Origin of the sequence: Delftia sp. ASV31 (genome assembly GCF_016428765.1) — a bacterium.
GTDB classification, from domain to species: Bacteria; Pseudomonadota; Gammaproteobacteria; order Burkholderiales; family Burkholderiaceae_C; genus Comamonas; species Comamonas acidovorans.
In genome coordinates this window covers 1-50,782 of record NZ_JAELTK010000043.1, presented here as the reverse complement: position 1 = coordinate 50,782, position 50,782 = coordinate 1, and the positions used below count along the sequence as shown (strand labels likewise).

The 50,782-nt window shown below is 70.0% G+C and carries 47 protein-coding genes and 1 pseudogene; 18 read left to right on the top strand and 30 right to left on the bottom strand.

What is annotated here, in order from left to right; translation table 11 throughout:
• Window positions 1-613 (bottom strand): annotated as a pseudogene (locus JHD82_RS16495) (VRR-NUC domain-containing protein); the annotation flags it as partial.
• A 109-nt stretch (window positions 614-722) separates the two neighbouring features.
• Complete coding sequence (locus tag JHD82_RS16490) at window positions 723-1,535, bottom strand: SDR family NAD(P)-dependent oxidoreductase (RefSeq protein ID WP_199137542.1); 813 nt, start codon at window positions 1,533-1,535, stop codon at window positions 723-725.
• Window positions 1,536-1,685: 150 nt separating this feature from the next.
• On the opposite strand from JHD82_RS16490, the gene JHD82_RS16485 reads away from it, so the two are divergent.
• Together JHD82_RS16485 and JHD82_RS16480 are read left to right on the top strand one after the other, a co-directional pair.
• Entirely contained in the window at window positions 1,686-1,889 is a 204-nt protein-coding gene (locus tag JHD82_RS16485; RefSeq protein ID WP_012207613.1) for a type II toxin-antitoxin system VapB family antitoxin, read from the top strand.
• Window positions 1,886-2,266 carry a type II toxin-antitoxin system VapC family toxin gene (locus JHD82_RS16480; RefSeq protein WP_199137540.1) on the top strand — a complete coding sequence of 127 codons (381 nt, stop codon included), beginning with the start codon at window positions 1,886-1,888 and terminating at the stop codon, window positions 2,264-2,266. Before JHD82_RS16485 ends, JHD82_RS16480 begins: the two co-directional genes overlap by 4 nt.
• A gap of 49 nt (window positions 2,267-2,315) precedes the next feature.
• On the opposite strand, the gene JHD82_RS16475 is transcribed toward JHD82_RS16480, so the two are convergent.
• The 3 genes from JHD82_RS16475 to JHD82_RS16465 are packed head-to-tail and all read right to left on the bottom strand — an operon-like array spanning window position 2,316 to window position 6,235.
• Entirely contained in the window at window positions 2,316-4,193 is a 1,878-nt protein-coding gene (locus tag JHD82_RS16475) for a CocE/NonD family hydrolase (protein WP_199137532.1), read from the bottom strand.
• Between the two features lie 11 nt (window positions 4,194-4,204).
• The gene (locus JHD82_RS16470; protein WP_097204947.1) at window positions 4,205-5,182 is read right to left on the bottom strand and encodes a tripartite tricarboxylate transporter substrate binding protein; all 978 of its coding nucleotides are present in this window, start codon (window positions 5,180-5,182) and stop codon (window positions 4,205-4,207) included.
• Between the two features lie 36 nt (window positions 5,183-5,218).
• The gene (locus JHD82_RS16465; RefSeq protein ID WP_012207617.1) at window positions 5,219-6,235 is read right to left on the bottom strand and encodes a porin; all 1,017 of its coding nucleotides are present in this window, start codon (window positions 6,233-6,235) and stop codon (window positions 5,219-5,221) included.
• A gap of 165 nt (window positions 6,236-6,400) precedes the next feature.
• Here JHD82_RS16465 and JHD82_RS16460 point away from each other — a divergent pair, with 165 nt between their 5' ends.
• The gene (locus tag JHD82_RS16460; RefSeq protein WP_199137525.1) at window positions 6,401-7,327 is read left to right on the top strand and encodes a LysR family transcriptional regulator; all 927 of its coding nucleotides are present in this window, start codon (window positions 6,401-6,403) and stop codon (window positions 7,325-7,327) included.
• A gap of 21 nt (window positions 7,328-7,348) precedes the next feature.
• Here the strand turns inward: JHD82_RS16460 and JHD82_RS16455 are convergent, their stop codons facing one another.
• The 7 genes from JHD82_RS16455 to JHD82_RS16425 form a co-directional block, all read right to left on the bottom strand.
• Window positions 7,349-8,101, bottom strand: a complete 753-nt coding sequence (locus JHD82_RS16455; protein ID WP_170962118.1) for an ABC transporter permease — start codon at window positions 8,099-8,101, stop codon at window positions 7,349-7,351.
• Window positions 8,098-9,339, bottom strand: coding sequence for an ABC transporter substrate-binding protein (locus JHD82_RS16450; RefSeq protein WP_016448371.1), 1,242 nt, complete (start codon window positions 9,337-9,339; stop codon window positions 8,098-8,100). The genes JHD82_RS16455 and JHD82_RS16450 overlap by 4 nt, the downstream gene beginning before the upstream one ends.
• 81 nt (window positions 9,340-9,420) lie before the next feature.
• Window positions 9,421-10,236 (bottom strand): ABC transporter ATP-binding protein, encoded by an 816-nt coding sequence (locus JHD82_RS16445; RefSeq protein WP_199137523.1) that lies wholly within the window; start codon window positions 10,234-10,236, stop codon window positions 9,421-9,423.
• Complete coding sequence (locus JHD82_RS16440) at window positions 10,233-11,321, bottom strand: acyl-CoA dehydrogenase family protein (RefSeq protein ID WP_199137521.1); 1,089 nt, start codon at window positions 11,319-11,321, stop codon at window positions 10,233-10,235. Before JHD82_RS16440 ends, JHD82_RS16445 begins: the two co-directional genes overlap by 4 nt.
• Entirely contained in the window at window positions 11,311-11,895 is a 585-nt protein-coding gene (locus JHD82_RS16435) for a carboxymuconolactone decarboxylase family protein (protein WP_199137519.1), read from the bottom strand. Before JHD82_RS16435 ends, JHD82_RS16440 begins: the two co-directional genes overlap by 11 nt.
• A 130-nt stretch (window positions 11,896-12,025) precedes the next feature.
• Complete coding sequence (locus JHD82_RS16430) at window positions 12,026-12,967, bottom strand: AraC family transcriptional regulator (RefSeq protein ID WP_199137517.1); 942 nt, start codon at window positions 12,965-12,967, stop codon at window positions 12,026-12,028.
• A gap of 154 nt (window positions 12,968-13,121) precedes the next feature.
• Window positions 13,122-13,895, bottom strand: coding sequence for a helix-turn-helix domain-containing protein (locus JHD82_RS16425; RefSeq protein WP_199137515.1), 774 nt, complete (start codon window positions 13,893-13,895; stop codon window positions 13,122-13,124).
• Between the two features lie 179 nt (window positions 13,896-14,074).
• On the opposite strand from JHD82_RS16425, the gene JHD82_RS16420 reads away from it, so the two are divergent.
• Window positions 14,075-15,343: an MFS transporter gene (locus JHD82_RS16420; RefSeq protein WP_199137513.1), complete on the top strand. Its 1,269-nt coding sequence runs from the start codon at window positions 14,075-14,077 to the stop codon at window positions 15,341-15,343.
• 9 nt (window positions 15,344-15,352) lie between these two features.
• On the opposite strand, the gene JHD82_RS16415 is transcribed toward JHD82_RS16420, so the two are convergent.
• Window positions 15,353-16,384: a tripartite tricarboxylate transporter substrate binding protein gene (locus JHD82_RS16415; RefSeq protein ID WP_199137511.1), complete on the bottom strand. Its 1,032-nt coding sequence runs from the start codon at window positions 16,382-16,384 to the stop codon at window positions 15,353-15,355.
• 194 nt (window positions 16,385-16,578) lie between these two features.
• On the opposite strand from JHD82_RS16415, the gene JHD82_RS16410 reads away from it, so the two are divergent.
• Together JHD82_RS16410 and JHD82_RS16405 are read left to right on the top strand one after the other, a co-directional pair.
• A complete protein-coding gene (locus tag JHD82_RS16410; protein WP_199137509.1) occupies window positions 16,579-18,351 on the top strand; it encodes an IlvD/Edd family dehydratase in 1,773 nt (590 codons plus the stop codon).
• A 90-nt stretch (window positions 18,352-18,441) separates the two neighbouring features.
• Complete coding sequence (locus tag JHD82_RS16405; RefSeq protein WP_043821684.1) at window positions 18,442-19,134, top strand: GntR family transcriptional regulator; 693 nt, start codon at window positions 18,442-18,444, stop codon at window positions 19,132-19,134.
• A 34-nt stretch (window positions 19,135-19,168) separates the two neighbouring features.
• Here the strand turns inward: JHD82_RS16405 and JHD82_RS16400 are convergent, their stop codons facing one another.
• A complete protein-coding gene (locus JHD82_RS16400; RefSeq protein ID WP_013800526.1) occupies window positions 19,169-20,002 on the bottom strand; it encodes a helix-turn-helix domain-containing protein in 834 nt (277 codons plus the stop codon).
• A 70-nt stretch (window positions 20,003-20,072) separates the two neighbouring features.
• Here JHD82_RS16400 and JHD82_RS16395 point away from each other — a divergent pair, with 70 nt between their 5' ends.
• Window positions 20,073-20,735: an MSMEG_1061 family FMN-dependent PPOX-type flavoprotein gene (locus JHD82_RS16395; protein ID WP_199137507.1), complete on the top strand. Its 663-nt coding sequence runs from the start codon at window positions 20,073-20,075 to the stop codon at window positions 20,733-20,735.
• 28 nt (window positions 20,736-20,763) lie between these two features.
• Window positions 20,764-21,030, top strand: a complete 267-nt coding sequence (locus tag JHD82_RS16390) for a hypothetical protein (RefSeq protein ID WP_233174764.1) — start codon at window positions 20,764-20,766, stop codon at window positions 21,028-21,030.
• Here JHD82_RS16390 and JHD82_RS16385 read toward each other — a convergent pair.
• The 3 genes from JHD82_RS16385 to JHD82_RS16375 form a co-directional block, all read right to left on the bottom strand.
• Window positions 20,972-21,484 (bottom strand): MgtC/SapB family protein, encoded by a 513-nt coding sequence (locus JHD82_RS16385; protein WP_012207634.1) that lies wholly within the window; start codon window positions 21,482-21,484, stop codon window positions 20,972-20,974. The genes JHD82_RS16390 and JHD82_RS16385 overlap by 59 nt on opposite strands.
• A 115-nt stretch (window positions 21,485-21,599) precedes the next feature.
• On the bottom strand, window positions 21,600-23,057 hold the full coding sequence (locus JHD82_RS16380; protein ID WP_199137505.1) for a chloride channel protein: 1,458 nt from the start codon (window positions 23,055-23,057) through the stop codon (window positions 21,600-21,602).
• 232 nt (window positions 23,058-23,289) lie between these two features.
• On the bottom strand, window positions 23,290-24,228 hold the full coding sequence (locus tag JHD82_RS16375) for a LysR substrate-binding domain-containing protein (RefSeq protein ID WP_199137503.1): 939 nt from the start codon (window positions 24,226-24,228) through the stop codon (window positions 23,290-23,292).
• A 136-nt stretch (window positions 24,229-24,364) separates the two neighbouring features.
• Here JHD82_RS16375 and JHD82_RS16370 point away from each other — a divergent pair, with 136 nt between their 5' ends.
• Window positions 24,365-25,390, top strand: coding sequence for a tripartite tricarboxylate transporter substrate binding protein (locus JHD82_RS16370; protein ID WP_199137501.1), 1,026 nt, complete (start codon window positions 24,365-24,367; stop codon window positions 25,388-25,390).
• Window positions 25,391-25,397: 7 nt separating this feature from the next.
• Window positions 25,398-26,285 carry an N-formylglutamate amidohydrolase gene (locus JHD82_RS16365; protein ID WP_199137499.1) on the top strand — a complete coding sequence of 296 codons (888 nt, stop codon included), beginning with the start codon at window positions 25,398-25,400 and terminating at the stop codon, window positions 26,283-26,285.
• 242 nt (window positions 26,286-26,527) lie between these two features.
• Here the strand turns inward: JHD82_RS16365 and cobF are convergent, their stop codons facing one another.
• From cobF to cbiE, 4 genes are read right to left on the bottom strand one after another with little or no spacing between them, the layout of a single operon-like run.
• Entirely contained in the window at window positions 26,528-27,325 is a 798-nt protein-coding gene (gene cobF, locus JHD82_RS16360) for a precorrin-6A synthase (deacetylating) (protein WP_199137491.1), read from the bottom strand.
• Window positions 27,322-28,200: a precorrin-4 C(11)-methyltransferase gene (gene cobM / locus JHD82_RS16355; RefSeq protein WP_199137489.1), complete on the bottom strand. Its 879-nt coding sequence runs from the start codon at window positions 28,198-28,200 to the stop codon at window positions 27,322-27,324. Before cobM ends, cobF begins: the two co-directional genes overlap by 4 nt.
• A complete protein-coding gene (locus tag JHD82_RS16350) occupies window positions 28,197-28,697 on the bottom strand; it encodes a cobalamin biosynthesis protein (RefSeq protein ID WP_199137487.1) in 501 nt (166 codons plus the stop codon). Before JHD82_RS16350 ends, cobM begins: the two co-directional genes overlap by 4 nt.
• Entirely contained in the window at window positions 28,694-29,896 is a 1,203-nt protein-coding gene (cbiE, locus tag JHD82_RS16345; protein WP_199137485.1) for a precorrin-6y C5,15-methyltransferase (decarboxylating) subunit CbiE, read from the bottom strand. The genes JHD82_RS16350 and cbiE overlap by 4 nt, the downstream gene beginning before the upstream one ends.
• On the opposite strand from cbiE, the gene JHD82_RS16340 reads away from it, so the two are divergent.
• Window positions 29,895-30,680, top strand: coding sequence for a cobalt-precorrin-6A reductase (locus JHD82_RS16340; protein WP_199137483.1), 786 nt, complete (start codon window positions 29,895-29,897; stop codon window positions 30,678-30,680). The genes cbiE and JHD82_RS16340 overlap by 2 nt on opposite strands.
• Here JHD82_RS16340 and cobJ read toward each other — a convergent pair.
• Genes cobJ through cobG form a run of 4 tightly spaced genes read right to left on the bottom strand, consistent with a single transcriptional unit; the run spans window position 30,623 to window position 34,080 of the window.
• Window positions 30,623-31,447, bottom strand: a complete 825-nt coding sequence (gene cobJ / locus JHD82_RS16335; protein WP_199137481.1) for a precorrin-3B C(17)-methyltransferase — start codon at window positions 31,445-31,447, stop codon at window positions 30,623-30,625. The two genes, JHD82_RS16340 and cobJ, sit on opposite strands and share 58 nt — an antisense overlap.
• A complete protein-coding gene (cobI, locus tag JHD82_RS16330; RefSeq protein ID WP_013800508.1) occupies window positions 31,441-32,211 on the bottom strand; it encodes a precorrin-2 C(20)-methyltransferase in 771 nt (256 codons plus the stop codon). Before cobI ends, cobJ begins: the two co-directional genes overlap by 7 nt.
• Window positions 32,201-32,830 carry a precorrin-8X methylmutase gene (locus JHD82_RS16325; RefSeq protein ID WP_013800507.1) on the bottom strand — a complete coding sequence of 210 codons (630 nt, stop codon included), beginning with the start codon at window positions 32,828-32,830 and terminating at the stop codon, window positions 32,201-32,203. Before JHD82_RS16325 ends, cobI begins: the two co-directional genes overlap by 11 nt.
• Window positions 32,830-34,080, bottom strand: a complete 1,251-nt coding sequence (cobG, locus tag JHD82_RS16320) for a precorrin-3B synthase (RefSeq protein ID WP_199137479.1) — start codon at window positions 34,078-34,080, stop codon at window positions 32,830-32,832. Before cobG ends, JHD82_RS16325 begins: the two co-directional genes overlap by 1 nt.
• A gap of 247 nt (window positions 34,081-34,327) precedes the next feature.
• Between cobG and JHD82_RS16315 the strand changes: the two genes are divergently transcribed.
• The 4 genes from JHD82_RS16315 (at window position 34,328) to JHD82_RS16300 (ending at window position 38,943) form a co-directional block, all read left to right on the top strand.
• Complete coding sequence (locus JHD82_RS16315) at window positions 34,328-36,091, top strand: methyl-accepting chemotaxis protein (protein WP_199137477.1); 1,764 nt, start codon at window positions 34,328-34,330, stop codon at window positions 36,089-36,091.
• Window positions 36,092-36,109: 18 nt separating this feature from the next.
• On the top strand, window positions 36,110-37,237 hold the full coding sequence (locus JHD82_RS16310; protein ID WP_012207650.1) for a FecR family protein: 1,128 nt from the start codon (window positions 36,110-36,112) through the stop codon (window positions 37,235-37,237).
• Window positions 37,238-37,604: 367 nt separating this feature from the next.
• Window positions 37,605-38,207, top strand: coding sequence for a thiol:disulfide interchange protein DsbG (dsbG, locus tag JHD82_RS16305; RefSeq protein ID WP_199137475.1), 603 nt, complete (start codon window positions 37,605-37,607; stop codon window positions 38,205-38,207).
• A gap of 58 nt (window positions 38,208-38,265) precedes the next feature.
• On the top strand, window positions 38,266-38,943 hold the full coding sequence (locus tag JHD82_RS16300; protein WP_232240429.1) for a glutathione S-transferase family protein: 678 nt from the start codon (window positions 38,266-38,268) through the stop codon (window positions 38,941-38,943).
• A gap of 24 nt (window positions 38,944-38,967) precedes the next feature.
• On the opposite strand, the gene JHD82_RS16295 is transcribed toward JHD82_RS16300, so the two are convergent.
• Genes JHD82_RS16295 through JHD82_RS16285 form a run of 3 tightly spaced genes read right to left on the bottom strand, consistent with a single transcriptional unit; the run spans window position 38,968 to window position 44,860 of the window.
• Window positions 38,968-40,443 carry an efflux transporter outer membrane subunit gene (locus tag JHD82_RS16295; RefSeq protein WP_199137473.1) on the bottom strand — a complete coding sequence of 492 codons (1,476 nt, stop codon included), beginning with the start codon at window positions 40,441-40,443 and terminating at the stop codon, window positions 38,968-38,970.
• A gap of 5 nt (window positions 40,444-40,448) precedes the next feature.
• The gene (locus JHD82_RS16290) at window positions 40,449-43,604 is read right to left on the bottom strand and encodes a multidrug efflux RND transporter permease subunit (protein ID WP_199137471.1); all 3,156 of its coding nucleotides are present in this window, start codon (window positions 43,602-43,604) and stop codon (window positions 40,449-40,451) included.
• A gap of 26 nt (window positions 43,605-43,630) precedes the next feature.
• Window positions 43,631-44,860, bottom strand: coding sequence for an efflux RND transporter periplasmic adaptor subunit (locus JHD82_RS16285; RefSeq protein ID WP_012207655.1), 1,230 nt, complete (start codon window positions 44,858-44,860; stop codon window positions 43,631-43,633).
• Window positions 44,861-44,998: 138 nt separating this feature from the next.
• Here JHD82_RS16285 and JHD82_RS16280 point away from each other — a divergent pair, with 138 nt between their 5' ends.
• The 3 genes from JHD82_RS16280 to JHD82_RS16270 all read left to right on the top strand — a co-directional run bounded on the left by JHD82_RS16280 (window position 44,999) and on the right by JHD82_RS16270 (window position 46,767).
• Window positions 44,999-45,565, top strand: a complete 567-nt coding sequence (locus tag JHD82_RS16280; protein ID WP_034397250.1) for a TetR/AcrR family transcriptional regulator — start codon at window positions 44,999-45,001, stop codon at window positions 45,563-45,565.
• 125 nt (window positions 45,566-45,690) lie between these two features.
• Window positions 45,691-45,840, top strand: a complete 150-nt coding sequence (locus JHD82_RS16275; protein WP_185070692.1) for a hypothetical protein — start codon at window positions 45,691-45,693, stop codon at window positions 45,838-45,840.
• Window positions 45,841-45,852: 12 nt separating this feature from the next.
• Entirely contained in the window at window positions 45,853-46,767 is a 915-nt protein-coding gene (locus JHD82_RS16270) for a LysR family transcriptional regulator (RefSeq protein WP_141835693.1), read from the top strand.
• On the opposite strand, the gene acnD is transcribed toward JHD82_RS16270, so the two are convergent.
• Window positions 46,755-49,382: a Fe/S-dependent 2-methylisocitrate dehydratase AcnD gene (acnD, locus tag JHD82_RS16265; RefSeq protein ID WP_199137469.1), complete on the bottom strand. Its 2,628-nt coding sequence runs from the start codon at window positions 49,380-49,382 to the stop codon at window positions 46,755-46,757. The genes JHD82_RS16270 and acnD overlap by 13 nt on opposite strands.
• A gap of 61 nt (window positions 49,383-49,443) precedes the next feature.
• Window positions 49,444-50,631 (bottom strand): 2-methylcitrate synthase, encoded by a 1,188-nt coding sequence (prpC, locus tag JHD82_RS16260; protein ID WP_199137467.1) that lies wholly within the window; start codon window positions 50,629-50,631, stop codon window positions 49,444-49,446.
• Window positions 50,632-50,782: the final 151 nt, after the last annotated feature.

The following is a 50,782-nucleotide window of genomic DNA, read 5'->3' as shown; positions in this document are numbered from 1 at the left end:
GCGACTGGAAGGCCCGCGACGCCGCATCGAAGGCCACGGCCTCGTAGCGGAACACGCCCAGGTCGGCCAGCACGAATTCCGACCAGTCCTGGTAGAGGTTGCCGAAGAACATCAGCCGAAAGCGCTCGCACAGCGCGCCCACCATCACACGCCAGGCGGATTCGCCGGCTGCGACACCCTGGGGCTGCCACTGCGCATAGGGCCTGGGCGCCTCATGCAGGGGCTGCAGGGCCTGCAAAAGCTCGGCCTTGCGCAGGCCTGAGTGAACGGGTGCGCCTGCGAACAGCTGCAGCAGCTCGGGCTTGGTGTGCAGCGCAAACAGCTCCTCCAGCGCCATGGGGTGGCCCGCGTCCAGCCAGCCAAGATCCAGCAGGGGTGCGGCCGCGTCAGCAATGGCGGGAATCTCTTCGTACACCAGCTTGCCAGCCCGAAACCACGGCCCGCGCCGCATCAGCAAACGCACCATCAGCGCCTGCGAGGGCTGGGGCAGCTGCGTGAAACGGGTGAGGAATGCCTGCTCGGGCGCGTCCAGCAGATCGCCGTAACGCTGGCCAATCCAGTCCAGCGCGCGCTGGAAGTTGTGCAGGTAGTAGAAGCGGTGGGGAGGGAGCATGGGCCTGGCAGATCGGGCAGCCAGGCCGCTCGAAAACTGTATCTTTATACAGTCATCATATCAAACCCGGTAGTGCTCACTTCGCGCAACGGACTTGCCCCGGGCAGGCTCATCCGGCCAGGAAGCCGCCATCGGTCGCCAGGCAGTGCCCGACCACAAAGGCCGCCTCGTCCGACATCAGCCAGACGACGGCCGTGGCCACCTCCTGCGGATGGCCCATGCGGCGCAGCGGCAGGCCCGCCGCCACGGCATGCATGTCGGCAATGCCCGAGCCCAGCATCATGTCCGTGACCACGCGGCCAGGGGCAACGGCATTGATGCGGATGCCGCGCGGCGCGTACTCCATGGCGGCGGCGCGGGTCAGCGACAGGGCCGCCGCCTTGGAGGCGCCGTACAGCGACAGGCCCGGGTTGGGATTGCGTATGCCGCTGACGCTGGTGTTGTTCACGATGGTGCCGCCGCCCGCCGCCAGCATGGCCGCCAGTTCATGGCGCATGGCGTGGAAGACCGCACGCACATTCGTGTCGAAGACCTGGGAGAAGACCGCGTCATCCTGCTCGGCCAGCGCGGCGCGCCGCTCCTGGAAGCCCGCATTGTTGAAGGCCGCGTCCAGCCGCCCGAAGCGCGCAACGGCCTGCTCCACCACCGCCGCCATGTCCTCCTGCCGCGTTGCATCGCAGGCCAGGAAAAGGCCGTCCGAACCTCGCTGCCGGATTTCCTGCTCCAGCTGCAGGCCCAGCTCACGGCGGCGCCCCGTGACCACCACGGCGGCGGCGCCCTCCTCGGCCATGCGCAAGGCGGTGGCCCGGCCTATGCCGCTGGTGGCGCCCACTACCAGGCAGACACGCCCCCGGAGCCGCCCCGATGGTGCAAGGGCTGGCAGGGGACCGGCCAGTTCCAACTGACGCTGCTGCATGTCCATGGCGATGTTCCTTCGCAATTTGGTTGCATGGTACAACCAATAGACTAAAAACACCATGCAGGCAAAGCCGGTGCCATCCCGCGCGGCTCACTTGCAGGGATGCTCCATTGGATGCAAACTTGCTTCAACATTGATGCAATGAGGTCCACCATGAGAACCACGGTCACCATCGACGACGCCTTGTACGAGGAAGCGCTGGAGCTGGCGGAGCCAGAAATGGACAAGGCCGACCTGTTTCGCGAAGCCGTCAAGACTTTCGTGAGAGTGCAGGCGGCCAAGCGTCTGGCCGCGCTGGGAGGCAGCGCACCGGACATGCGGGAGATTCCCCGTCGCCCACAGGGCATCGAGCCATGAATCCCGTTCTGGTCGATACCTCGGTCTGGATCGATCACTTCAGGCAGGGCAATCCTCACCTGGTGCAGTTGCTGCAGCAAGACATGGCGCTCATGCACCCCCTGGTGCTGGGCGAACTGGCCTGCGGCACGCCACCGGCACGCGCACGCACGCTCGCAGACCTTCAACGGCTCAAGCCTGCCCGGCAGGCCAGCATGCGCGAAGTGATGGCCTTGATAGAGCGCGAGCAGCTCTTTGGTCTGGGCTGCGGCCTGGTGGACATGACGCTCCTGGCCTCGGCACTCATGTCTTCAGGCGCCAGCCTGTGGTCGCTGGACAAGCGCCTGCACGCGCTGGCCCAGCGGTTTGGCATTGCCTACCGTCCCACAGGCCAGTAGGGCCAGTAGGGCCGATAGCTTCGATAGCGCCGCTAGTGCCTAGTGCCGATCAGACGGCCCTGTCCACCAGCTTTCCCACCACCGGCAACACCACGCGCGACACATGCGCCCCGCCCAGGTGCAGGCTGTTGACCGCCACCTGCATGGGTCCTGCACTGCCCTCGGGCGCGCCGGTGTTGGGGTTCACGTCGAAGCGCGGGAAGTTGCTGCTGGAGATGTCCAGGCGGATGCGGTGGCCCTTGCGGAACAGGTTGGAGGTGGGCATGGGCTCGATGGTGATGGCCACCACCTCGCCGGGCGTCATCAGCTCGGGCTGCTCCCATGAGTTGCGGTAGCGGCAGCGCAGGATGCCGTCGGTGATGTTCATCGCATAGCCCTGCGGATGGTCGGCGCTGGGCGGGTACTGGTCGATGAGCTTGGCGGTGAAGTCCGTGTCGGGCGCGGACGAGGACACCTGCAGCTCGATGGTGATGGTGCCCGTGACCTCCAGGTCTTGCTGCAGCGGCTCGGTCTGGAACACCAGCACGTCGCCACGCTCGGACAGCGGGCCGTAGGGCGGGCGGGCGGCGAAGGTGCTCTCGTGCGTGACCTGGTCGTAGGCGCCTGCGAACATCAGCGGCTCGCCCGAGGTGATGGAGCCGCCCAGGGTGGGCACGGGGCAGGCCGGGTCGAAGCGGTAGCTGCGCACGCCCGGCTGCGGCGCGGGCTCGCGGGCCAGCCTGCCGTCGGCGTGCAGGTGCCAGGCCGTGGGCTGCGTGCCGGGCACGGGCCAGTGGTCGGCGCTGCGCCAGGCCCCGCCGTGGTCCAGCCGGCCCTGGGCCGTGCGCGCGCCCGATCCGCCGCCCATGCGGAAGTAGCGCACGGCGGCTTGCTGGCGCGCGGGCATGGGCCGGCCCTTGAGCCAGTGGTCGAACCAGGCCAGGCGCATGGCCACGTAGTCGTCGGCCAGTGCGCCGTCGAGCACGGCATCGGGCCCGAAATCCACATCGCCCGCATGCGGGACGCTGCGCTCGCCATGGGTCCAGGGGCCCAGCACCATGCGGACCCGGCCATCGCCGCGCGACAGGCCCAGGTAGTTGTCCGTGGTGGTCTGCGCATACGGGTCCCACCAGCCGCACATCAGCATCACGGCCAGGCCGTCGAAGGCGCCGTAGTGGCCGGCGGCGTACAGCTCGGGCTGGCGCCAGTAGTCGTCAAAGCTGCCGCGCTCCCACTGGCTGAACAGGTAGTCCTCGTACTCGGGCGCCCACTGCAGCGGCGAGTCGCCGCGCGACCAGGGCAGGCGCAGGCACCACCGGCCGATGTCGGCCTGCTCCAGCGCCTGGCGCGCTGCGGGCTCCAGGTGGTTGCTGCCGCTGCGCGCATTGCGCAGGGCCCAGACGGCCTGCTTCAGCTCGAAGGCACCGCCATGGCGTATGCCGCCCCGGTAGGCATTCGCAAAGCCGCCGCATTCCAGGAACATGGCCTTGAGGCCCGGCGGCCTTTGCGTGGCCAGCGCAGTCTGCGTGTGTGCGGCGTAGGACAGGCCGTAGGTGCCCACGCTGCCGTTGCACCAGGGCTGCTCCATGATCCATTGCAGGGTGTCGGCGCCATCGTGGGCCTCGCCCAGGTATTTGGTGAACTGGCCTTCGGAGCCGAAGCGGCCCCGGCAGTCCTGCACGACCACGGCATAGCCTTCGCGCGCAAAGCGGGCCGCCACCTCGCCCCGGCGCATGGGAAGGGGGTTGGCCGCGCTGCGCTCGCGGCGCGTTTCCTCGTTCTTGCCGTAGGGCGTGCGCTCCAGCAGCACGGGCAGCGGGCCGGGTTCGTGGGGGCCGAGGTTCTCGGGCAGATACAGGTCGGTGGCCAGGCGCACGCCATCGCGCATGGGCACGACGAGGCTGTGGCGGACCACGCCGCCTAGGTGGGTGATTGATGTGTTGCTCATGCTGCTGGCGCTCAGTCGAGCTTGAGGTTGCGTTCCTTGACCAGCTTGGCCCAGCGCGCCGTGTCTTCCTGCATGAAGCGCGCCAGCTCCTGGGGCGTGGTGGGCGCGGGCTCGGCGCCCTGCGCCTCCAGAGACTTGGCCACTTCACGGTCCTGCAGCGAGCGCACCAGCGCGGCATTGACCTTGGCCACCACCGCAGGCGGCGTGCCGGTGGGCGCGAACAGCGCATACCAGATGTCGTATTCGAAGTCCTTGACGCCCGCCTCGGCCATGGTGGGCACCTGCGGCAGGGCGCGCGAGCGCGTGGCGCTGGCCACGGCCAGCGGCGTGAGCTTGCCGGCCTTGATCTGCAGCACCACGCTGGGCACGGCATTGATGCCCAGCTGCACATGGCCGCCCACCAGTTCGTTGACGGCGGGCGCGCCGCCCTTGTAGGGAATCTGCAGCATGCGCGTGCCCGTGGCAGCCTGGAACATTTCCATGGACAGATGGCCTGGCGTGCCGTTGCCGCTGGAGCTGTAGTTCAGCGCGCCGGGGTTCTTGCGCGCCAGCGCCACCAGCTCCTGCACGGTGCTCACATTGAGGCTGGGGTGCGTGGTGAGGATGGGCACGTTGATCAGCACCCGCCCCACGGGCACGAAGTCGCGCGAGGGGTTGTAGGACAGCTTGCTGGACAGCAGCGGCGCCGTCACCATGCCCGAGCCCGCACCCAGCAGCAGGGTGTAGCCATCGGCCGGCGCGGAAGACACCAGCTGGAAGCCATGCACGCCGGGGCGGTTGTCGATGACCACGGGCTGGCGCCACAGCTCGGACATCTTGCGGGCCACCACGCGCATGGCGGCATCGGCCGCGGCACCGGCGGGGAACGGCACGACGATGCGCACGGGCTTTTCCGGGAATTCGGCCGCATGGCCGGGCAAGGGCGCCAGGCCCAGCGCAAGGCCCAATGCCAGGAAAGCCAAGGACAGGAAGCGTTGGAAGTGGGTCATGGGAATCTCCATTCTTGATGCGGGTGTGCAGGACGGTCAGAAGTCGTGGCGCACGCCCGCGCCGATGGCGCGCACGGCCACGTTGGGGCGGCTGGAGTCCACGCCGTCGTGGTCCACGAAGGCCTGCAGTTCGGTGCGCTTGGACAGCGCATAGGTATAGGCCAGCTGCTGGCGCCTGCGCTTGCCGGTCAGCGAGGTCTGCACGTCGCGCTGCATCAGGTTGAGCACCACGGCGTGTGCGCCATGGCGCAGCCGCGTACCAAGCATCCAGTAGTCCACGTCGGCGCGCGAGACGCCGGGCTTGTGGTTGAAGCGGTCACGGCCCAGCAGCACATAGGGCTCGATGGCACCAAAGCTGTAGCGCAGGCCCATCTGCCATTTGCTGTCGAACTCGTTGGCCAGCAGGCCACCGGCGCGCGTGTCCTTGGCGTAGCCCAGACCGGCCGTCCACGGGCCTGCGGCGTAGCTCAGGCCCAGGTCCAGCGATCTGGCGTCGTCCTCCAGCCCTGGGGCCTTGGCATCGCCGCGCAGGTAGTAGCGCGCACGGAACACCGTGCCGCCCCACGACGGGCTTTGGTAGCCCAGCGAATTGGAGGTGCGGTTGCGCGCATTGAGCATGGAGGTGCCTATGGCCGTGGCCCCGGCGTCATTGGCCGCGAACGAGGTGATGCCCGTGACCTGCGAGTACAGCGGCGAGCCCGTGGGATTGGCCGAATCCAGCCGGCCCAGGGCCACCGTGCCCAGGCTGCCGCGCAGTGCCACGTAGCTGTTGCGAAAGGCCGGCGTGGTCAGCGAGCCCGTGTCCGCATCCAGCCCCATCTCCATGCCGAACAGCGCCTGCAGGCCGCCGCCCAGCTCCTCCTTGCCGCGAAAGCCCAGGCGCGAGGCGTTGTCGCGCTCTTCCATGGTGGAGCCGGCATTGCCGGTCTTGAGGTGGTTCACGGTCAGCCGGATCTGGCCGTAGACCTGCATGTCCTGCGCATGCGCAATCGGGTGGCCCAGGGCCGCGATGGACAGGCTGCAGACGGCGGCAATGCTTGGCAGGGCCTTCATGGAATCTTGCTCCTTGTGTTGTGCGTGTTCTGACGCCGCCGATTCTCAGGAGCCCCCGCATCCACCACAACGGTATGACGGACGCGTATTACCCTATGCGATTCGTGATGCGCCGTGCGCGCCCCCGGCCACGCTGCCATCATGCAAGCACCGCCTGTACAACCCATGAATTTCAAGCAACTCGAAGCCTTCCAGGCCATCATGCTCAGCGGCTCCACCACGGGTGCGGCCGAGCGCCTGGGGCTGTCCCAGCCCGGCATCAGCCGCCTGCTGGCCCAGCTGGAGCAGGACCTGGGCCTGCGGCTTTTCATCCGCGAAAAAGGCCGCCTGGCGCCCACGCAGGAGGCCGAGGCCCTGCTGCACGACGCCCAGGTGCTCATGGATTCGGCCCAGTGCTTTCGCCGCCATGCCGAGCAGTTGCGGCTGGGCGGATTCAAGCGCCGGCTGCTCAAGGTGGCCGTGCCCGGCACCCTGGCCACCTCGCTGATGCCGGCCATTGCGCACCAGTTCATGCAGGCGCATCCCGACGTGGTGCTGGAAGTGCTGTCGGGCTCCTATACCGAGACCGAGCGGGCCCTGCTGAGCCGCGACGCCGACATCGGCCTGGTGCGCCTGCCCATGACCATGCCCGGCCTGCGCACGCGGGCCTGCCTGGAGTCCGAGGCCGTCTGCATCATGCCCAAAGGCCATGCGCTGCAGGCGCTGGACGAGGTGACGCCGTCAGATCTGGTGGACGCCCCGCTGATCCTGCTGGGCCGCCAGCGCGAGATCCGCCAGGAGATAGACATGGCCTTTCGCCATGCGCGCGTGCAGCCGCGCGTGGCCGTGGAGGTGCATTCCGTGGGCGAGGCCTGCGCCCATGTGGCGCAGGGCCTGGGCGTGTCCATGGTCAACGGCCTGCTGGCCAGCTACTGCCAGCCCGGCGCCCTGTCCAGCCGCCCGTTCAGGCCGCGCATCCGCTACCAGCTGGCCATTGCCTCGCTGGAGGCGGCGGCGCCGTCGCCCCTGCAGGACACGCTGATCGCCCTGCTGGTCCAGGCCATCGTGGCCACCGGGCATGCCGCCCCGGTGGACGACATGCCGAAGGCCTGATGCCCCGGTGATGCCGGCCGCTCAGTGCATCCAGCGCTGGTGCAGCCACCGCGCCGCATGGTCCAGCGCATAGCCCAGGGCGCCGATCAGCACCACGGCGGCCATCAGCTCCGAATACGCCAGGCGGTCGCGCGTGTCGAGGATGAAGTAGCCCAGGCCGGCCGATACGCCCAGCATTTCTGCGGGCACCAGCACGATCCAGATGATGCCGATGGCCAGGCGCACGCCCGTGAGGATCTGGGCCGTGATGCCGGGCAGCACCACGCGCAGAACAGTCTCGGTGCGCGTGGCCGACAGGCTGCGCGCCAGCAGCAGCCAGTTGCGGTCCAGCTGGGCCACGCCGGCCGCCGTGCTCAGCAGGATGGGCCAGACGGCGGCGAAGGCCAGCAGGAAGTACACGGGCGCGTCGCCCACGCCCAGCACCATCACGGCAATGGGCATCCACGACAGCGGCGAGATCATGCGCAGGAACTGGAACACGGGCGAGAACGCCTGCGAGAATCCGCGCGACAGGCCCACCAGCACGCCCAGCGGCACGCCGACCACGAAGGCCAGCAGCAGGCCCACGGCCACGCGCTGCAGGCTCAGCAGGGTGTGCATCCAGATGTCGGCGCCCGTCAGCAGCTGGCCCAGCGCCTGCAGCGAAGGCCAGGGCGCGAAGGCCGCAGCCACGGGCGTGCTGCGCGCCAGCAGCGCGCCGCCCACCCACCACAGGGCCAGGACCAGGGCCGCGCCCAGCAGCGGCAATCCAATACGTCGCAACACCTGGCTCACACCACGATGGTTTCGCGGCGCGAGAAATCGGCCGGAATGCCGAAGACCTGCGGGCCGCCCACGGCCTGGATGGCCTTGCGCACGAAGCGGTCGTCCACCAGGTCGGTGGCCGCGAACCTGGGCTCCAGCTTGTCGAGGAAGCGCGTGTCTCCCTCGACCTTGGTGGCCTTGATGGCGCGCACCAGCTGCTCGGTGTACGAGGGATAGGGATAGGGCTGGAAGTCGATGCGCCGCTGGTGCCAGCCCTTGTTGACGACCACGCCGCTGGCCTCGTAGCTGGCGTAGTCGGTGGCGGCCAGCACCTTGGACAGCGTCTGCTGCGGATGCGGCGTGTAGCGGCGCTCGCCCGTGCTCGACAGCAGGCGCGCGGCAGCCAGGCGGTTGTCGCGCGTCCACAACTGGGCCTTGACCACGGCATTGGTCACGCGCTGCGCCCATTCGGGCTTGTCGGCGATATCGCGCTCGGCCAGGAAGGTGACGCAGCAGGCGTGGTCCTTCCAGACATCGCCCGAGAAGCGCAGCATCTTGCCCACGCCCGCGATCTCGGCGGCGGCATTGAAGGGCTCGGCCACGATGAAGCCCGCAATCGACTTGCCTGCCAGGGCCGAGACCATTTCGGCCGGTGCCAGCACGACGAGGTTGACCTCGTTGGCCGCAATGGCGCCGCCGCGCGCGCGGGTCACGGCCGTGAGGCCGGCCTTGCGCAGCACGTCCTGCAGCAGGATGTTGTGGATGGAGTACCAGAACGGGATCGCCACGGTCTTGCCGCCCAGGTCCTGTACCTTCTGGATCTCGGGCAGCACGGTCAGGCCCGAGCCGTTGACGTGGTTCCAGGCCACGATCTTGGCGGGGAACTTGGCGCCGTAGCGCACCCACAGCGTGGAGGGCGTGAGCAGGTGGATGACGTTGACCTGGCCCGAGACGAAGGCCTCGACGATCTGGGCCCAGGAGCGGAACAGGCGCGGCGCCTCGGCCTTGAGGCCTTCGGCCTCGAACAGGCCGTTGCCGTGGGCCACCAGCAGCGGCGTGGCGTCGGTGATGGGCAGGTAGCCGATCTTCACGGGCTGGTCATCGCCCTTGAAGGCCTGGGCGCGCGCATCGCCTGCGGCCAGCAGCGGCGCGGCCACCGAGGCCGTGGCCAGTGCGCCCAGGCGCAGCATGTCGCGCCGCGTGAGGCCGCAGCCGCAGTCCGACGAGGCGCAGATGTGGGTGTAGGAAGGGTGGTCCTGGAAGCTCATGCGAAAGACCTTTCAGAAGAGCATGGTTGAAGTCGAAGAAATGGCGGATCTGCAGGCGGATCGGCAGGCAGGCGAGCCGGATCAGGCCTGGGCCGCATGGCGCACGCCGTGCAGGGCCGAGAGGATGTCCAGCCGCAGCGCGGTCACGGCGGCGGCCTGGTCCTCGCGCGGGCGCGCTATGTCCACGCGCCATTCGCGCACGATGTGGCCGGGCCGCCCGCCCATCAGCAGGATGCGGTCGCCCACGAGGATGGCCTCGTCGATGTCATGCGTGACCAGCAGCGCGGCCGTGTGCCAGCGGTGGACCACGTCCACCATCAGCTCCTGCATCTCGGCGCGCGTGATGGCGTCCAGGGCCGAGAACGGCTCGTCGGCCAGCAGCAGCTGCGGCTCGCGGGCCAGGGCGCGCGCCAGGGCCACGCGCTGGGCCATGCCGCCCGACAGCTGCGAGGGGTAGAGCGCGCCGCTGCCGCCCAGGCCCACGGCCTGCAGCGCCTGCTCCACGCGCTGGCGGCGGGCCCCGGCCTCCAGCTTCGGCTGGCGCTCGAAGTCCAGGCCGAAGCCCACGTTGCGCCGCGCGTCCAGCCAGGGCAGCAGGCTGGGCTGCTGGAACACGAAGCCCGCGCGCGGGTGCGGCGCGGTCAGCGGCTGGCCAAGGAACTGGAGTTCGCCCCGGCTCCAGGCGCCGCCGTCCGGTGATTCGAGGCCGCCGAGCACGCGCAGCAGCGAGGACTTGCCGCAGCCGCTGCCGCCGAGCAGGCAGACGATTTCGCGCGGGGCAATGCTCAGGGAGATGTCCTCGAACACGGCCTTGCCGGGCGCATAGCCAAAGCCCGCGCCGCGTGCCTGCAGCACGGGCGCGGGAGCGTCAGGGGAGAAAGCTTCCGTCTGGGTCATGAACTGGTGGTTGCCAGGGCCGCGCCAGCCAGCGCGCCCTGTAGCTGCGTGACGCTGGGCGTCACGATGGGGATGAAGGCCGCCTCGCGCCAACGGCGCGCAAATCCCAGCGGCTGGTCGCGATGATAAGCGCGCCCGCCGCTGGCGTGCAGCTCCAGCTGCAGGGACTGCTGCACGATGTCGTTCAATTCCAGGCGCAGGCGGAACAGGGCTTGAGGTCGGTCAAGAAAACGCCCGTCGGACAGGCCCGCATGCAGCGTGGCCGTGGCCAGTTCCAGCGCGTGGCGCTGCTGCTGCAGCGGGCCTCCCAGCACATCGCGCCCGGCGCCGGCACGGGCCGAGGCCGCCGCCAGCGAGGCGCGCGCCAGCCCGATGCAAAGCCCCAGCTGCAGGCCCATGAAGGCGGGCCGCACGCGCGGCAGGAAATGGTTGGCGTCGGCATGGATCACATCGGCCGGACCGATCTGCAGCCCCTCGATGGACAGCGCCGCCGTATGGCTGCCGCGCAGCGCGATCAGGTCCAGGTCGGCGCTGCGCTGCAGGCCCGCCGCATCGCCGGGCAGCGCGGCCACGAAGGGCCTTGCACCGTCGCTGCGCGAGACGGCAACGGCCACCACGAAGCGACCCGGCGGCACCAGGTTGGTGGCCCAGGGCACGCACCCGCGCAGTGCAAGGCCGTCGGCGCCGACAGTGCCGACGGGCGTGGCCTCGACCTGCAGGGCCTCGATGCCGCCCAGGTACTTCATGGCGTTGGACAGGCCCGTGGCGCCCGCCTGCGTGCCCTGCAGCAGGCCCGGCAGCCAGCGCTGGCGCAGTGCCGCGTTGGGCGACTGCAGCAGGTACTCGACAAAGGCGCGCTGCGCCCAGAACACGAAGCCCGCCGTCAGCGAATGCCCGGCCACGCCGGCAATGGCCTCCAGCGCATCGCCCAGGCTGCCGCCCTGCCCGCCCTCGGCCACGGGCACGCCCAGGCCGAACAGGCCGTGCTGCGCCAGCCGGGGCAGCACCTCGTGCGCATGCGCGGGGCCTTCGTCCAGGGAGTCGGCATGGGCGTCCAGCCACTGCCGCAGCGAATCAACCAGCATGTGCGTTCTCCTGCGGTTGTCGGAACTGTTCGGGCAGATAGGGCTGCAGTTGCGGGTTGACGGGGCTTTGCGCCAGGCTGTTGGCAAAGTTGCACAGCGTGGCCAGGCTGATGCCCAGCACCACCTCCAGCGCCTGCTGCTCGCTCAGGCCGGCCGCATGGAAGGCGGCCAGGGCCTCGTCGGCGACGGCGCCGCGCGTGGCGATCACGGCTTCGGCAAAGCGGCGCACGGCGTCCAGGCGCGGCTGGCCCGTGTCGCGGCCGTCCTGCAGCGCCACCACCTCGGCCTGGGCCAGGCCGGCCTGCTTGAAGGCCAGCTTGGTGTGGCCAGCCACGCAGAAGTCGCAGCCATGGATGCGCGCCGCCGTGATCTGCACCACCTCGCGCTCGGCCAGCGTGAGCTGGGCGCGCGCGTTGATCTGGCCCACGGTCACATAGGTCTCCAGCGCCTGGGGCGAGTTGGCCAGGATGGCGATCAGGTTGGGCAGGAATCCGTTGCCGGCCAGGGCGCGCTCCACGAAGGGGCGGCTGGCTTCAGGGGCGGTTTGCGGGGTGTGCAGGGTCAGGCGTGCCATGGTGCTTTGCAGGAATGAAGGAATGCCTTCATGATCGGCCGCGCCCCCCTTGCCATCAATGCCGCCGCGTCGCGGATTTATGCCCGAACGTGTCAACCCGCAGGCGGATGCGGCGGGCTCGGATGGCGGCTCAGCAGCAGCGTGCCTGCGCGCGCTGCCAGGCGCCGGGCTGCTCGCCCATCACGCGCTTGAAGGCGCGCGAGAAAGCCGCATAGGACTCGTAGCCCACGGCCTCGGCCACCTGGCCTATCGCCTCGCCCTGGGCCAGCCGGCGTGCCGCCAGCTGCATGCGCAGCAGCAGCAGGAATTGCTGGGGCGGCTGGCCGCAGGCCTCGGCAAACTGCCGAAAGAACGTGGCGCGCGACAGGCACACGCGCGCGGCCATGTCGGCCACGCTCCAGTTGCGGGCCGGCTCGCGCAGCAGCTCGGCAACCAGCGGCGCAAAGCCCGGCCGGCGCAGCAGGCTCCAGATGCCGCGCGCCCGCGCATCGCCATGCGCGAGCTGGCGCAGGCCGTAGAAGAACAGCAGGCCCACCAGCCGGTCCATCACGGCCGAGGGCTCGGTGCCCGTGCGCAGCGCCTCGGCGCGCATCAGGTCGAACAGCATGGAGGCGCCGCTCATCGCATGGTCGTCGCCGCGCAGCACCAGGTGGTCGGGGAAGGCATCGACCAGCAGGCCGCGCATGGGGCCCTCGAAGGTGAAGAAGCCGCAGGCCAGCGCCGTCTCTCCGATGCCGGCCTCGCCCGTGACGGGGCGCATGGCCTGCGGGGCGCAGGCCATGTCCGGGTCGGCATAGGGCGAGATGAAATGCGGCACATCGCGCGAGAGGAACACGCCGTCGCGCGGCTGCAGCTCCACCGAGGGCTGGCCCGGCAGGTGCAGCCAGCAGCGCCCGTCCAGGATCAGGTGAAAGCTGGCCCGCGCGCGCCCCGCCGTGGAGGCCCGCCAGCGCCCGCAGTACTGCCCCACATGGAACACGCTGGCGCGCCATTGCAGGCCGTTGAGCAGGCCGTCGATGACGCGATCGACCTGCGCTTCGGCCGCGCTGTCGGGGACTGGGTCGGGTAGCACGGTGGTACAGGCAAGGCAGTGGAGGGAATGCGGCCGGCCAGTATCGCCACGATGCAGGCGCGGGGGAACGAATCTTTGGGCATATGCTTGTGCCGCAATCGATATCTGGATCTGCATCCAAGTCGGCCCGGCCCGACCTTGGTCCGGTCGTGCCTCAGCGCTGGAAGCCCGAAGGCGGCACCCCGAAATGCCTTTTGAACATGGCCGTGAACGCGCTCTGGCTGGCGTAGCCGCAATCGAGGGCGATGTCGATGATGCGCTCGCCCGCCGCAATGCGGCCCAGCGCGAACATCAGCCGCGCCTGCTCGCGCCACTGGGCGAAGGGCATGCCGGTTTCCTTCACGAACAGGCGCTGCAGCGTCTTGGCGCTCACGCCCAGGCGCTGCGCCCAGTGTTCGGCGGTGGCGGTGTCGGCAGGCTCGCGCATCAGGGCCTCGCAGACCTGGCGCAGCCGCGCATCGGTGGACAGGGGCAGGTGCAGGGGCAGCACCTCGGCGGTGCGCAGCTCATCGACCAGCAGGTGCATCAGGCGCTCGTCGCGGCTGCCTTCGGCATAGTCCAGCGGCACGCCGACGGCGGCCACCACCAGCTCGCGCAGCAGGGGCGACACGTTGACCACGCAGGTGCGCGCGGGCAGGTCCGCAAAGGCCGAGGCGTCGATGTAGGCCGTGCGCATCTTCACGTCGCCCGACATGCGCACATCGTGCTCGGCGTCGGCCTCTATCCACAGCCCCCGGTTGGGCGGCACCAGCCAGGAGCCGGAATGCAGCTGCACGGACATCACGCCTTCGATCGCATACAGCAGCTGGCCGCGCGGGTGGGAGTGCCAGCCCGTGCTGGTGCCATGCGCCCAGTTGGCCTCCATGGCGGCCATGGGGCGCCCGGTCTGGTGGTACTTGAGGTATCTGCGCGGCAGTTCTGCGGCCATGGGTCTTCCCATCCTGGAGCTGTGTGTGGTTCTATGCGGCTCTCTGTCCCGATCTCGACAATTGAAGTCAGTATAGAGAGAGACAGACGGGCACCAAACACCTATCTTCGGTCCCACGGCCCATTGACCTTCGTCAACGCCGGACCCTGACCGTTCCGCCCTGCGGGGCCCTTTCCTCCATGACAAGCAACACCACCACTCTTGGCGCCCCGGGCGAGCTGGCCGAGCCTGCAACGCACGCCCATCCGGCGCCCGCCCATCCAGCACCCGGCCATGCCGCGCAGGGCTTTTTGCTGCGCATCGTCGGCGCCGCCGCCTTTGCCCACCTGCTCAACGACCTGATCCAGGCCGTGCTGCCGGCCGTCTATCCCATGCTCAAGACGGAGTTCTCGCTGAGCTTCGCGCAGATCGGCTGGATCTCCCTGGTCTACCAGGTCACGGCCTCGCTGCTGCAGCCCTGGATCGGCCTGTACACCGACAAGCATCCCAAGCCCTACCTGCTGCCGCTGGGCATGGTGGTGACGCTGGTGGGCGTGGGCCTGCTGGCCCTGTCCACCAGCTACCCCATGCTGCTGGCCGCCGCGTCGCTGATCGGCGTGGGCTCGTCCACCTTCCACCCCGAGGCCTCGCGCGTGGCGCGGCTGGCCTCGGGCGGGCACTTCGGCACGGCGCAATCGACCTTCCAGGTGGGCGGCAACACGGGCTCGGCCATCGGCCCGCTGATGGTGGCGGCCATCGTCATTCCGTTTGGCCAGCATGCGATTGCCTGGTTCATGCTGGTGGCGCTGCTGGCCATCTGGGTGCTGCTGCGCATCACGCACTGGCGCCTGCACCATGCGCCGGCCAAGGTGGTGGCGGCCGGCCAGCATGCGCTGACGGCGCTGAACCGCTCGCAGGTCATCCGCGCGGTGACCGTGATATGCGTGCTGATGTTCGCCAAGTTCGTCTACATCGCGGCCTTTGCCAACTACTTCACCTTCTATCTGATCGAGCGCTTTGCCCTGCCCGTGCAGCAGTCGCAGCTGTACCTGTTCGCCTTCCTGGCGGCCGTGGCGGCGGGCACCTTCGCGGGCGGCCCGGTGGGCGACCGCATAGGGCGCAAGGCCGTGATCTGGGTGTCCTTCCTGGGCGTGGCGCCGTTTGCGCTGCTGCTGCCGCATGCCGACCTGTTCTGGACGGCCGTGCTGTCCATCGTCATCGGCCTGGTCATGTCCTCGGCCTTTGCGGCGCTGGTGGTCTACGCCCAGGAGGCCGTGCCCGGCCGCGTGGGCCTGGTCTCGGGGCTGATGTTCGGACTCATGTTCGGCATCGGCGGCCTGGGGGCCGCCGGCATGGGCAACCTGGCCGACACCCACGGCATCGTCTGGGTGTACGGCCTGGTGGCCTACCTGCCGCTGCTGGGGCTGGCAACGGCCTTTCTGCCGGAAACGCGGGCCCGGCGACGCTGAGGCGCAGCCTCAATCCGGCTGTATGCCCGCCTGCCGGATCACGGCGGACCAGCGCGCCACCTCCTCGGCGATCTGGGCTCGCGCCTCGGCAGGCGTGGTGAACGTAGGCATGGCGCCCTGGGCGACCAGGGCGTCCTTCACTTCCTGCTGCCCCATCACCTCCTTGAGCGCGCCGCTGAGCCGGGCGACGATGGGCGCGGGCGTGCCCGCAGGCGCCAGCAGGCCGAACATCGACGTCACCTCGAAGCCCGACAGCCCGGCCTCGGCCGTGGTGGGAATGTCGGCAATGGAGGGCACGCGCTGCGCCGTGGTCACGGCCAGCGCGCGCAGACGCCCGCCCTTGATGAAGCCCTGCGTGGCGGGCAGGGTGTCGAACACCACATCCACCTGGCTGCCCATCAAATCGTTGAGCGCCGGCGTGCTGCCCTTGTAGGGCACGTGCGTCAGCGGCACGCCGGCCTGCCGCTTGAACAGCTCGGCCGCCAGATGCTGGGGCGAGCCATTGCCCGAGGAGCCGTAGTTCAGCCCGCCCGGCCGGCTTTTGGCCAGGGCGATGAACTCGCCCAGGCTGGCCGCCTTCACCGACGGGCCCACGGTCACCACCAGCGGCACGCGCCCCACCACGCCAATGGGCGCAAAGCTCTTGTCCATGGTGAAGCCTGCCGTGGACGCCATGAGCACGCTGTTGATGGAATGGCTGGTCAGCGCGCCCAGCAGCAGGGTGTAGCCATCCGGCTTTTCCTTGGCCACGGCGGCGGCGCCCAGGTTGCCGGCCGCGCCCGCCCGGTTCTCCACCACCACCGGCTGGCCCAGCGCCAGCGAGAGCCTTTGCCCCACCACGCGCCCGATCACGTCGGTGGCGCCGCCGGGCGTGTAGGGAACGACCAGCTTGATGGGCCGGGCCGGATACCCGGCGTTGGAAGCGGCGTCGGCTGCGGCGCTGGCTGCGGTAGGCAACGCCAGGCCTGCGCCCAGGGTCAGCAGTGCGGCGCCCAGCAGGGCGCGCCGGTTGGGCGGATGAGATCGGTGTGCGGCGGTCATGGATGTCTCCTTGTCTTGTGTCGGAAAAACATGTCCGGCACGCAGACCGGACACGGTCGCATGGTTGGTCAATTAGATTATTAATAATATAGGTGATAACGCCGATGATAATTTGAGGGAAGCGCCGCTATCCTGCCGTCAACGCAAGGCAGCGCCTGCCTTCGCTCCCCACTCCAGACCCACGGACCGCCGCCATGACCGACCCCAAGACGCCCTCCCCGGCCCACGACATCACTCCCGCCGACGCCGAAAGCGGCATATCGAAGGGCCTGACCAACTACGGCGACCGCGGCTTTTCGCTGTTCCTGCGCAAGGCCTTCATCAAGGGCGCGGGCTATACGGACTCGGCGCTGCAGCGCCCCGTCATCGGCATTGCCAACACGGGCAGCAGCTACAACCCCTGCCACGGCAACGCGCCCCAGCTGATCGAGGCCGTCAAGCGCGGCGTCATGCTGGCGGGCGGCCTGCCCATGGACTTCCCCACCATTTCGGTGCACGAAAGCTTCTCGGCGCCGACCAGCATGTACCTGCGCAACCTCATGTCCATGGACACCGAGGAGATGATCCGCGCCCAGCCCATGGATGCCGTCGTGCTCATCGGCGGCTGCGACAAGACGGTGCCGGCCCAGTTGATGGGCGCGGCCTCGGCCGGCATCCCGGCCATCCAGCTGATCACCGGGTCGATGCTCACCGGCTCGCACCGCAGCGAGCGCGTGGGCGCCTGCACGGACTGCCGCCGCTACTGGGGCAAGTTCCGCGCCGAGGAGATCGACGCCGAAGAGATCGCCGACGTGAACAACCAGCTGGTGGCCAGCGTGGGCACCTGCTCGGTCATGGGCACGGCCAGCACCATGGCCTGCATTGCCGAGGCGCTGGGCATGACCGTGCCCGGCGGCGCCTCGCCCCCCGCCGTCACGGCCGACCGCATCCGCATCGCCGAGCAGACCGGCACCGAGGCCGTGCGCATGGCGCGCGAGCGCCTGACCATCGACAAAATCCTCACGCCCGCCGCCTTCGAAAACGCCATGCGCGTGCTGCTGGCCATCGGCGGCTCCACCAACGGCATCGTGCACCTGGCCGCCATTGCGGGGCGCATGGGCTATGACATCGACCTCAAGGCCCTGGACCGCATGGGCCGCGACACGCCCGTGCTGCTGGACCTCAAGCCCTCGGGCGATCACTACATGGAAGACTTCCACCACGCGGGCGGCATGGCCACGCTGCTGCGCGAGCTCAAGCCCCTGCTGAACCTGGACGCCCTCACCGTCACCGGCCGCACGCTGGGCGAAGAGATCGAACGCGCCGGCCCCGGCTTTGCGCAGGACGTGGTGCGCCCGCGCTCCAACCCCATCTACCCGCAGGGCGGCATCGCCGTGCTGCAGGGCAACCTGGCGCCGGGCGGCGCCATCATCAAGCAGTCGGCCGCCCATCCCCGGCTCATGGAGCACGAAGGCCGCGCCGTGGTCTTCGAGAACGCGGCCGACCTGGCCCACCGCATCGACAGCGACGATCTGGACGTGACGGCCGACGACATCCTCGTGCTCAAGAACATTGGCCCCAAGGGTGCGCCCGGCATGCCCGAGGCGGGCTACATCCCCATCCCGCGCAAGCTGGCCCGCGCGGGAGTCAAGGACATCGTGCGCATCTCCGACGGGCGCATGAGCGGCACGGCTTTCGGCACCATCGTGCTGCACGTCACGCCGGAGTCGGCCGTGGGCGGGCCGCTGGCCCATGTGCACAACGGCGACCGCATCACGCTGTCGGTGGCGCGGCGCGAGCTCACGCTGCAGGTCAGCGACGAGGAACTGGCCCGCCGCGCCCGGCTACACCCGGTGACCGAGCCCACGGCCGAACGCGGCTACCGCAAGCTCTTTCTCACCACCGTGAACCAGGCCGACCAGGGCGTGGACTTCGACTTCCTGCGCTGCGCCACCGAACGCGGCACCATTCCCGGCCCGCGCGAATAGTCCATGGCAGGCAGCGCGGCACGCCCGCCATGCCCAGTGAGGGCCATCAGTTCGGACAAAATGGCGTTTTTGTCCCAACCGCCTGTCTTGATGGTCGCTGCCGCCTCACTGCCGATTTCCCTGGATGCCGAACCCGCCCCCGCAGCCGACGCCCTGGGCGCCATGGTGGCCGCGCTGGAAGAGGACGTGGTCTTCGGCCGGCTGCACCCGCGCGAGCGCCTGGTCGAAGACGACCTCATGGCCCGCTTCGACGTCAAGCGCCACATCGCCCGCGAGGCCCTGGCCGCGCTGGACCGCATGGGCCTCATCGAGCGCCGCAAGAACGTGGGCGCCCTGGTGCGCTCGTTCTCCACCCAGGAAGTGCAGGAGCTGTACGAGCTGCGCGGCATGCTGGAAGTCGAGGCTGCCCGCAAGATCCCCCTGCCCGTGCCGGCCGAGAGGCTCGAACGCCTGACCTCCATCCAGCAGCAGCACGACGCCGCCGTGGCCGAAGGAAACGCGCGCCTGGTGTTCCGCATCAACCTGGCCTTTCACCAGGAACTGTTTGCGCTGGCGGGCAACGACACGCTGCACAAGGCCATCACCGAATACGCGCGCCAGACCCACCCCATCCGCTTCGCCTCCCTGGTCTCGGCCGACTACCGCGAGCGCGCACGCCAGGAACACTGGCAAATGATCGAAGCCCTGCGCGCCCAGGACCGCGACGCCCTGGTGCGCCTGTGCGCCGAGCACCTGCTGCCCTCGCGCGATGCGTATCTGAATGCGCAGTTGCAGCGGTTGTAGGCGAAGCCGTTAGCCACAAGGGCACCGCAGCCCCTCAGTCCCGCGCAGCCCCCAGCCTCCCCCGGTACGCCGCAGGCGTCTCCCCGAACGTGCGCCGGAACAGCCCGATGAAGGCGCTGGCCGTGGCGTAGCCCAGGTCCAGCGCGATGTTCGTTACCGGCGCGCCGGCGGCCAGCATCTCCAGCGAACGCATCAGCCGCGCGCGCTGGCGCCAGGCGGTGAAGCTGAAGCCGGTTTCCGAGACAAAGCGCCGGCTCAGCGTGCGCGAGCTGACCGCTGCCCAGCGCGCCCAGGCCTCCAGGTCGCGGGCGTCGGCCGGGTCGGCGATCAGCGCGCGGGCGATGCGCTGCAGGCGCGGGTCTGCGGGCAGGGGCAGGCCCAGGGGCTCCACGGGCAGGGTGCGGATCTCGTCCAGGATCACCGCCATCACATGGGCGCGGGCCTGGTCCGCCGAAGGGCCTGGTTGCACGGGCTGCGTTGTGGGCACGCCTTGCTGCCATCCCCAGCCGGCGGCGCGCAGCACGGCCTCGCGCAGCAGGCCCGAGGTGCGGATGGCGCAGGGCCGCTGCGGCAGGTCGGCGCAGGCCGGCTCCGCCACATAGACGCTCCAGCCGTGGAAGGGACCATGGGAGCGGCCCGAATGCAGCTGGTGCGGCGGCAGCCACACGGCATGGATGGCGGGCACCACCCAGACCGCGTCTTCCACGCCCACCGACAGCAGCCCGCGCAGCGAGCCGAACAGCTGGCCGCGCGCGTGGCGGTGCGGCTCGGAGGCCAGTTCCTCGTCCTGGTTGCCCACGGCCGCGATCAGCACGGGGCCATCGGCACGGTTCACATGGCTGACCAGTTCAAGAATGGCATCGGGCATGGCGTCTTTGAGCTATTTGTTGGCTGATCCAGTCTACAGCCGCCAACGCCTTTGTTCTTACGCTTGTGCCATGCACACAGACAACACCGCCCTTGCAGAGCCGCCAGGCCAGGCCATCGACCTGGACTCGCTCTACGCCGCCCCGGCAGAAAGAATCCAGAAGGCCGTGCGCGACCGCCTGTCCGACTTCCACGAGGCCTATCTGCGCCAGGCCAGCTTCTTTTGCCTGGCCACGGCCGGCGAACGCGGCCTGGACGCCTCGCCGCGCGGCGGGCCGCCCGGCTTTGTGCAGGTGCTGGACGAGCGCACCGTGGCCTTTGCCGACTGGCCCGGCAACAACCGCATCGAATCCCTGCGCAACCTGCAGGCCGATGACCGCCTGGCCCTGCTCTTCCTGTTCCCGGGGCTGGACATCTTCCTGCGCATCAACGGGCGCGGCCGCATCTCCACCGACCCCCATCTGCTGCAGGAGCTGAGCGAAGGCCGGGGCACGCCCAAGACCGCCACCGTGGTCCTGGTCGACGAGGTGCTGCTGCACTGCGGCAAGGCCATCCACCGCTCCGGCCTGTGGAACCCGTCAAGCCAGCTGGACCGCTCCGCCCTGCCCACCGTGGGCCAGATGATGGCCGCCCTCACGCAGTTGGCCGACGCCACGGCGCCCGCCATGGATGCCGCCCAACAGGAACAGGCCAACGCCCACTACGCCCATGCGGTCAGGCACGACCTGTACTGATGCCCTGCTTTTTCCCAGGAACCATGACATGCTGATCGATATCTCCCGCTTTCCCCTGGTCTACCTGCGCGAACCCGAAGCGCAGGCACCTGCAGACGCAGGCAGCGGCAATGACGCATCGGCCGAAGCCCGGATCGAATCCCTGCTCGACCAGGGCCGGCACTTTGTGCTGCTCACCGACCACCTGCCCGGCGACCACCCCGAGGAAAGCCACGAAGAACGCAAGCAGCGCGCCCTCAAGTCTCGCGCGGCTTCGTATCCGGCTCCGCGTCAGCCTGCGGGGGCGGCGCACTGACCACATGCGGCAGCATCACGAGGATGACGATGGCCAGCAGCGTGGCCAGCAGCGCGATGGCCTCGCGCCCCAGGCCGCAGGCCACGCCGATGGCGGCCGTCATCCAGATGCCGGCGGCCGTGGTCAGGCCCTGCACCTGTTCCTCGGAGTGGCGCTTGATGATGGCGCCCGCGCCCAGGAAGCCCACGCCGGCCACCACGCCCTGGATCACGCGGCTCATGTCGGCAATGCCCATGCCGCCGCGCTCGGGCACCAGCACGAACAGCGCCGCGCCCATGGCCACCAGCATGTGGGTGCGCAGGCCGGCGGCCTTGCCCTTGTGTTCTCGCTCGTAGCCGACGATGCCGCCCAGCAGGGCCGCCAGCAGCAGGCGCACCATGACGCGCGTGACCTCGGCCGCATCGGGCAGGCTGGAGAATTCCTCGGCCAGGGTACTGGTCACTTCCTCCCACATGGCGCGTTCCTTTCCTCGGGTTGTGCGTCAGGACTCAGGAAGCGAGCATGGCGTGGCGTGCAGCGCGCCCAGGCCATCGCCCTTCGCCATTGCCTGTCAGCCAAGCGCGCCCGGCTCAGGCGCCTGCGGGCTTGTCCTGGTCCCTGGGCGGTGCAGCCGGCTCTGCGGTGCTGGCGGGTGCGCTGGCGGGCTCCGGCGCGGCGGCCGGTGCTGGTACGGGCTCAGGTGCTGGCTCAGTTGCAGGTGCTGGCTCGGGAGCAGGAGCAGGCACCAGACTCAGCATGTGCTGGGCCAGCGTCTCGTACAGCGGCCGGGCCAGCATGCGCGAGACCAGGCTGGCCAGCATGGCAGCGGCCATGAGGCTGAGCACCATGGAGTGGCCGTCCACCATCTCCATCACGATGATGAAGGCCGTCAGCGGCGCCTGCGTCACGGCGGCCAGGAAGGCGGCCATGCCCATGGCGATGAGAGCGGGCGCAATGTCTGCGCCCATCAGGCCGGCCACGTTGTGGCCCACGCCCGCGCCAATCGACAGCGAGGGCGCGAAGATCCCTCCCGGCACGCCCACCCAGGCCGACAGCCAGGTGGCGATGAACTTAAGGGTGACGTAGAACGAAGGCACGTCGGCCTGGCCCGCCAGCATGTGCTTGACGGCCTCCGATCCCGCGCCGAAGGTGGCGCCGCCCGTGACCATGCCGATGACGGCGATCACCAGCGCGATCGCCGCCGCGAAGCGGATGGGAAAGCGCGCACGCAGCTGGTTGAGCCGCTCGGGCGTGCGGGTCAGCGAAGCGGCCAGCAGCTTGGCGAAGAGGCCTCCCAGCACGCCGCAGGCCAGGGTCACGCACAGGCCGGGCAGCAGCGCGTCCCAGGTCAGGTGGGGCACCTGGATGCGCCCGAAATAGCTGAGGTTGCCGAAGGCCGACACGCCCATCAGGCCGGCCAGCACGATGGCCGCGATGATCAGGCCGCTGGAGCGCGACTCCAGCTTGCGCGACAGCTCCTCGATGGCGAAGACCACGCCCGCCAGTGGCGCGTTGAAGGCCGCCGCAATGCCGGCCGCGCCGCCGGCCACCAGCAGCGCATGGTGGCTGATGCCCGAATGCGGCCCGAACCAGCGCCGCGCATGGTGCATGACACCGGCGGCCACCTGCACCGAAGGCCCCTCGCGCCCGATCGACAGCCCCGCCGCAAAGCCCGCGCTGGCCAGGACCATCTTGGCGAAGGACAGCCACAGCGACACGAAGCGCCCACGCTGCGCGGGGTCCAGCGCCGGGTCCAGCGTGGCGATCACCTGCGGAATGCCCGATCCCGCCGCGCCCGGCGCCCAGCGCCGCGTGAGCCACACGGCGCCCGCCGTGACGGCAGGCATCCACAGCAGCACGGCCCAGCCGCCCTGCCAGTGGTAGATGCTCTCGAAGAGTTCAAAGCCCGCGTCGGCCATCAGCGTGAAGGCCACCACGCACAGCCCGGCGGCCGCCGCATAGGCCAGCACGATGGTGCGGTCCAGCCAGCGCCTGCCGTCCCGGAATTCCTGGTTCAGGTTGTGGAGGAAGTCGGGTTCTTGCTGCATCGCGTGAAGGGATCGCGTGAAGAAATCGCGTCAAAGGACCGCGAAAGAGGCTGGGCGAAAGCCGTTCATTGTGCCCAAGCTGACCGGCCGCGTATGTCACGGGCGGCAATGCCTACTTCGCCGCTGCGTTGATGGTCCGTGGTTGCGGGTGGGGAGGGATGTTCTTGCGCTGCGCAATGGATCGGCTCCGACGGAGTCAACGCCGCGCATGAACACCTGCCGCACCGCAGTCTCAGGCTGCGGCCGGGTGGATGCCCATGGTGGCGATATCGGCCGCCGCCGTGTCCAGCAGCCAGCGGCGGAACTCGGCAAAGCCGGGCCGGGGCCGCCGGTCGCCGGGCACGCACAGGAAATAGCCGCGCTGCAGCGTGACCGGCAGGTCAAAAGGCACCACGACGGTGCCGGCCCGCAGTTCCTCGCGCACCAGGCAGCGCTGCACCAGGGCCAGGCCCATGTCCGCAATCACGGCCTGGATCAGGATGGACACCTGATCGAACGCCGTGGCGAGGTTGGGCGCCTTGCGGCCGGCGCCGGCCGCGCGCAGCCACTGCGTCCAGTTGCCCGGGGCGGTGGTGTGGTAGAGCAGCGGCTCGGTGGCCAGGTCGCCGGGCTTGCGCCAGGCGCCCTGGGCCAGCCGCTGGGCCATGCGCGCCGGGTGGCAGATGGGCACCATCTCGCGGCCGATGACGTAGTCGCAGCTGCAGTGCGGCCAGTCCTCGGGGTCCAGGCCGGTGAGCACGGCGGCGTCGGGCGTGGGGCCGGTGAAATCCTCGCTCTTGCGGTAGGGCACGAAGTTCACGCGGATGCCGGGGTGCAGCTGCTGGAAGGCGCGCAGGCGCGGAATCAGCCAGGCGCTGGCCAAGGTGGGCACCACCGCCAGGTTCAGCGGCCGGTCGGCCGCGCCCAGGCGCAGGCGGGCGCTGGTTTCCTCGATGGCGGCCAGCGGCTCGCGCACCGCATCCAGCAGTTCCCGGCCCACGGGCGTGAGGTGCAGGGAATGCGCATTGCGTTTGATCAGCGCCAGGCCGTAGTGCTGCTCCAGCCGTGCCACGGCACGGCTGACCGCGCTCTGGGTGACGCACAGCTCGGCCGCCGCGCGCGAAAAACTGCCCAGCCGCGCCGCCGTGGCAAAGGCATGAAGCTCGGACATCGAAGGCGAGTGCAGACGCATGGAATACAGACCCTGAACGGGCATTGACGGACAGCACAACGGCGCGCCCGAAGCCGGTGCGAGCATGCGCAACAGTCATGCTAGCGGCCAAATTGTCGTTTGGAAGCACGGGCCATGCCACCGACACTTTGTCGTCATGAACACGCCCACATCCCTTCGCTCACCGCTTGGCGCACCGCTTCGTGCACGCCTCAGCACCGTCCTCGCACTTGGCGCCATCGCCGGCATCGCCCTGCTGGGCGCCACGGCGGCCCGTGCCGAGTTTCCCGACCGGCCCATCCGCCTCATCGTGCCCTTTGCGGCCAGCGGCTCGACCGACCTGGCCGCGCGCCTGATCGGCGAATACGCGGCCCGCGAGCTGGGCCAGGCCATCGTGGTGGAAAACCGCGCCGGTGCAGGCGGCTCGCTGGGCATGGAGCAGGTGGCCAAGTCGCGCCCCGACGGCTACACCCTGGGCATGGCCACCATGAGCACGCACGGCTCCAACGCCGCCGCCTACGGCAACCGCCTCAAGTACGACCCGGTCAAGGACTTCGCCCCCGTCAGCAATGTGGCGACCGTGCCCAGCGTGCTGGCCGTCAACGCCAAGTTCCCCGCCAGGACCATGGCCGAGCTGCTGGCCATGGCCAGGAAGGAGCCGGGCAAGATCACCTTCGCCTCGCCCGGCATGGGCTCGCTGGGCCATGCCAACGTGGAGTATTTCTCCAGCCTGGCGAAGATCGAGCTGCTGCACGTGCCCTACAAGGGATCGGGCATGGCGCTCAACGACGCCGTGGCCGGCCAGGTGGATGCGATCACGGACAACCTGCCCTCGGCCCTCACCCACATCCAGGCCGGGCGGCTGCGCGCCCTGGCCGTGCTCTCGGACAAGCGCTCCCCCGCCCTGCCCGACGTGCCCACCTACGGCGAGCTCGGCTTTCCGCAGATGGGCAATGGCGGCTGGTTCGGCATCGTCGCGCCGGCAGGCACGCCGGCGCCGGTGGTGCGCCGGCTCAACCAGGCCATCCATGCGGCCATGAAGCAGCCGGACTTCATCAAGAAGATGGAGGACGCGGGTGCCACCCTCATCCCCAACACGCCGCAGCAGTTCCAGACCCAGATCGAGCAGGCCGTGGCGCGCTACGCCGCCGTGGCCAAGGTCGCCAAGATCAGCGCGGAGTGAGATGAAGATGCAGGACACCCTCCAGGATCAGGCCTTGTACGTGCTGCACCCGCCAGAGGGCGCCGCCATACCGCTGGTGTGCGATTCGCCGCACAGCGGTGTGCGCTACCCCGGCGATTTCGGGCATGCCGTGCCGCGCTCCGTGCTGCGTGCGGCCGAGGACACCCATGTCGAGGCCCTGTGGGGCGCCGCGCCCGCAGCCGGCGCCACCCTGGTGGAGGCGCTGTTCCCGCGCAGCTACCTGGACCTGAACCGCACACTCGACGACATAGACCCGGCCCTGCTGGCCACGCCCTGGCCCACGCCGCTGTCGCCCGGGGAGAAGACGCGCATCGGCTCGGGCCTGATCTGGCGCACCGTGAAGAACCAGCCCATCTACGACCGCCTGCTGCCCGTGGACGAGGTGCAGCAGCGCATTGCGCGCTGCTACCAGCCCTACCACCAGGCGCTGGCCCGGGCTGTGGAGGACACGCACCGGCGCTTTGGCGCGGTCTGGCACCTGAACCTGCACTCCATGCCCAACAACGCCTATGAGCGGCTGCAGATCCGCAGCGAGCGGCCGCTGGCCGACTTCGTGCTGGGCGACCGCGACGGCAGCACCTGCGAGCCCGCCTTCGTCGCCCTGGTGGAGGAATACCTGCGCGGCTGCGGCTACACCGTGGCGCGCAACGATCCCTACAAGGGCGTGCAGCTGATCGCCAGGATCGGCCAGCCCGCGCTGCAGCGGCACAGCATGCAGATCGAGATCCGCCGGCCCATCTACATGGACGAGGACACGCGCGAGCGCAACGCCGGCTTCGAGGCAGTGCGCCAGGACCTCACGGGCCTGCTCAAGACCATGGCAGCGTACTTCGAGAGCCATCCGTCCGTCAGGCATTGCGCCGGCCGGGCATGAGCCCCTGGCATACCGCGCCGTGCGCCACTGCAGCGCGCTGCAGTGGCCGTGGCGATGGTGGCGGAAGGTTCAGTCCACCACGAAGAGCCTGGCGCCCTTGGGCGAGCGCGAGGGCGAGGGCGAGCGGTGCGCCACGGCGGCCCAGTCGGTGGTGTTGAAGGGGATGTTGTCCATCTGCATGGCGGGATTCCTTGATGAAGGGTGTGTGCAGCTTGGGGGCCGGCTTTGCAGCAGCCTCGGTCTCAGTCCCTGCGCCGCAGCAGGTAGATATCCATGATCCAGCCATGCCGCTCGCGCGCTGCGGCGCGGGCGTGCGCAATGCGCGGGGCGGCCTCGGCCAGCGGGCCGCTGTCCAGCATCTGGCGCTCCATGCCCAGGTAGGCGCCCCACCAGATGTGCAGGCCGTGGGAGGGCAGCTCGGTGAAGCTGCACTGCCCGTCCAGCATGACCACGGCCGTGTCCACGCCGGGTGGCCAGCCCTGCTCGCGCAACTGGCGGCCCGTGGTCACCACGAAGGGCTGGCCTATGCCGTTGAGCGCGATCGCATGCGCGGCGCACAGCACCTGCATGGAGCTGATGCCCGCCACCACGCGCACGCTGTGCGGCGCTGGCTGCATGCGCGCGGCAATGCGCAGGGTGCTGTCGTACAGCGCCGGGTCGCCCCAGACCAGCAGGGCGACCTGCAAGGGCTGGCCGGGGGTGCGCGGCTGCAGCCCCTCGTCCAGGGACCGGGTGATGGCCGCCTGCCAGCAGCGCGTGATGGCCGCATGCCATTCATCGACCTGGGCCAGGTAGTCGTCGCCCACGCTGCGGCGCACGGGCATGTCGAAGCCTTCGATGCGCGGGCCGGGCGCAGTGAGCACGGAATCGCACAGGTCGCGGCGCAGGGCGGCGAGTTCGGCCTTGTCCTCGCCCTTGTGCGGCAGCAGGATCAGGTCGGCGGCCTGCATGGCGGCCTGGGCTTCGCGCGTGAGGTGGTCGGGGTTGCCCGTGCCGATGCCGATCAGGCTCAGCGCCACGGGCGGCAGGGCCGCGCTCATGGGGCGGGGTTCCCGGGGGGCACGTCGATCACGGTGTCGCTCACGGTGTCCCTCAAGGTATCCCTCGCGGTATCCAGCGCGGCATTCGCATGCACATCGGTGGCGGGAAAGCGCGGCTCGGTGCCCAGCGGGCGGTAGCGGCGGTCGTAGTCGGCCGCGTAGAGGCGGCTTTCGCCGAAGTCCTCGGCCTGCAGGCTGCGGCCCACCAGGATCAGGGCCGTGCGCTCCATGTGGGTGGCCACGGCCTCGGTCAGGCTGCCCACCGTGGTGCGCACCACGGTTTCGTCAGGCCAGCTGGCGCGCCAGACGATGGCCACGGGGCAGTCGGCGCCGTAGTGCGGCAGCAGCTCGGACTGCACCTTGGCGGCCACATGGATGGACAGATGGATGGCCAGCACGGCGCCCGTGGCCGCGAAGGCGGCCAGGTTCTCGCCCTCGGGCATGGCCGTGGCGCGGCCCGAAGTGCGTGTCAGCACCACGGACTGGCACAGGCCGGGCAGGGTCAGCTCCGCGCCCAGCGTGGCGGCGGCGGCCGCGAACGAGGGCACGCCGGGCGTGACGGTATAGGCAATGCCGGCCTCGCGCAGGCGGCGCAGCTGCTCGCCCATGGCCGACCAGACGGACAGGTCGCCCGAGTGCAGGCGCGCCACGTCTTCGCCACGCGCCTCGGCGGCCTGGATCTCGGCCACGATGTCGTCCAGGCTCATGGAGGCGGTGTTGACGATGCGCGCGCCCGACGGGCAGTGCGCCAGCAGCTCGCGCGGTATCAGCGAGCCTGCGTACAGGCAGACCGGGCAGGCCGCCATGAGGTCGCGCCCGCGCACGGTGATCAGGTCGGCGGCGCCGGGGCCGGCGCCGATGAAATGCACGGTCATGCCGTTTGCTCCTTGGGGTTGCATGCCTTGCCGGCAAGGGCCAGGCAACAGTTCAATGGCCCGGCCTGGCCGAAGGCCAGGGCCAGGGTGGCACTGCCGTCGTCCGCCACCAGGCGGGTGACGCTCAGCGCGGAATGGGGTCCTGCTGCGGCCAGTGCCGCCGCCTCGGCCACGCTGCCGGTGCCGTAGCGCGCCAGCATGCGCGGCGATTGCGTGACCACGGGCTGCCCAGGCAGTTGCCCTGGCGGCACGCGCACCAGAACGGCCGTGGGCACGACCGCCGACATCCAGGCCTCCAGCGCCGGATGGCCGGCCTTGGTGTCCAGCACGGCCACCGCGCAGATGGGCTGGGGCGCGCAGGCGCCTGCGTCTGCGCTTTCCGGCAGGTGCGCCTGCGCCCGCTGCCACAGCGCCTGCAGCGCATGGGGCAGTGCGTCGGTGTGCAGGCCCAGGCCCAGCACGCCGCAGCGGTGGGGGATGGCTTCGTCCGGGTTCACCGCTGCCAGCTCCACTGCACCAGGGGCCGCGCAGCCTTCCAGCTGCGCATGCGGCCCAGCGGCTCGGCGCTGGAAATCTCCAGCCGCAGCAGCTGGCCGCCGTGCTCGGCCTGCAGTTGCACCAGCAGGGCCTCGGTCTCCAGCGTCACGGCATTGACCACCAGGCGGCAGCCCGCGGGCATGAGGCCCTGCAGGCATTCGAACAGGGCGGCGTCAAAGCCCCCGCCCACGAACACGGCCTGGGGCCGGGCCAGCGCCTGCAGCCCGGCCAGCGCCTCGGGCGCCACGCCTTGCACCACGCGCAGGCGCGCCTGCAGTCCGAAGCGCCGGGCGTTGAGGCGGATGTTGTCCGCACGCGCCGCATGCTGCTCCAGGCTGATGGCCGAGCCACCGGCCAGGCACCACTCCACGGCCACCGAGCCCGAGCCGCCGCCCACATCCCACAGGCATTCGCCGTGGCGCGGCGCAAGAGCCGCCAGGGTCAGCGCGCGGGCCGGGGCCTTGGTGATCTGGCCGTCGTTGGCGTACCAGTGGTTGGGCCGGCCCGGCACCAGCGGCAGGGCCGCGCCGCCCTGGGCGAGCAGGGCCACGGCCACGGGCGCATGGGCCGGATCGGCGGCCAGGGCCTGGGCGGCTTCGGCGGCGCGCCATGCACGGCGGCGCTCGCGCGGGCCGCCCACGGATTCCATGACCTGAAGGCGGCTGTCGCCCCAGCCTTCCTCCACCAGCCAGTCCGCCAGTGCGGCCACGGCGGCGCCATCGCGCAGCAGCACCAGCGACTGGCGGCCTGGCGACAGGTGCGGCAGCAGCTGCTCCACGTGGCCGGCGTGCAGGCCCAGGCAGACCGTGTCTTCCAGCTTCCAGCCCAGGCGGGACGCCAGCAGCGAAAATGTCGAAGGTTGGGCGTGGCAGCGCCACTCCTGCGGCGCCAGATGCGCCGCCAGGCTGCCGCCCGCCCCGAACCAGAACGGATCGCCCGACGCCAGCACCACCGTGGGCCGGCCACGGCAGGCCAGCACGGGCGCCACGTCAAAGGGCACGGGCCAGGGACGGCCCCGCTCGCCGGCCTGGGCCAGCGCCAGGTGGCGCGGCCCGCCAAAAACGGTCTCGGCCGCGTCCAGCGCGCGCAGCGCGGCGGGCGAGAGGCCGTCCAGGCCGTCTTCGTTCAGGCCCACCAATGTCAACCAGGGATCAGTCATGCCCCATGTTCTCCTGCTGGGCGGCACCAGCGGCGCCAGCCAGCTGGCCCAGGCCCTGCACCGCGCCGGCATTGCCGCCGTGTTCTCGTATGCGGGCGTCACGCAGTCGCCCATCGCCCAGCCCCTGCCCACGCGCGTGGGAGGCTTTGGCGGTGCCCAGGGCCTGGCGCAATTCCTGCGCGGGCAGGCCATCAGCCATGTGGTCGATGCCACCCACCCGTTCGCCGCGCAGATGAGCCGCAATGCCTGCGAGGCCTGCGCCGCCACCGGCACGCCGCTGCTGGCGCTGGAGCGCGAGCCCTGGCAGGCCAGTGCCGGCGACGCCTGGATCGACGTGCCCGACATGCAAGCCGCCGCTGCCGCCCTGCCCCAGGCAGCCGCCCGGGTGTTTCTGGCCGTGGGCCGCAAGCAGCTTGCGGCCTTTGCGGGCCAGCCGCAGCACCACTACCTGCTGCGCCTGGTCGATGCGCCCGAGCCCGGCAGCCTGCCCCTGCCCCACACCACGGTGGTGCTGGGGCGCGGTCCTTTCAGCGCGGAAGACGATGAAGCCTTGTTGCACACGCACGGCATCGAATGGCTGGTGGCCAAGAACGCGGGCGGCGAGGCCACGCGCGGCAAGCTCGATGCCGCACGCGCCCTGGGCCTGCCCGTGGTGATGGTGCAGCGCCCGGCGCTGCCGCAGCGCCAGCGCACCGGGTCGGTGGCTGCGGTGCTGCACTGGATTGCTCATGGCGTGCTGCCGACGGCGCCGACAGCACCGCCAGCGCCGCCATCCATGCCGTAGTGGCGTGGCGTGTAGACCCAGCGGCCCACGCGGCGCGTGGCGCTGTTGCCCACCAGGACCACGGTGCGCATGTCGGCCATCTCGGGCGTGGCCTCGGCCAGCGTGCATACGTGCAAGTGTTCCTCGGGCGTGGACACGGCGCGCGCGAACACCAGCAGGCGCTGCGGCTCGCAGCGGGTGCGCAGCAGCTGCAGCAGGCGCACAAAGCCTTCGGGCCGGCTCTTGGAGCGCGGGTTGTAGAAGGCCATGGCGAAGTCGGCCTCGGCCGCCAGTTCCACGCGCCGCGCGATCACCGGCCAGGGCTTGAGGTTGTCCGAGAGATTGATGCAGCAAAAGTCATGGCCCAGCGGCGCACCGGCGCGCGCGGCGGCGGCCAGCATGGCGGTGATGCCGGGCAGCACCTGGATATCGAGCGCCCGCCAGGCGGCGGCCTGCGCCGCATCGGCGGATTCCATGGCCTCGAACACGGCCGACGCCATGGCGAATACGCCCGGGTCGCCCGAGGACACCACGACCACCTGCCGCCCCTGCGCGGCCAGCGCCAGCGCCTGGCGCGCGCGCTCCAGCTCCACGCGGTTGTCCGAGGCATGCCAGGCCACGGCCTGGCCCTGACCCGCCTGCGCCAGCAGGGCCTGCGCGCGGGACACATAGGGCAGGTAGCCGACCACATCGTCGGCTCCGTGCAAGGCGGCTGCGGCTTCGGGCGTGATCTGGTCCAGTGCGCCCGGGCCCAGCCCCGCCACCGTCAGGCGGCCGGCGCTCACCATGCGGCCTCCGGCCGGCGGCCTTGGCCGTGCACGAGCACGATGGCGAAATAGGGGCAGGCGTCGTCGGACACATCGCCCAGGCGCGCGACCTGCTCGCTGTCCGTGGTGCCGTTCTGCACCAGCCAGGCGGCGTCAAGCCGGCCCGTGCGCTGCAGGGCGCGGCGGATGCGCGGCAGGTTGCGGCCGACCTTCATGACGACCAGGGCCTCGGCCGTCTGCATGCGGCGCACCAGTTCGTCTTCCGACAGGGTGCCCGTCATCACGCTGAGCACGTCGTCGCCCCAGGTGATGGGCTCGCCCGTGGCGTGCCAGCAGCCCACCATGCCGGGGATGCCGGGCACCACGTCCAGCGGCACCTGGCCGCGTTCGCGCAGCCGGGTGTACAGATGCATGAAGGAGCCGTAGAGGAAGGGGTCGCCCTCGCACAGCACCACCACCTGCCCGGTCTGCGCCAGCGCTTCCAGGCGCAGGCACCAGTCGTCGTAGAAGCGCGCCAGCAGGTCCACATAGGCGGGGCTGTCCACGGGCAGCTCGGTGGTCACCGGGTACTCCATGGCGTGCTCGGCGGCGCCTTGGGCCAGCAGGCCGTCCACCAGTTGGCGGGCCTTGCCGGGCCGGCCCTTCTTGCGGAAAAAAGCCACCTGGCGGGCGCCGCGCACCAGGCGGTCGGCCTTGACGCTCATGAGTTCGGGGTCGCCCGGGCCCAGGCCCACGCAGACAATGCCGGGCCCGCCCTGGCTGGGACGCGGCTGCCTACTCGACATGGCTGGCCAGTGCGTTGATGGCGGCCACGGTAATGGCCGAGCCGCCCAGGCGGCCATGCACGGCCATGCAGGGAACGGGCAGGTCCTGCATCAGCGCCTGCTTGGATTCCATGGCGCCCACAAAGCCCACGGGGCAGCCGATGATGGCTGCCGGCCGGGGGCAGGCCGGGTCCTGCAGCATATTGAGCAGGTGGAACAGGGCCGTGGGCGCATTGCCGATGGCCACCACGGCCCCGGCCAGGTGCGGGCGCCACAGCTCCAGCGCGGCGGCGCTGCGCGTGTTGCCCATGTCACGGGCCAGTGCGGGCACGCGCTCGTCCTGCAGCGTGCAGATGATGGGGTTGGCGGCGGGCAGGCGCGAGCGCGTGATGCCCTCGCTGACCATGCGCACGTCGCACAGCACGGGCGCGCCGTTTTGCAGGGCCTGCGCGGCGGCCTCGGCCATGCCGGGGGAGAAGGCCACGTGCGGGGCCAGCTCCACCAGGCCAGCGGCGTGGATCATGCGCACCACCACGCGTTCCTCGACAGGCGTGAAGCGTTCCAGCGCCGCCTCGCGGCGGATGGTGGCAAAGGACTGCCGGTAGATCTCGGCGCCATCGGTTTCGTAGCGGTGCAGCATTATTCTTTTGAAAACAGCAATCCCGGATTGTCTCGCACCGAGGCCAGGGTCCGCTGCTCCTGCGCCCTATCCCCGGCACGGCCGTGGCGCACTACGGAATAGACAGGGCCTTCGCCCTCGTCTTCACCTTCGGCCCGCAGCACCACCGTGGCCGGCGCCTGCCGCGCGCAGCCCTTGGCGCATCCGGTCACATGCAGGTGCGCGCCGTGGGGCACCTGCGGCGCCAGCTCCAGCGCCAATGTCTGCGTGGGACCCAGGGCCTGGGTGCAGCCCGGCGCGCCGGTACAGGCGGATACGCGCAGGCGCGGGTCATGGGCGTGGGTGATCCAGTCAGCGGCGTTGTCCAGCCCTGCAGCCGCCCACCAGCGGGGCATGGCGGCACCAGATTCCGCGTTTTCGTCTTCCACCAGCAGCATGCGCCAGGGCGTCACACGCAAAAAGGCCTGCTCAGGCAAGGCGCGCACCAGCCGCGCCAGCGCCACGGCCGGCAAGCGGCCCAGCGGCGCGCCCAGCAGCCAGCCCACACCGGGCACGGCACCGGGCGTCGGTCCTTCGCCGTGGGCCGGGGTTTCTGTCTCCACCCAGTCCAGTCCGGGGGGCGGCTGCAGTTGCGCCGCCACCGCGGCCATGCGTCCGGGCCGCAAGCCCTGGGCGCGGCGAAGGGAGGCCTGACCGGCAAACCAGCGCGCCAGCGCCAGGCCCACGGCCACGGCCTGGCGGGCATCGGCCACGGCCAGCGCCTGCTGCCGTCCATCGGGCTGCACCAGCCAGCCGATGGCTGTGCGCTGCAGGCGGATATCGGCGGACACGCCCGCCAGCCGGCCCGGCGCGCCTTCCACCGACCAGCCGAACTTGGCCGGCAGCCCCGCCAGGTCGTCGGCCGCATCCAGCGCCTGCTGCAGGGCCTGGCCCAGTGCATGGACGGCCTCCTGCAGCCGGCACAGCGGGTCGATCACCAGGTTGCGGCGGCGCTCGCGGCCCGCGTCGGCATCCAGCAGGCCCACGGCCGCCAGGGCGCGCAGCACGGCGGCGTGCCGCCCGGGCGCAATGCCGCGCAACTGCACATTGGCGCGGCTGGACAGCTCCAGCGCGCCGTTGCCATGCACCCAGGCCAGGCGCGCCAGCCGCCGCACCTGGGCCGCCGTCAGGCGGCCCAGCGGCGGGCGCACGCGCAGCACCAGCCCATCGCCGGAGGCCATGGGCTGCCAGGCGCCGGGGCACCAGCCTTGGATGTGGGGAGGGGTATGCATGGGGTAGGGGCCCCGACTGTAGCGCCGGCGCACCCGGCATCCCAGGTGCAAGACCCGCATGCGTTCATGAAATGCGGGCTTTCTTGATCCAGCCCGTTTGGGAAGCGGGCTGGTAACGCCTAACACCCACCTAGCCTGAATTTGTCAATTCAAGTTGAAATTTAACAATTCACCCTTAGGGCTTTATCAAATAAATCATTTATTTTTGATAGAAACTGATACTTGCACCACCTACCTGGAAAGCGCCATGAATCTCCGCACCTGGACCGTCAAGACCAAGCTCTACGCCGCCTTTACCGCCCTGGCTTTACTGGTCGCACTGGTTTCCGTATCTGCCCTTCATGCGCTGGACGGTTCCGACCGCAACCTGACCCAGTTCGTCGACGGCGTGAACGCCCGCGCCCATCTGGCCGAACAGGTGCGCGCGGCCGTGGACAGCCGCGCCATCGCGGCGCGCAACCTGGTGCTGGTGAACACGCCAGCCGATCTGGACATGGAAAAAACGGCCGTGTACGCCGCCCATGCCGCGGTCAAGTCCCACCTGGACCAGCTCAAGGCCCTGGTGGCCGCGCCCGGGGTGGGCGAGGAGGCTCGCGCGCTGGTCGCCCGCATCGACCAGATAGAGCAGCGCTACGGCCCGGTGGCGCTGGACATCGTTTCGCTGGCGCTGCGCCAGCAAAGGGACGAGGCCATTGCCAAGATGAACAGCGAGTGCCGGCCGCTGCTGGCCCAGCTGATCGCGGCCACCGACGAGTACAGCCAGCTCACGCGCCAGCACGCCCAGGTCATGGTGAAGCAGGCCACGCAGTCCTATGTGCAGCAACGCAACATGCAGATCGGCGTGAGCGCGGTCGCCTTCGTGCTGGCCCTGCTCATGGGCCGGCTGATCGCACGCGGCCTGACACGCGCGCTGGGGGCCGAGCCTGCCCAGCTCGGTGAAGTCGCCCGCCAGATCGCCGACGGCAACCTCGACCCCGGACTGGTGCGCAGCGAAGCGCCCGCCGGCAGCGTGCAGGCCTCGCTCAACGCCATGCACCAGAGCCTGGCCAGCGTGGTCAGCGATGTGCGCAACAACGCCGACAGCGTGGCCGTGGCCAGCGAGCAGATCGCCAAGGGCAATGCCGACCTGAGCCGCCGCACCGAGCAGCAGGCCAGCGCGCTGCAGGAAACCGCAGCCTCCATGGACGAGCTGTCTTCCACCGTGCAGCAGAACGCGGACAACGCGCGCCAGGTCAACCAGCTCGCGCGCGGCGCCAGCCAGATCGCGGCCAAGGGCGGCACCGTGGTGCAGGAAGTAGTGGGCGCCATGCAGGACATCCATGCCAGCTCGCGCCAGATCGGCGACATCGTGGGCGTGATCGACTCCATCGCCTTCCAGACCAACATCCTGGCCCTGAACGCCGCCGTCGAGGCCGCACGCGCCGGCGAGCAGGGCAAGGGCTTTGCCGTGGTGGCCGCCGAAGTGCGCACCCTGGCCCAGCGCAGCGCGCAGGCCGCCCGCGAGATCAAGCAGCTCATCACTGACAGCGCCACGCGCGTCAGCCAGGGCGCGGAGCTGGCCGACCAGGCCGGCGCCACCATGGCCGAGGTGCTGCAATCCATACAGCGCGTGACCGACCTCATGGGCGAGATCAGCAATGCCAGCGACGAGCAAAGCGCCGGTGTGGCCCAGGTCGGGCAGGCCATGAGCCAGATGGACCAGGTCACGCAGCAAAACGCCGCCCTGGTGGAGGAAAGCGCGGCGGCGGCCTCCAGCCTCAAGTCCCAGGCCCAGCGCCTGGTGCAGGCCGTGGCCATCTTCCGCCTGGGCGACCAGGATGGCGCGGCACAGCAGCCGCGTTTGCAGGCGCCGCTGCCGGCGTCCGTGCCCACCCGCGCGGCCACGGCATCCGCGCTGGCGCCGGCCAAGCCGGCACCGGCACGACCCGCAGCTGGCGCGCGCCCTGCAAGCCCTGCACGCCTGGCTGCGGCCAAACCGTCTGCCGAATCGCAGGACTGGACCAGCTTCTGAGGCCGGGAATCCGCACGCATGCGCCGCTACCGCTTCTGCACCGCGCCCCTGGACAAGGCTGCGCAGGTGCGCGAACTGGAAGAGTTCTTCCGCGGGCAAAACCCCATCGACCTCGCTGCGGCCGACTGGCACACGCGCATGGAGCAAGGCCTGACCGCCGAGGAAGAAGCCGAATTCACTGAATGGCTGGCGGCCAGCACGGCGCACGAGGCCGCCTTGCGCCACCTGGGCCAGAGCCTGGCGGCAGCGCGGTCCATTCCCCCCGAACAGGTGGCGCGCCTGCGCGCGGAGCAGGCACGCCGGCGCTCGCAGTCGGCGCCTCACGCACGCCCGGAACCGGCCCCGCAGCGCCCGTCCTCCGAAGAGCGCCAAGGCTGGAGCTGGTCCCGCCTGCTGCAGCGCCCTGCCCTGGCGGCCCTGTGCTGCACGGTGGCCTTGGCCTTGGCCGTGGGCGTGGGCTGGCACCAGTGGCAGCAGCAGCCCACCTTCACCAGCAGCCACCTGACCCCACGCGGCCAGGCCAGGACCATCACCTTGCCGGATGGCACCGCACTGTCCCTGGATGCCGATACCCAGGCGCAGGTAACTCTGTACCGCGACCGGCGCGAGGTGCGCATCACGCAAGGGCAGATCCTGTTTGCCGTGGCGCCCGACAGCGACAGGCCCTTTCATGTGCTGGCCGGCCCGGCGCGCGTCACCGTGGGCGGCACGCGGTTTTCCGTGCGCTATCGCGCCACGGGCATGGAGGCGGGCAGCGCCCAGGTGGCCGTGCAGGAAGGCCATGTGCGCGTGGCCGGTGCGCAAGGCGCGGCAACGCCTGCCGACCTGGTCGCGGGCCAGGCCCTGAGCGTGTCGCCTGCAGGCGTGCTCGGTCCGGTGGCGGCTGTGGCGCCCGGCAGCATTGCGCTGTGGCGCAAGGGACTGATCCGCTTCGAGAACACGCCCCTGGCCGACGCCCTGGCCGAGCTGGAGCGCTACGGGCCGACCGGCCTGGTGGTGCACGACCCGGCCGTGGCGGCCCTGCGCATTGGCGGCACCTACCAGACCAGCCGCCCCGCCGAGTTCGCACGCATGCTGGTCCAGATCCTGCCCGTCACTCTGGTGGCCGGGCCCGATGGCCAGACCGAGATTGCCGCTGCGCCCTGAGCACGGAGGCGGGACCGGCCCCCGCTTTCAAGACTGCCTGCCGCGCCGGGCGCAAGCCCTCCTCCCCCCTGCCCCGCTCGCCCTGGCTGTCTGCAATGACGACTGCCCAGCGCCGATGCGCAGCATCTGCAAGGGTGTCAATGACAATCAGCGGCGTGCGAAGCCCATGGGCTGCAACGCGGCGGCAACGGCGTGTGGCCGGTCGGCCGTCGTGTGCGAGATTGCCGCAAGCGATTTCCTGGACCGATGGAACGCGGCGGATGCACTCCGACTCACACCGTCCGCCGCTGTTGCCACAGCACCAGGCGTTGCACCCTTGTCGCGCAGCGCCGCCCCCTCATTCATTCAATCGTTTCAAGGAGTTCCCATGCATCTTCAACGCACCGTCCTTTTTGCAGGCATGGCTGCCAGCCTCTTTCTGGCGGCGGGATGGGCCACGGCCGCAGAAGGTCCTGCCACGGCCCAGGCCCCCCAGGCCAAGGCCCAGACCGCCAAGCCGGCGGGCGACACCGTGCAGTCGCAGCTGGAGGCCTCCACCTGGGTGCCCGACGGCAAGGCCGATGCGCCGCGCGTGATCTACACCTTCACCGACCCCAACTGCAAGTACTGCCACAAGTTCTGGGAGGCCGCGCGTCCCTGGGTGGACGCAGGCAAGGTGCAGCTGCGCCACATCCTGGTGGGCGTGATCCGGGACGACAGCCCGGCCAAGGCCGCCGCCATCCTGCAGGCCCCGGACCGCGCGGCCGCTCTGATGGAGCACGAGAAGAAGTCCGCCCAGGGCGGCATAGCGCCCGCCTTCAGCGTCAGCCCCGACGTGCGCAAGACGCTGGAGGCCCACCGCAAGCTGATGATGTCCCTGGGCTTCCGTGGCACGCCGGGCATCGTGGTGATCGACAGCCAGGGCGGCACCAAGAGCTATGGCGGCATGCCGCGCGATGCGGCCCTGCCCGAGGTGTTCGGGGCGCTGTGAACGGGCTGACGTGAACGGGACGCCAGGTGATGCCCACACCTCGGCAGCCACGAGTAGCATGGCCGGCAGGATCACCACTGCGGAGAACGCCACCATGCTCAAGCTCTACGGTTTTTCCAGGGTCAATGCCGGCGCACGCGGCCGCACGCGCGATCTGCGCGTGCTGTGGGCACTCGAAGAGATGCAGCTGCCCTTCGAGATCGCGGGCATGGACCATCCCGCGCACGACCTGAACACCGAGGCCTACCGCCGGCTCAGCCCCTTCGAGCAGATTCCTGCGCTGGACGATGACGGGCAGGTGATTTCGGAGTCGGCCGCCATCGTGCTGCATCTGGCCAGGAAGTGCGGCCGGCTGATGCCCTCCGATGCAACCGGCGAGGCACAGGTGCTGCGCTGGTGCTTTGCAGCCATGAACACGGTGGAGCCGCCGCTGCTCAGCCTGATGGTGCTGGACTGGACGGCCGATGGCAGCTGCGGCAAGCACCGCGAATTCCTGGTGGGCTGGGCGCATCGCATGCTGGGCAACCTGGAGCGCTGGCTGGACGGGCGCCGCTTCATTGCCACCGACGAATTCACGGTGGCCGACATCCTGATGGCGCATGTGCTCGCCTGCATCCCGGACAGCACGCTGACCGCGCCCTGCCCCGCCGTGGTGGCCTACCGCGACAGATGCCTGGCCCGGCCCGCCTGGCAGCGGACCCTGGCGGCCTACAACGCGCGGGTGGAGGCGGCGTAGCCGGGGCTCAGGGCTGCTCGGTGCTCAGGGCTGCTGGCAGGCCGCCACAGGCTGGGACTGCGGTGGTGATGGCGTCGGCGGCGCAGTCCAGCTGCCGCCCAGCACGCGGAACAGCTGGGCCAGCGCCAGCTGCCGCTGGGTCACGGTATCGATGTAGGCGCTTTCATTGGCGAAGGCGTTGCGCTGTGCGTCCAGGTAGCGCAGATGGTCGTCCACACCCGCCTGGTAACGGGCCTGCGCCAGCCGCAGGCTTTCGCGGCTGCTGTCGCGCAGCGCCAGGCGCGCGGCTTCCTCGCGGCGCAGCGTGTCGGTGGCAGCCAGGGCGTCGGCCACTTCGCGGAAGGCGGTCTGGATGGCCTGCTCGTAGGCGGCCACGGCCATGTCCTTGCGCAGCACGGCCAGGTCGAGGTTGGCGCGGTTGCGCCCCCCGTCGAAGAGGGGCAGCGTGACCTGGGGAGTGAACGACCAGGCGCGCTGGCCCGAGCGGAACAGGTCGGACAGATCGGCACTGGACGATCCCAGGAAGCCGGTGAGCGAGATGCGCGGGAAGAAGGCCGCGCGCGCCGCACCAATGTCCGCGCTGCGCGCGCGCAGCCGGTGCTCGGCCGCCTGGATGTCGGGGCGGTGGATGAGCAGTTCGGAAGGCGTGCCGGCCGACAAATCCTGCAGCAGCATGGGTACGTCGGGCGACTTTGCGGACCGTGCGGACAGGTACGGCCCCAGATCCTCCACGCCCGTCAGCAGCAGCAGGGCGTTGCCGGCCTGGCGCAGCTCGCGTTCGCTGCGCTCCACGTCGGCGCGGGCCTGGGCGGCCAGGCCCAGGGCGTCCTGGTGGTCCAGGGCCGTGGCCGTGCCCGCCTGGCGCCGCTGCGCGGTCAGGCGCAGCGAGGATTCACGGCTTTGCAGCGTGCGCTGCGCCAGTTGCAGGCGGCGCAGGGCCCCGTCGCGGGACAGGTAGGCCTGCACCACTTCGGCACCCAGGCTGATGCGGGCGGCGCGCGCGGCCTCTTCGGTGGCCAGGTACTCGCCCAGGGCGGCTTCGGACAGGTTGCGCACGCGGCCGAACAGGTCCAGCTCGAAAGCGGCCAGCCCCAGGCCGGCCTGCCAGCTGCTCTGCACCTGCGGCTGGCCCGTGGCATTCATGTCGCCTGGCAGGCGCTGGCGCGTGCCGCCGCCCTGCAGGCCCACGCCCGGCAGCCGGTCGGCGCGCTGCACCTGGTACAGGGCGCGTGCCGCCTCCACGTTGAGCAGGGTCTGGCGCAGGTCGCGGTTGTGGGCCTGGGCCAGGTCCACCAGCTGGCGCAGCTGGCGGTCGGCGATGAAGCTGTTCCAGTCCAGCGTGGCCGCCGACGAGGACAGCACGGGCGCGGCATCCTGCTGCGGCCATTGCGTGGGAATGGGCGCCTGCGGACGCTGGTGGACCGGGGCGAGGGAGCAGCCGGCCAGCACCAGGCTGGCGGCCAGCGCACACAGGGCGCGTGGGAAGAAGTGCATGGACATGGCGCTTACTCTGTGGAGGTTGCCGGGGCCTGCAGGGCAGGCGGGGTGCCGGCCGGCGCCTTGCGCCGGAACAGGGACAGCACCCAGACGAAGAAGACGGGAACGAAGACCACTCCCAGCAGCGTGGCCGACAGCATGCCGCCGATCACGCCGAAGCCGATGGCGGCCTGACTGGAGGCGCCCGCGCCCGAGGCCAGCGCCAGCGGCACCACGCCCAGGATGAAGGCCAGCGAGGTCATGACGATGGGCCGAAAGCGCAGCCGCGCCGCCTGCAGCGCGGCCTGCGCCAGGCTGTGCCCCTGCGCATGCAGGTCCCTGGCGAACTCCACGATCAGGATGGCGTTCTTGGCCGCCAGGCCGATGATGGTGATCAGGCCCACCTTGAAGTACACGTCGTTGGACAGGCCCACGGCCGAGGTGGCCAGCACCGATCCCAGCGCGCCGATGGGCACGATCAGCATCACGGCGGCGGGAATGCTCCAGCTCTCGTACAGGGCCACCAGCAGCAGGAACACCACCACGATGGCCAGCGCGAACAGCTTGGGCGCCTGGGCACCGGCGGCTTTCTCCTGGAAGGACAGGGCCGTCCACTCGTAGCCTATGCCGCGCGGCATCTCGGCCATGATGCGTTCCAGCTCGGCCATGGCCTCGCCCGTGGTGTGGCCGGGCCTGGCGTCGCCCGAGATGCGGAAGGCCGGATAGCCGTTGTAGCGCGAGATCTGCACCGGCCCGCTTTCCCAGCGCACCGTGGCAAAGGCCGACAGCGGCACCTGCTGCCCGCTGGCGTTGGGCACGTGCAGGCGCAGGATGTCCTCGGGCCGCGCGCGGGCCTGCGCATCGGCCTGCACCACCACGCGCTGCAGGCGGCCCGCGTTGGGAAACTCGTTGATCACGGCCGAGCCGTAGGCGGTGGACAGGGCCGTGTTGATGGCGCTGAAATCCACGCCCTGGGCCTGCGCCTTGCGCCGGTCGATGTCCAGCCGCAGCTGGGGCGCATCCTCCAGGTTTTCCATCATGGCGTAGGCAATGATGGGCGAGGCATTGGCCTTGGCCAGCAGCTGGTCGCGCGCGGCGATCAGGGCCTCGCGGCCCAGGTTGGCGCGGTCCTGCAGGCGCAGCGCAAAGCCGCCGGAGTTGCCCAGGCCGTCGATGGGCGGCGGGTCCACGGCCATGACGGTGCCGTCGGACAGGCGGGCAAAGCGCTGGTTGAAGGCCTGCACCTCATCCCACGACGCCTGCCCGGCGCCGCGCACCGACCAGTCCTTGAGCGTGACGAAGGCCAGGGCCGCGTTCTGCCCCATGCCCGAGAAGCTGTAGCCCATCAGGAACTCGGCCTGGGCCGTGGCGGGGCGGCTCTGAACATAGTCCTCCATGTCCTTGACCATGGCCTTGGTGCGCTCCGTGGTGGCGCCCGGCGGCAGCTGCACGCCGACGATGTAGTAGCCCATGTCCTCGTAGGGCACGAAGGATTCGGGCATGCGCGTGTACGCCACGCCCAGCCCGGCCACGATGGCGGCATACACCAGCATGCAGCGCCCGGCGCGGCGCACCAGCCGTTGGTTGAGCAGGTCGAAGCGCTCGGTCAGCGCCGCGAAGCGGCGGTTGAACCAGCCGAAGAAGCCCTTGCGCTCGGCGTGGTGGCCCTTGGTAACGGGCTTGAGCAGCGTGGCGCACAGCGCCGGCGTGAAGGTCAGCGCCAGCAGGCCCGAGAACAGGATGGACACGGCCAGCGACAGCGAGAACTGCCGGTAGATCACGCCCACCGAGCCGCTCATGAAGGCCAGCGGCAGGAACACCGCCACCAGCACCAGGGTGATGCCGACGATGGCGCCCGAGACCTGCTGCATGGCCTTGACCGTGGCGGCCAGAGGCGACAGCCCCTCCTCGGCCATGAGGCGCTCCACGTTCTCCACCACCACGATGGCGTCGTCCACCAGGATGCCGATGGCCAGCACCATGCCGAACATGGTCATCATGTTCACCGAAAAGCCCAGCGCATACATCACGCCCAGGGTGCCGGCCAGGCACACGGGCACGACGATGGTGGGAATCAGCGTGTAGCGCAGGTTCTGCAGGAACAGCCACATCACCAGGAACACCAGCGCCACGGCCTCCACCAGGGTCTGGATGACCTTGCCGATGGCCACTTCCACGAAGCGCGAGGTGTCATAGGGCACGGCGTACTGGATGCCGGCGGGGAAGTTCTGCGACAGCTCGGCCAGGCGCGCCTTGACGGCCTTGGCGGTCTGCATGGCGTTGGCCCCGGGCGCCAGCTGCACGGCGGCGGCCACGCCCTGGCGGCCGTCCTCGCGCGAGGAAAAGCTGTAGTCCAGCTGGCCGACCTCCAGCCGCGCCACATCGGCCAGGCGCACGGCCGAGCCATCGGCCCTGGCACGCAGCACGATCTGGCCGAACTCCTCGGGCGAGGCCAGCGTGCCCTTGACGGCAATGGTGGCGCTCAGCTCCTGGCCGGGCCCTGCGGGCGAGGCGCCAAAGCTGCCGGCCGGCACCTGCGCGTTCTGGGCGGCGATGGCCGCGTTCACGTCCGCCACCGACAGGCCGTAGCCCAGCAGCTTGTTCGGATCGACCCAGACGCGCATGGCCACATCGGCCGCGAAGAACTGCACCTTGCCCACGCCGGGCACGCGGCGGATCTCGTTGTTGATGTTGCGCACGGCGTAGTCGGACAGGGTCACCTCGCTGTTGCCGCTGCCGCCGCTGCCGTCCTTGTAGGTCAGCGAGTAGATCATCAGGAAGTTGGCGCTGGCCTGCTCGACCTGCAGGCCCATCTGCATCACGGACGCGGGCAGGCGCGCCTCGGCCTTCTTGATGCGGTTTTGCACCTCCACCTGGGCCAGCGCCGGCTCGGTGCCCGGGGCGAAGGTGGCCGTGATCTCGGCCATGCCCGTGGAGCCGCTGGAGGAGTCGAAGTACAGCAGCCCCTTGGTGCCGTTGAGCTCCTCCTCGATGACGCTGGTCACCGACTCCATCACCGTGGTGGCGGAGGCGCCCGGGTAGTTGGCGGTGATCGAGATCTGTGGCGGCGCCACGTTGGGAAACTGGGAGACGGGCAGCGCCGGTATGGCCAGCAGCCCGGCGAGCATGATGAAGATGGCCACCACCCAGGCGAAGTTGGGGCGGTTGATGAAGAACTTGGACATGGTCTATTCCTTGGGCACGCGCCGGCTCAGTCGCTGGACGTGGCGGAGCTGCCGGAGGCGCTGAAGGTGCCGGACAGCCCCGCCGTAGGGGAGGCAGCGGCATCGGAAAGGGCCGTGACCTGAACCCGCGCCCCGGGCTGCAGGCCCGCCATGCGGCCCACCACCACGCGCTCGCCGCCCTTGAGGCCTGCGCTGATCTGCCACTGCGCGCCATGCATGGCCGCGGTCTGCACGGGGCGCATCTGCAGCGTGTCCTGGCCGTCCACCACCAGCACGTGGGCCTGCCCGTCGGTGCTGCGCTGCACGGCCCGCTGCGGCACCAGGATGGCGGCAGGGTCCACGCCCTGGCCCACGGTCACGCGCACATACATGCCGGGCAGCAGCATGCCGTCACGGTTGTCGAAGCGCCCGCGCAGCGCCATCTGGCCGGTGCCACGGTCCACCGTCACATCCGAGAACATCAGCCGCCCCGTGCGCTGCAGGCCCGTGCCGTCCACCTTCAGGGAGACCGGCGTGCCGTCCTTGCCCGCTGTCTGTGCCAGGCGGCCCTCGGCCAGGGCCGCGCGCAGGCGCTGGGCTTCGGCCACGGGCTGCTGGAAGTCGGCATAGACCGGGTCGAGCTGCTGGACCAGCGCCATGGGCGTGGCCTCGCCCTGGCCCACCAGGGCGCCCTCGGTGACCAGCGCACGGCCGATGCGGCCCGCGATCGGCGCCCTGACCGTGGCGTATTCCAGATTCAGGGCGGCCGCCTGCACCTCGGCCTGGGCGGACTGCCGCGCGGCCTGGGCCGCCTGCAGGCGGGCCTGCATGGCCTCGAAGTCCTGGCGGCTGACTGCCTCCTGCGCCACCAGCGGCGCGTTGCGGCCGACCACGGCACGCGCATCGAGCAGGGCCGCCTCGGCGCTGGCCAGCTGGCCCTGGGCGCGGGACAGGGCGGCGCGCAGGGGCGCCGGGTCGATCTGGAACAGCACCTGGCCGGCCCGGACGTCGGCGCCTTCCTCGAAATGGCGGCGCAGCACGATGCCGGCCACCCGCGCACGCACCTCGGCCACGCGCACGGGCTCGATACGGCCCGGCAGCTCGCTGGACAGGGCCAGCGGCGCGGGCTGCACGGTGACGGCCTGCACCACGGGCAACGCGTCACCTGCTGCGGCCGGAGCCTCGTTGCGGCCGCAGCCCGCTGCAAGGGCGGCCAGGGCGGCCAGCACCAGGGCCGCCAGCGGCAGGCCACGTCGCTTGTTCAGACGCATGCTCATGTTTCACAACCTGATTGAGTTCGATACGAAGGCCGCGATGGTACATATCAGAATCAAATGAGTCAACATCGATTCATTTGATTCCTTAAAACATCAACAGATAAAATCCATGCACTTTCCAAGGAGGCATGACAAGCGATGACGAGCACCAAGCAAGAGGACGAAGGCAAGCTGCTGGGCGCACTGGCACTGGCGCTGCTGGACGATCCCAAGGCCAATCTGCAGGAGCTGGCACGCGCCATCGGCATCAGCAAGGCCACGCTCTACCGCTTCTGCCCCACGCGCGACCAGCTCATCGACCGGCTCATAGGGCATGCGGCCGACACCCTGTCGCGCGCCATGCACGCGGCCGAGCTGGAGCGCCACGCGCCGCTGGAGGCGCTGCGCCGCCTCACCGCCCACTGCCAGGACCACCAGACGCTGCTGCTGTTCCTGATGTATTTCTGGCGCTCCGACATCTCGGTGGTCGGCCAGATAGAGAGCGAATGGGTGGCGGCCATGGATGCCTTTTTCCTGCGCGGCCAGCAGGCCGGCGTGTTCCGCATCGACATCACGGCAGCGGCCATGACCGAGCTGTGGCTTTCCATGGCCGTGGGCCTGCTGGATGCGGAGCGGCGCGGCCGTGTTGCGCGGGCCAGCGTGGCGGCCGTGATGGAGCAGTCCTTCCTGCACGGCGCCCTGCAGCCCGGCGCACCGGCCGCGTAGCACGCCGGCCCGTCTGGAACTGGCCCACAATGTGCGCGATCTGCGCCAGAGGAGCTGGCCCGGCCGGCATTGCGCGTCCTGATGCCCGCCCCATAACCGGAACTGGAAGAACAGCCATGAGCCCCTTGAGCAACAACAAACGGATCGAAGAATTGAGCACGCAGGCCATCACGGCGTTTGACATGGAAACGCGCTTTCGCACGCTGGCTGCCAGTGGCGATGCCAAGCAGGCACTGGACATACTGGCACGCCTGGACAGCCAGGATCCGCGTTGAGGCCGAGGCTGCATGCTCGAACGCACCCACCTCGCCATCGTCCGTGAAGTCGAAAAACAGGGCTCGCTGACGGCGGCGGCCGGCGTGCTGTGCGTGACGCAGTCGGCGCTGAGCCACAGCATGAAGAAGCTGGAGCAGCAGCTGGGCACGGACATCTGGCTGCGCGAAGGCCGCAGCCTGCGCCTGACGCAGGCCGGCCAGTACCTGCTGGCCGTGGCCCAGCGCGTGCTGCCCCAGCTGGACCTGGCCGAGGAGCGGCTGCGCCAGTTCGCCCAGGGCGAGCGCGGCGCGCTGCGCATCGGCATGGAGTGCCATCCCTGCTACCAGTGGCTGCTCAAGATCGTCGCGCCCTATCTGGCGAGCTGGCCCGATGTGGATGTGGATGTGAAGCAGAAATTCCAGTTCGGCGGCATCGGCGCCCTGTTCGGCTACGAGATCGACCTGCTGGTCACGCCCGATCCGCTGTTCAAGACGGGCCTGGAGTTCGTGCCCGTGTTCGACTACGAGCAGGTGCTGGTGGTCTCCAGCGCGCATGCGCTGGCAGGGGCCGATTTCGTGGAGGCCGCCCAGCTCGCGCCCGAGGTGCTGATCACCTATCCCGTTCCCATGGACCGGCTGGACATCTACAACCAGTTCCTCATGCCGGCCGGCATCACGCCGCGCCGCCAGAAGGCCATAGAGACCACGGACATCATGATGCAGATGGTGGCCAGCGGCCGGGGCGTGGCGGCCCTGCCGCGCTGGCTGGTGCAGGAGTACGCGGGCAAGCTGGACGTGGTTCCCGTGCGCCTGGGCGCCAAGGGCATTGCCAAGCAGATCTTCCTGGGCGCGCGCGTGGCGGACCTGCAGACCGACTATCTGCAGGCCTTCATCGAGCTGGCGCGCCAGCCGCTGGCCGCCGGCACGCCCCCTGCTCAGGCTGCCTGAGCCTGCGCCAGGAAGTCCTGCGCAAACCGCTGCAGCACGCCGCCGGCCTCGTAGACCGATACCTCCTCGGCCGTGTCCAGCCGGCAGGTCACGGGCACGCGCAGCGTCTGGCCGCTTCTTCGTTCAATCACCAGAGTGAGTTGGGTGCCCGGCGTGCGCTCGCCTTCCACGCCATAGACTTCCGTGCCGTCCAGCCCCAGGGTCCTGCGGTCGGTGCCCGGCAGGAACTGCAGCGGCAGCACGCCCATGCCGATGAGGTTGGTGCGGTGGATGCGCTCGAAGCCTTCGGCCACCACGGCCTCAACCCCGGCCAGGCGCACTCCCTTGGCGGCCCAGTCGCGTGAGCTGCCCTGGCCGTAGTCGGCGCCCGCGATGATGATCAGCGGCTGGCGCCGGTTCAGGTAGGTTTCCATGGCCTCCCACATGCTCACCACGCGGCCTTCGGGCTCGATGCGCGCCAGCGAGCCCTTGTGCTGCACGCCGTCGATGACGGCCATTTCATTGACCAGCTGCGGGTTGGCGAAGGTGGCCCGCATGGCGGTGAGGTGGTCGCCGCGGTGGGTGGCGTAGGAGTTGAAGTCCTCCTCGGGCAGGCCCATGCGCGCCAGGTATTCGCCCGCGGCGCTGTCGGCCAGGATGGCGTTGGAGGGCGACAGGTGGTCGGTGGTGATGTTGTCGGGCAGCAGCGCCAGCGGCCGCATGTTGCGCAGCGTGCGCGGGAAGGCCGCCAGCGCGCCCACGCCTTCGGTGTCCCAGTAGGGCGGGCGGCGGATGTAGGTGGACTGGGGGCGCCAGTCGTACTGGGGCGAGGCCTTGTTTCCGTCGTCCTTGCGGATGGCGAACATGGGTTCGTAGACGGCGCGGAATTGCGCAGGTTTGACCGCTTGTTCAACGATGGCGTCGATCTCCTCGTCGGCGGGCCACAGATCCTTGAGGCGGATCTCGCGGCCGTCCACCACAGCCAGCACATCCTGCTCGATGTCAAAGCGCACCGTGCCCGCCAGCGCATAGGCCACGACCAGCGGCGGCGAGGCCAGGAAGGCCTGTTTGGCCTGGGGATGGATGCGCCCGTCGAAGTTGCGGTTGCCCGAGAGCACGGCCGTGGCGTAGAGGTCGCGCTCGATGATTTCCTGCTGGATGGCGGGGTCCAGCGCGCCGCTCATCCCGTTGCAGGTGGTGCAGGCAAAGGCGACGATGCCAAAGCCCAGCTGCTCCAGCTCGGTGAGCAGCCCGGCCTCCTTCAGGTACAGCTCCACGGCCTTGGAGCCCGGCGCCAGCGAGGACTTGACCCAGGGCTTGCGCGTGAGACCCAGGCGATTGGCATTGCGCGCCAGCAGCGCTGCGGCGATGACATTGCGCGGGTTGCTGGTGTTGGTGCAGCTGGTGATGGCCGCGATGATGACGGCCCCATCGGGCATCAGGCCTTGCGCCTCCTGGGCGCGGGCGGCCTGCAGTTTTGCCGCATCGGCAATGCCGCGCTCGGCCAGGGCCGAGGTGGGCAGGCGCCGGTGCGGATTCGAGGGGCCGGCCATGTTGCGCACCACGGTGGACAGGTCGAACTGCAGCACGCGCTCGTACTGGGCATCGGCCAGGCTGTCGCTCCAGAAACCTGCAGTGCGCGCATAGGCTTCGACCAGGCGCACCTGGGCCTCGTCGCGGCCGGTCAGGCGCAGGTAGGCCAGCGTCTGGTCGTCAATGGAGAACATGGCCGCCGTGGCGCCGTATTCGGGGCACATGTTGGAGATGGTGGCGCGGTCGCCAATGCTCAGGCTGTCGGCGCCCTCGCCAAAGAATTCCACATAGGCGCCGACAACTTTTTGCTGGCGCAGGAATTCGGTCAGGGCCAGCACGATGTCGGTGGCGGTGATGCCGCCCTGGCGCCGGCCCGTGAGGCGCACGCCCACGATCTCGGGCAGGCGCATCCAGCAGGCGCGGCCCAGCATGACGTTCTCGGCCTCCAGCCCGCCCACGCCCACGGCGATCACGCCCAGGGCATCGACATGGGGCGTGTGACTGTCCGTGCCCACGCAGGTATCGGGGAAGGCCAGGCCATCCTGCACGGTCACCACGGGGGACATTTTTTCCAGATTGATCTGGTGCATGATCCCGTTCCCTGCGGGGATCACATCCACGTTGGCAAAGGCCTTCTTCGTCCACTCGATGAAGTGGAAGCGGTCCTCGTTGCGGCGGTCCTCGATGGCGCGGTTCTTCGCAAAGGCATCGGGATCGAAGCCGCCGCACTCCACGGCCAGCGAGTGGTCCACGATGAGCTGCACGGGCACGACGGGGTTGACCTGGGCCGGGTCGCCGCCTTCGGCCGCGATGGCGTCGCGCAGGCCGGCCAGATCCACCAGGGCGGTCTGGCCCAGGATGTCGTGGCAGACCACGCGCACGGGATACCAGGGAAAGTCGATGTCGCGGCGGCGCTCGATGAGCTGCAGCAGGTAGCCGTCCAGCTGCGCGGGATCGGCGCGGCGCACGAGGTTCTCGGCGTGGACGCGGGCGGTGTAGGGCAGGCGTGCCCAGGCGCCGGGCGAGAGGGAATCGACGGCGGCGCGGGCGTCGATGTAGTGCAGCGTGGTGCCGGGCAGGGGTTTCTTGTGGGTGTGGTTCATGGGGCGGATGCAATGCGGGCGGGCCTGCAGCCCGCCCGCCTAGGTTCAGGACAGCGGCGGCTCAGGCGCGCGCATCGAGGGGCACGAACTTCTGGTCATCCGGCCCCGTGTAGTTGGCGCTGGGGCGGATGATCTTGTTGTCCTGGCGCTGCTCGATCACATGGGCGGCCCAGCCGCTGGTGCGCGCGATCACGAACAGCGGCGTGAACATGGCCGTGGGCACGCCCATCATGTGGTAGCTGACGGCGCTGAACCAGTCCAGGTTGGGGAACATCTTCTTGACCTCCCACATCACCGATTCCAGCCGGTCGGCAATGTCGTACATGCGGGTGGCTCCCGCCTCGTCGGACAGGCGCTTGGCCACGCCCTTGATGACCACGTTGCGCGGGTCGCTGACGGTGTAGACCGGGTGACCGAAGCCGATGACCACTTCCTTGGCATCGACGCGGCGGCGGATGTCGGCCTCGGCCTCGTCGGGGGTGTCGTAGCGCTTCTGGATCTCGAAGGCCACCTCGTTGGCGCCGCCATGCTTGGGGCCGCGCAGCGCACCGATGGCGCCTGCGATGGACGAATACATATCGCTGCCCGTGCCCGCGATCACGCGCGCCGTGAAGGTGGAGGCGTTGAACTCATGCTCTGCATAGAGGTTGAGCGAGGTGTGCATGGCGCGCACCCAGCCTTCGGACGGCCGGTGGCCATGCAGCAGGTGCAGGAAATGGCCGCCGATGGAGTCGTCGTCGGTCTCCACCTCGATGCGCCGGCCCGAATTGCTCCAGTGGTACCAGTACAGCAGCATGGAGCCCAGGCTGGCCATGAGCCGGTCGGCGATGTCGCGGGCACCCGCCAGGTTGTGGTCGTCCTTTTCGGGCAGCACGCAGCCCAGGGCGGAGACGCCGGTGCGCATCACATCCATCGGATGGGCGCCGGCAGGCAGTTGCTCCAGCGCCTGCCTGACGCTGGCCGGCAGGCCGCGCAGCGCCTGCAATTTGGTCTTGTAGGCCTGCAGTTCGGGGCGCGTGGGCAGCTTGCCGTGCACCAGCAGATGGGCGATTTCCTCGAACTCGCAGACCTCGGCAATGTCCAGGATGTCGTAGCCGCGATAGTGCAGGTCGTTGCCCGAGCGGCCCACGGTGCACAGCGCCGTGTTGCCGGCAGTCACGCCCGAAAGGGCCACGGACTTCTTGGGCTTGAATGCGGACGCAGAGGGTGCAGTTGGCGCAGATGGCGCGTCGATGATCGTGGTACTCATGGAAGGGTCTCCTGGTTCAGATAGGAATGGGCAATGGCGGCAGGAAGGCCGTTGTGGTCGACAGCCACCATCTCGAACAGGCCCTTGAGCACGTCCTCGCAGGCAATGCCCGGCGCCTGGGCCGATGCGGTGACGCAGACCGTCATGGAGC

Bases quoted from the DNA above. Each gene is read 5' to 3' on its own strand.
- JHD82_RS16490 (WP_199137542.1), bottom strand. From the start codon at position 1,535: ATGGACATGCAGCAGCGTCAGTTGGAACTGGCCGGTCCCCTGCCAGCC.
- JHD82_RS16485 (WP_012207613.1), top strand. From the start codon at position 1,686: ATGAGAACCACGGTCACCATCGACGACGCCTTGTACGAGGAAGCGCTG.
- JHD82_RS16480 (WP_199137540.1), top strand. From the start codon at position 1,886: ATGAATCCCGTTCTGGTCGATACCTCGGTCTGGATCGATCACTTCAGG.
- JHD82_RS16475 (WP_199137532.1), bottom strand. From the start codon at position 4,193: ATGAGCAACACATCAATCACCCACCTAGGCGGCGTGGTCCGCCACAGC.
- JHD82_RS16470 (WP_097204947.1), bottom strand. From the start codon at position 5,182: ATGACCCACTTCCAACGCTTCCTGTCCTTGGCTTTCCTGGCATTGGGC.
- JHD82_RS16465 (WP_012207617.1), bottom strand. From the start codon at position 6,235: ATGAAGGCCCTGCCAAGCATTGCCGCCGTCTGCAGCCTGTCCATCGCG.
- JHD82_RS16460 (WP_199137525.1), top strand. From the start codon at position 6,401: ATGAATTTCAAGCAACTCGAAGCCTTCCAGGCCATCATGCTCAGCGGC.
- JHD82_RS16450 (WP_016448371.1), bottom strand. From the start codon at position 9,339: ATGAGCTTCCAGGACCACCCTTCCTACACCCACATCTGCGCCTCGTCG.
- JHD82_RS16445 (WP_199137523.1), bottom strand. From the start codon at position 10,236: ATGACCCAGACGGAAGCTTTCTCCCCTGACGCTCCCGCGCCCGTGCTG.
- JHD82_RS16440 (WP_199137521.1), bottom strand. From the start codon at position 11,321: ATGCTGGTTGATTCGCTGCGGCAGTGGCTGGACGCCCATGCCGACTCC.
- JHD82_RS16435 (WP_199137519.1), bottom strand. From the start codon at position 11,895: ATGGCACGCCTGACCCTGCACACCCCGCAAACCGCCCCTGAAGCCAGC.
- JHD82_RS16425 (WP_199137515.1), bottom strand. From the start codon at position 13,895: ATGGCCGCAGAACTGCCGCGCAGATACCTCAAGTACCACCAGACCGGG.
- JHD82_RS16420 (WP_199137513.1), top strand. From the start codon at position 14,075: ATGACAAGCAACACCACCACTCTTGGCGCCCCGGGCGAGCTGGCCGAG.
- JHD82_RS16415 (WP_199137511.1), bottom strand. From the start codon at position 16,384: ATGACCGCCGCACACCGATCTCATCCGCCCAACCGGCGCGCCCTGCTG.
- JHD82_RS16410 (WP_199137509.1), top strand. From the start codon at position 16,579: ATGACCGACCCCAAGACGCCCTCCCCGGCCCACGACATCACTCCCGCC.
- JHD82_RS16405 (WP_043821684.1), top strand. From the start codon at position 18,442: ATGGTCGCTGCCGCCTCACTGCCGATTTCCCTGGATGCCGAACCCGCC.
- JHD82_RS16400 (WP_013800526.1), bottom strand. From the start codon at position 20,002: ATGCCCGATGCCATTCTTGAACTGGTCAGCCATGTGAACCGTGCCGAT.
- JHD82_RS16395 (WP_199137507.1), top strand. From the start codon at position 20,073: ATGCACACAGACAACACCGCCCTTGCAGAGCCGCCAGGCCAGGCCATC.
- JHD82_RS16390 (WP_233174764.1), top strand. From the start codon at position 20,764: ATGCTGATCGATATCTCCCGCTTTCCCCTGGTCTACCTGCGCGAACCC.
- JHD82_RS16385 (WP_012207634.1), bottom strand. From the start codon at position 21,484: ATGTGGGAGGAAGTGACCAGTACCCTGGCCGAGGAATTCTCCAGCCTG.
- JHD82_RS16380 (WP_199137505.1), bottom strand. From the start codon at position 23,057: ATGCAGCAAGAACCCGACTTCCTCCACAACCTGAACCAGGAATTCCGG.
- JHD82_RS16375 (WP_199137503.1), bottom strand. From the start codon at position 24,228: ATGCGTCTGCACTCGCCTTCGATGTCCGAGCTTCATGCCTTTGCCACG.
- JHD82_RS16370 (WP_199137501.1), top strand. From the start codon at position 24,365: ATGAACACGCCCACATCCCTTCGCTCACCGCTTGGCGCACCGCTTCGT.
- JHD82_RS16365 (WP_199137499.1), top strand. From the start codon at position 25,398: ATGCAGGACACCCTCCAGGATCAGGCCTTGTACGTGCTGCACCCGCCA.
- cobF (WP_199137491.1), bottom strand. From the start codon at position 27,325: ATGAGCGCGGCCCTGCCGCCCGTGGCGCTGAGCCTGATCGGCATCGGC.
- cobM (WP_199137489.1), bottom strand. From the start codon at position 28,200: ATGACCGTGCATTTCATCGGCGCCGGCCCCGGCGCCGCCGACCTGATC.
- JHD82_RS16340 (WP_199137483.1), top strand. From the start codon at position 29,895: ATGCCCCATGTTCTCCTGCTGGGCGGCACCAGCGGCGCCAGCCAGCTG.
- cbiE (WP_199137485.1), bottom strand. From the start codon at position 29,896: ATGACTGATCCCTGGTTGACATTGGTGGGCCTGAACGAAGACGGCCTG.
- cobJ (WP_199137481.1), bottom strand. From the start codon at position 31,447: ATGGTGAGCGCCGGCCGCCTGACGGTGGCGGGGCTGGGCCCGGGCGCA.
- cobI (WP_013800508.1), bottom strand. From the start codon at position 32,211: ATGTCGAGTAGGCAGCCGCGTCCCAGCCAGGGCGGGCCCGGCATTGTC.
- JHD82_RS16325 (WP_013800507.1), bottom strand. From the start codon at position 32,830: ATGCTGCACCGCTACGAAACCGATGGCGCCGAGATCTACCGGCAGTCC.
- cobG (WP_199137479.1), bottom strand. From the start codon at position 34,080: ATGCATACCCCTCCCCACATCCAAGGCTGGTGCCCCGGCGCCTGGCAG.
- JHD82_RS16315 (WP_199137477.1), top strand. From the start codon at position 34,328: ATGAATCTCCGCACCTGGACCGTCAAGACCAAGCTCTACGCCGCCTTT.
- JHD82_RS16310 (WP_012207650.1), top strand. From the start codon at position 36,110: ATGCGCCGCTACCGCTTCTGCACCGCGCCCCTGGACAAGGCTGCGCAG.
- dsbG (WP_199137475.1), top strand. From the start codon at position 37,605: ATGCATCTTCAACGCACCGTCCTTTTTGCAGGCATGGCTGCCAGCCTC.
- JHD82_RS16300 (WP_232240429.1), top strand. From the start codon at position 38,266: ATGGCCGGCAGGATCACCACTGCGGAGAACGCCACCATGCTCAAGCTC.
- JHD82_RS16295 (WP_199137473.1), bottom strand. From the start codon at position 40,443: ATGTCCATGCACTTCTTCCCACGCGCCCTGTGTGCGCTGGCCGCCAGC.
- JHD82_RS16290 (WP_199137471.1), bottom strand. From the start codon at position 43,604: ATGTCCAAGTTCTTCATCAACCGCCCCAACTTCGCCTGGGTGGTGGCC.
- JHD82_RS16285 (WP_012207655.1), bottom strand. From the start codon at position 44,860: ATGAGCATGCGTCTGAACAAGCGACGTGGCCTGCCGCTGGCGGCCCTG.
- JHD82_RS16280 (WP_034397250.1), top strand. From the start codon at position 44,999: ATGACGAGCACCAAGCAAGAGGACGAAGGCAAGCTGCTGGGCGCACTG.
- JHD82_RS16270 (WP_141835693.1), top strand. From the start codon at position 45,853: ATGCTCGAACGCACCCACCTCGCCATCGTCCGTGAAGTCGAAAAACAG.
- acnD (WP_199137469.1), bottom strand. From the start codon at position 49,382: ATGAACCACACCCACAAGAAACCCCTGCCCGGCACCACGCTGCACTAC.
- prpC (WP_199137467.1), bottom strand. From the start codon at position 50,631: ATGAGTACCACGATCATCGACGCGCCATCTGCGCCAACTGCACCCTCT.